At 66.2% G+C, this 56,009-nt stretch carries 57 protein-coding genes, 1 tRNA gene and 1 riboswitch (1 of these 59 only partly in view); of the genes, 21 read left to right on the top strand and 37 right to left on the bottom strand.

The features are described from left to right. Positions 1-30: 30 nt before the first annotated feature. Complete coding sequence (gene pal, locus ACZZZD_RS12970) at positions 31-594, bottom strand: peptidoglycan-associated lipoprotein Pal (protein WP_463435582.1); 564 nt, start codon at positions 592-594, stop codon at positions 31-33. A gap of 140 nt (positions 595-734) precedes the next feature. Then, entirely contained in the window at positions 735-2,099 is a 1,365-nt protein-coding gene (gene tolB / locus ACZZZD_RS12965) for a Tol-Pal system beta propeller repeat protein TolB (RefSeq protein WP_463435581.1), read from the bottom strand. A gap of 142 nt (positions 2,100-2,241) precedes the next feature. On the opposite strand from tolB, the gene ACZZZD_RS12960 reads away from it, so the two are divergent. Further along, on the top strand, positions 2,242-2,505 hold the full coding sequence (locus ACZZZD_RS12960; RefSeq protein ID WP_463435580.1) for a CopG family transcriptional regulator: 264 nt from the start codon (positions 2,242-2,244) through the stop codon (positions 2,503-2,505). Here ACZZZD_RS12960 and ACZZZD_RS12955 read toward each other — a convergent pair. The 18 genes from ACZZZD_RS12955 to ACZZZD_RS12870 all read right to left on the bottom strand — a co-directional run bounded on the left by ACZZZD_RS12955 (position 2,502) and on the right by ACZZZD_RS12870 (position 14,043). Then, a complete protein-coding gene (locus ACZZZD_RS12955) occupies positions 2,502-3,377 on the bottom strand; it encodes a hypothetical protein (RefSeq protein WP_463435579.1) in 876 nt (291 codons plus the stop codon). The two genes, ACZZZD_RS12960 and ACZZZD_RS12955, sit on opposite strands and share 4 nt — an antisense overlap. A gap of 5 nt (positions 3,378-3,382) precedes the next feature. Continuing rightward, on the bottom strand, positions 3,383-3,838 hold the full coding sequence (locus tag ACZZZD_RS12950; RefSeq protein ID WP_463435578.1) for an ExbD/TolR family protein: 456 nt from the start codon (positions 3,836-3,838) through the stop codon (positions 3,383-3,385). A 3-nt stretch (positions 3,839-3,841) separates the two neighbouring features. Then, entirely contained in the window at positions 3,842-4,594 is a 753-nt protein-coding gene (gene tolQ / locus ACZZZD_RS12945; RefSeq protein ID WP_346494221.1) for a protein TolQ, read from the bottom strand. Between the two features lie 139 nt (positions 4,595-4,733). Continuing rightward, positions 4,734-5,165, bottom strand: coding sequence for a hypothetical protein (locus tag ACZZZD_RS12940; protein ID WP_463435577.1), 432 nt, complete (start codon positions 5,163-5,165; stop codon positions 4,734-4,736). A 222-nt stretch (positions 5,166-5,387) separates the two neighbouring features. Next, entirely contained in the window at positions 5,388-5,849 is a 462-nt protein-coding gene (gene ybgC, locus ACZZZD_RS12935) for a tol-pal system-associated acyl-CoA thioesterase (protein ID WP_463435576.1), read from the bottom strand. A 9-nt stretch (positions 5,850-5,858) separates the two neighbouring features. Further along, a complete protein-coding gene (locus tag ACZZZD_RS12930; protein ID WP_463435575.1) occupies positions 5,859-6,200 on the bottom strand; it encodes a hypothetical protein in 342 nt (113 codons plus the stop codon). A gap of 38 nt (positions 6,201-6,238) precedes the next feature. Continuing rightward, positions 6,239-7,705, bottom strand: coding sequence for an alpha/beta fold hydrolase (locus tag ACZZZD_RS12925; RefSeq protein WP_463435574.1), 1,467 nt, complete (start codon positions 7,703-7,705; stop codon positions 6,239-6,241). A gap of 62 nt (positions 7,706-7,767) precedes the next feature. After that, entirely contained in the window at positions 7,768-8,043 is a 276-nt protein-coding gene (locus ACZZZD_RS12920) for a BrnA antitoxin family protein (protein WP_463435573.1), read from the bottom strand. Next, on the bottom strand, positions 8,036-8,308 hold the full coding sequence (locus ACZZZD_RS12915) for a BrnT family toxin (RefSeq protein WP_463435572.1): 273 nt from the start codon (positions 8,306-8,308) through the stop codon (positions 8,036-8,038). The genes ACZZZD_RS12920 and ACZZZD_RS12915 overlap by 8 nt, the downstream gene beginning before the upstream one ends. Next, complete coding sequence (gene ruvB, locus ACZZZD_RS12910; RefSeq protein ID WP_463435571.1) at positions 8,305-9,333, bottom strand: Holliday junction branch migration DNA helicase RuvB; 1,029 nt, start codon at positions 9,331-9,333, stop codon at positions 8,305-8,307. Before ruvB ends, ACZZZD_RS12915 begins: the two co-directional genes overlap by 4 nt. Before the next feature lie 142 nt (positions 9,334-9,475). After that, positions 9,476-10,093, bottom strand: a complete 618-nt coding sequence (gene ruvA / locus ACZZZD_RS12905) for a Holliday junction branch migration protein RuvA (RefSeq protein WP_463435570.1) — start codon at positions 10,091-10,093, stop codon at positions 9,476-9,478. Next, positions 10,090-10,608, bottom strand: coding sequence for a crossover junction endodeoxyribonuclease RuvC (ruvC, locus tag ACZZZD_RS12900; protein WP_463435569.1), 519 nt, complete (start codon positions 10,606-10,608; stop codon positions 10,090-10,092). The genes ruvA and ruvC overlap by 4 nt, the downstream gene beginning before the upstream one ends. Positions 10,609-10,654: 46 nt before the next feature. Beyond that, positions 10,655-11,353, bottom strand: coding sequence for an MgtC/SapB family protein (locus tag ACZZZD_RS12895; RefSeq protein ID WP_463435568.1), 699 nt, complete (start codon positions 11,351-11,353; stop codon positions 10,655-10,657). A 366-nt stretch (positions 11,354-11,719) separates the two neighbouring features. Further along, complete coding sequence (locus ACZZZD_RS12890; RefSeq protein ID WP_463435567.1) at positions 11,720-12,085, bottom strand: hypothetical protein; 366 nt, start codon at positions 12,083-12,085, stop codon at positions 11,720-11,722. A 30-nt stretch (positions 12,086-12,115) separates the two neighbouring features. Beyond that, a complete protein-coding gene (locus ACZZZD_RS12885) occupies positions 12,116-12,634 on the bottom strand; it encodes a hemerythrin domain-containing protein (RefSeq protein WP_463435566.1) in 519 nt (172 codons plus the stop codon). A gap of 77 nt (positions 12,635-12,711) precedes the next feature. Continuing rightward, positions 12,712-13,008 carry a type II toxin-antitoxin system RelE/ParE family toxin gene (locus ACZZZD_RS12880; RefSeq protein WP_463435565.1) on the bottom strand — a complete coding sequence of 99 codons (297 nt, stop codon included), beginning with the start codon at positions 13,006-13,008 and terminating at the stop codon, positions 12,712-12,714. Then, on the bottom strand, positions 12,983-13,234 hold the full coding sequence (locus ACZZZD_RS12875; RefSeq protein ID WP_463435564.1) for a hypothetical protein: 252 nt from the start codon (positions 13,232-13,234) through the stop codon (positions 12,983-12,985). The genes ACZZZD_RS12880 and ACZZZD_RS12875 overlap by 26 nt, the downstream gene beginning before the upstream one ends. 35 nt (positions 13,235-13,269) lie before the next feature. Beyond that, positions 13,270-14,043, bottom strand: a complete 774-nt coding sequence (locus ACZZZD_RS12870) for a YebC/PmpR family DNA-binding transcriptional regulator (RefSeq protein WP_463435563.1) — start codon at positions 14,041-14,043, stop codon at positions 13,270-13,272. A 204-nt stretch (positions 14,044-14,247) separates the two neighbouring features. Here ACZZZD_RS12870 and ACZZZD_RS12865 point away from each other — a divergent pair, with 204 nt between their 5' ends. Both ACZZZD_RS12865 and ACZZZD_RS12860 read left to right on the top strand, forming a co-directional pair. Then, on the top strand, positions 14,248-14,448 hold the full coding sequence (locus ACZZZD_RS12865) for a hypothetical protein (RefSeq protein ID WP_159846453.1): 201 nt from the start codon (positions 14,248-14,250) through the stop codon (positions 14,446-14,448). Positions 14,449-14,658: 210 nt separating this feature from the next. Further along, complete coding sequence (locus ACZZZD_RS12860) at positions 14,659-15,690, top strand: MerR family transcriptional regulator (RefSeq protein WP_463435562.1); 1,032 nt, start codon at positions 14,659-14,661, stop codon at positions 15,688-15,690. 670 nt (positions 15,691-16,360) lie between these two features. Here ACZZZD_RS12860 and ACZZZD_RS12855 read toward each other — a convergent pair. Further along, on the bottom strand, positions 16,361-16,795 hold the full coding sequence (locus tag ACZZZD_RS12855) for an acyl-CoA thioesterase (RefSeq protein WP_463435560.1): 435 nt from the start codon (positions 16,793-16,795) through the stop codon (positions 16,361-16,363). Positions 16,796-16,931: 136 nt separating this feature from the next. On the opposite strand from ACZZZD_RS12855, the gene ACZZZD_RS12850 reads away from it, so the two are divergent. Then, on the top strand, positions 16,932-18,062 hold the full coding sequence (locus tag ACZZZD_RS12850; protein ID WP_463435559.1) for a zinc-dependent alcohol dehydrogenase family protein: 1,131 nt from the start codon (positions 16,932-16,934) through the stop codon (positions 18,060-18,062). A gap of 15 nt (positions 18,063-18,077) precedes the next feature. Here ACZZZD_RS12850 and ACZZZD_RS12845 read toward each other — a convergent pair whose 3' ends face one another. The 5 genes from ACZZZD_RS12845 to cuyB form a co-directional block, all read right to left on the bottom strand. Continuing rightward, entirely contained in the window at positions 18,078-20,540 is a 2,463-nt protein-coding gene (locus tag ACZZZD_RS12845; protein WP_463435558.1) for a S9 family peptidase, read from the bottom strand. 96 nt (positions 20,541-20,636) lie between these two features. Next, a complete protein-coding gene (locus ACZZZD_RS12840; protein WP_463435556.1) occupies positions 20,637-21,896 on the bottom strand; it encodes a hypothetical protein in 1,260 nt (419 codons plus the stop codon). Between the two features lie 53 nt (positions 21,897-21,949). Continuing rightward, entirely contained in the window at positions 21,950-22,795 is an 846-nt protein-coding gene (locus tag ACZZZD_RS12835) for a ribokinase (protein ID WP_463435555.1), read from the bottom strand. After that, entirely contained in the window at positions 22,792-23,730 is a 939-nt protein-coding gene (locus tag ACZZZD_RS12830; protein ID WP_463435553.1) for a nucleoside hydrolase, read from the bottom strand. The genes ACZZZD_RS12835 and ACZZZD_RS12830 overlap by 4 nt, the downstream gene beginning before the upstream one ends. An 81-nt stretch (positions 23,731-23,811) precedes the next feature. Then, entirely contained in the window at positions 23,812-24,486 is a 675-nt protein-coding gene (cuyB, locus tag ACZZZD_RS12825) for a cysteate racemase (protein ID WP_463435551.1), read from the bottom strand. Between the two features lie 305 nt (positions 24,487-24,791). On the opposite strand from cuyB, the gene ACZZZD_RS12820 reads away from it, so the two are divergent. Beyond that, positions 24,792-25,805, top strand: a complete 1,014-nt coding sequence (locus tag ACZZZD_RS12820) for a hypothetical protein (RefSeq protein WP_463435549.1) — start codon at positions 24,792-24,794, stop codon at positions 25,803-25,805. A 246-nt stretch (positions 25,806-26,051) separates the two neighbouring features. Further along, positions 26,052-26,273 (top strand): hypothetical protein, encoded by a 222-nt coding sequence (locus ACZZZD_RS12815; RefSeq protein WP_463435547.1) that lies wholly within the window; start codon positions 26,052-26,054, stop codon positions 26,271-26,273. 46 nt (positions 26,274-26,319) lie between these two features. On the opposite strand, the gene cuyA is transcribed toward ACZZZD_RS12815, so the two are convergent. Beyond that, positions 26,320-27,318 (bottom strand): D-cysteate sulfo-lyase, encoded by a 999-nt coding sequence (gene cuyA, locus ACZZZD_RS12810; RefSeq protein WP_463435545.1) that lies wholly within the window; start codon positions 27,316-27,318, stop codon positions 26,320-26,322. 161 nt (positions 27,319-27,479) lie between these two features. Here cuyA and ACZZZD_RS12805 point away from each other — a divergent pair, with 161 nt between their 5' ends. The 6 genes from ACZZZD_RS12805 (at position 27,480) to ACZZZD_RS12780 (ending at position 33,368) form a co-directional block, all read left to right on the top strand. Further along, positions 27,480-28,310, top strand: coding sequence for a TIGR02587 family membrane protein (locus ACZZZD_RS12805; RefSeq protein ID WP_463435543.1), 831 nt, complete (start codon positions 27,480-27,482; stop codon positions 28,308-28,310). Between the two features lie 4 nt (positions 28,311-28,314). Next, complete coding sequence (locus tag ACZZZD_RS12800; protein WP_463435541.1) at positions 28,315-28,695, top strand: hypothetical protein; 381 nt, start codon at positions 28,315-28,317, stop codon at positions 28,693-28,695. Between the two features lie 414 nt (positions 28,696-29,109). Next, positions 29,110-30,939, top strand: coding sequence for a phosphomethylpyrimidine synthase ThiC (gene thiC, locus ACZZZD_RS12795; protein WP_463436133.1), 1,830 nt, complete (start codon positions 29,110-29,112; stop codon positions 30,937-30,939). 429 nt (positions 30,940-31,368) lie between these two features. Further along, positions 31,369-32,679 carry a reverse transcriptase domain-containing protein gene (locus tag ACZZZD_RS12790; protein ID WP_463435539.1) on the top strand — a complete coding sequence of 437 codons (1,311 nt, stop codon included), beginning with the start codon at positions 31,369-31,371 and terminating at the stop codon, positions 32,677-32,679. Positions 32,680-32,682: 3 nt separating this feature from the next. Next, positions 32,683-33,192, top strand: a complete 510-nt coding sequence (locus ACZZZD_RS12785; protein WP_463435537.1) for an AAA family ATPase — start codon at positions 32,683-32,685, stop codon at positions 33,190-33,192. Then, positions 33,189-33,368 carry a hypothetical protein gene (locus ACZZZD_RS12780; RefSeq protein WP_372692717.1) on the top strand — a complete coding sequence of 60 codons (180 nt, stop codon included), beginning with the start codon at positions 33,189-33,191 and terminating at the stop codon, positions 33,366-33,368. The genes ACZZZD_RS12785 and ACZZZD_RS12780 overlap by 4 nt, the downstream gene beginning before the upstream one ends. A gap of 1,391 nt (positions 33,369-34,759) precedes the next feature. Here the strand turns inward: ACZZZD_RS12780 and ACZZZD_RS12775 are convergent. Both ACZZZD_RS12775 and ACZZZD_RS12770 read right to left on the bottom strand, forming a co-directional pair. After that, positions 34,760-35,431, bottom strand: a complete 672-nt coding sequence (locus tag ACZZZD_RS12775; RefSeq protein WP_463435535.1) for a DsbA family oxidoreductase — start codon at positions 35,429-35,431, stop codon at positions 34,760-34,762. Between the two features lie 201 nt (positions 35,432-35,632). Further along, positions 35,633-36,547 carry a DUF1206 domain-containing protein gene (locus ACZZZD_RS12770; RefSeq protein ID WP_463435533.1) on the bottom strand — a complete coding sequence of 305 codons (915 nt, stop codon included), beginning with the start codon at positions 36,545-36,547 and terminating at the stop codon, positions 35,633-35,635. A gap of 125 nt (positions 36,548-36,672) precedes the next feature. Here ACZZZD_RS12770 and ACZZZD_RS12765 point away from each other — a divergent pair, with 125 nt between their 5' ends. Both ACZZZD_RS12765 and ACZZZD_RS12760 read left to right on the top strand, forming a co-directional pair. After that, positions 36,673-36,873 (top strand): hypothetical protein, encoded by a 201-nt coding sequence (locus ACZZZD_RS12765; protein WP_463435531.1) that lies wholly within the window; start codon positions 36,673-36,675, stop codon positions 36,871-36,873. A 118-nt stretch (positions 36,874-36,991) separates the two neighbouring features. Beyond that, positions 36,992-37,675 carry a Crp/Fnr family transcriptional regulator gene (locus ACZZZD_RS12760; protein WP_463435529.1) on the top strand — a complete coding sequence of 228 codons (684 nt, stop codon included), beginning with the start codon at positions 36,992-36,994 and terminating at the stop codon, positions 37,673-37,675. Here ACZZZD_RS12760 and ACZZZD_RS12755 read toward each other — a convergent pair. Genes ACZZZD_RS12755 through ACZZZD_RS12745 form a run of 3 tightly spaced genes read right to left on the bottom strand, consistent with a single transcriptional unit; the run spans position 37,672 to position 40,138 of the window. Further along, positions 37,672-39,114 carry a sensor histidine kinase gene (locus ACZZZD_RS12755; RefSeq protein ID WP_463435527.1) on the bottom strand — a complete coding sequence of 481 codons (1,443 nt, stop codon included), beginning with the start codon at positions 39,112-39,114 and terminating at the stop codon, positions 37,672-37,674. The two genes, ACZZZD_RS12760 and ACZZZD_RS12755, sit on opposite strands and share 4 nt — an antisense overlap. Then, the gene (locus ACZZZD_RS12750; protein WP_159846531.1) at positions 39,111-39,791 is read right to left on the bottom strand and encodes a response regulator transcription factor; all 681 of its coding nucleotides are present in this window, start codon (positions 39,789-39,791) and stop codon (positions 39,111-39,113) included. Before ACZZZD_RS12750 ends, ACZZZD_RS12755 begins: the two co-directional genes overlap by 4 nt. After that, the gene (locus tag ACZZZD_RS12745) at positions 39,791-40,138 is read right to left on the bottom strand and encodes a hypothetical protein (protein ID WP_463435525.1); all 348 of its coding nucleotides are present in this window, start codon (positions 40,136-40,138) and stop codon (positions 39,791-39,793) included. The genes ACZZZD_RS12750 and ACZZZD_RS12745 overlap by 1 nt, the downstream gene beginning before the upstream one ends. A gap of 217 nt (positions 40,139-40,355) precedes the next feature. On the opposite strand from ACZZZD_RS12745, the gene ACZZZD_RS12740 reads away from it, so the two are divergent. The 3 genes from ACZZZD_RS12740 (at position 40,356) to ACZZZD_RS12730 (ending at position 41,719) form a co-directional block, all read left to right on the top strand. Further along, complete coding sequence (locus tag ACZZZD_RS12740; protein WP_463435524.1) at positions 40,356-40,730, top strand: hypothetical protein; 375 nt, start codon at positions 40,356-40,358, stop codon at positions 40,728-40,730. A gap of 352 nt (positions 40,731-41,082) precedes the next feature. Then, positions 41,083-41,159 (top strand) — tRNA-Arg (locus ACZZZD_RS12735). Between the two features lie 239 nt (positions 41,160-41,398). Beyond that, entirely contained in the window at positions 41,399-41,719 is a 321-nt protein-coding gene (locus ACZZZD_RS12730) for a hypothetical protein (protein WP_463435522.1), read from the top strand. Between the two features lie 12 nt (positions 41,720-41,731). Here the strand turns inward: ACZZZD_RS12730 and ACZZZD_RS12725 are convergent, their stop codons facing one another. From ACZZZD_RS12725 to ACZZZD_RS12710, 4 genes are all read right to left on the bottom strand, one after another. Then, the gene (locus tag ACZZZD_RS12725) at positions 41,732-42,727 is read right to left on the bottom strand and encodes an amidohydrolase family protein (RefSeq protein ID WP_463435520.1); all 996 of its coding nucleotides are present in this window, start codon (positions 42,725-42,727) and stop codon (positions 41,732-41,734) included. A 31-nt stretch (positions 42,728-42,758) separates the two neighbouring features. Further along, positions 42,759-44,699, bottom strand: a complete 1,941-nt coding sequence (locus tag ACZZZD_RS12720) for a S9 family peptidase (RefSeq protein ID WP_463435519.1) — start codon at positions 44,697-44,699, stop codon at positions 42,759-42,761. 90 nt (positions 44,700-44,789) lie between these two features. Further along, positions 44,790-47,489 (bottom strand): TonB-dependent receptor domain-containing protein, encoded by a 2,700-nt coding sequence (locus ACZZZD_RS12715; protein ID WP_463435518.1) that lies wholly within the window; start codon positions 47,487-47,489, stop codon positions 44,790-44,792. A 174-nt stretch (positions 47,490-47,663) separates the two neighbouring features. Then, a riboswitch (glycine riboswitch) is annotated at positions 47,664-47,751 on the bottom strand. A gap of 207 nt (positions 47,752-47,958) precedes the next feature. Further along, positions 47,959-49,032: an ABC transporter substrate-binding protein gene (locus ACZZZD_RS12710; protein ID WP_463435517.1), complete on the bottom strand. Its 1,074-nt coding sequence runs from the start codon at positions 49,030-49,032 to the stop codon at positions 47,959-47,961. Between the two features lie 83 nt (positions 49,033-49,115). Here ACZZZD_RS12710 and ACZZZD_RS12705 point away from each other — a divergent pair, with 83 nt between their 5' ends. Both ACZZZD_RS12705 and ACZZZD_RS12700 read left to right on the top strand, forming a co-directional pair. Beyond that, the gene (locus ACZZZD_RS12705) at positions 49,116-49,778 is read left to right on the top strand and encodes a response regulator transcription factor (protein WP_463435515.1); all 663 of its coding nucleotides are present in this window, start codon (positions 49,116-49,118) and stop codon (positions 49,776-49,778) included. After that, positions 49,775-51,148, top strand: coding sequence for a sensor histidine kinase (locus ACZZZD_RS12700; RefSeq protein WP_463435514.1), 1,374 nt, complete (start codon positions 49,775-49,777; stop codon positions 51,146-51,148). The genes ACZZZD_RS12705 and ACZZZD_RS12700 overlap by 4 nt, the downstream gene beginning before the upstream one ends. Before the next feature lie 2,280 nt (positions 51,149-53,428). Here ACZZZD_RS12700 and ACZZZD_RS12695 read toward each other — a convergent pair. After that, entirely contained in the window at positions 53,429-54,310 is an 882-nt protein-coding gene (locus ACZZZD_RS12695) for a LysR substrate-binding domain-containing protein (RefSeq protein WP_463435513.1), read from the bottom strand. A 143-nt stretch (positions 54,311-54,453) separates the two neighbouring features. Between ACZZZD_RS12695 and ACZZZD_RS12690 the strand changes: the two genes are divergently transcribed. Both ACZZZD_RS12690 and phnX read left to right on the top strand, forming a co-directional pair. Further along, positions 54,454-55,596: a TIGR03364 family FAD-dependent oxidoreductase gene (locus ACZZZD_RS12690; RefSeq protein ID WP_463435511.1), complete on the top strand. Its 1,143-nt coding sequence runs from the start codon at positions 54,454-54,456 to the stop codon at positions 55,594-55,596. Then, positions 55,596-56,009 carry the 5' portion of a phosphonoacetaldehyde hydrolase gene (gene phnX / locus ACZZZD_RS12685; RefSeq protein ID WP_463435510.1) on the top strand. 429 nt of this gene lie beyond the right edge of the window, so only the first 414 of its 843 coding nucleotides appear in the window; it begins with the start codon at positions 55,596-55,598; the stop codon falls past the right edge of the window. Before ACZZZD_RS12690 ends, phnX begins: the two co-directional genes overlap by 1 nt.

Below are 56,009 nucleotides of genomic sequence, written 5' to 3'. Positions count from 1 at the left end.
CTCTCACGATCTCAGCCGTTCAGCCGGTGTTTAGCGCGGCGCGCCCGACACGATGGCGGTGTGGGCGTTGCGGTTGCGCGCGAACGAATCCTCGCTCGACCCTTCGGCGATGGGGCGCTCCTTGCCGAAGCTGATGGTGTCGATCCGGCCCGCCGGAATGCCGCGGTTGATCAGATATGTCCGGACCGATTCGGCGCGGCGTGCGCCCAGGGCCAGATTGTACTCGCGCGTGCCGCGTTCGTCGGCATTGCCTTCGATGCGGATCGTCACCGACGGATAACGCTGCAGCCACTGGGCCTGGGCGTCCAGGCGCGGCATGGCCTCGGGACGGACCTCATAGGAGTCCAGGTCGAAATAGATGCGGTCGCCGACATTGACGACGAAGTCCTGCTCCGTGCCCGGCGCGGCCGAACCCATGTTTCCGCCGGTCACCGGGCCGGTCGGGGCGGTCGGATAGGCCGGACCCGTCGGCGCCGTCGTGCCGTCGTTGGGACCGGGCACGCCGGTCTCGACGGGCGGCTTGCGGGTGCAGGCGGCCATGGCGGCGACAGCGCAGCCCACCATCGCCAGTTTCAGAATGCGGGAAGTCTTCATGGGTCGTCTCCTGACGGTGTTTCTTATGCGAGGCGGCGGTCCTCAAGCTTGGCGTTACTGTCTGCCTTGGGCGATTTTTCGGCGCCAGAGGCGATAACGCACAGTTGAGCTTTAAGGCTCCGACGTGATCGGGATGAGGCTTACGACGGGCAGCTGTCCGCGCCCTGGTTCATTCCCAGATTGGTCGGCGGGCGGTCCAGCAGCGGCGACCAGGCGGGGTCGGTGCCGCGCCCGTTATAGCCCGCCTGCGACACCACCCGGCCCGACAGGTCCACGGTCCACAGGCGCGTGTCGCCGCCGCGCGTCTGGCGCGCAAACATGACGTAACGGCCGTTGGGTGCCCAGTTCGGGCCGTCCTCGAAATAGCTGGACGACAGGATGCGCTCGCCCGAACCGTCCGCGTTCATCACCCCGGTCGAAAACTGGCCGCCGCCCTGTTTGGTGAAGGCGATCAGATTGCCGGTCGGGCTCCACGACGGCGCCGTATAGAGGCCGCCCCCGCGCGAGATCGGCCGCTGGCCCGATCCGTCCGACCGCATGACATACAGGCGCGCCGAACCCGAACGGTCCGAGGTGAAGACGATCTGGCTGCCGTCCGGGCTGAACGAGGGCGAGGTGTCGATGCCGGGGTCGTTGGTCAGGCGCGTGATCTGACGGCTGCGCAGGTCCATCACATAGACGTCGGTATTGCCGCCCCGGATGATCGAAAACGCGATCTTGTTGCCGTCGTTGGAGAAGCGCGGCGCCAGCACCTGACCGTCGAACTCGCCCAGGCTTTCGCGCCGGCCGGTCGTCAGATTGTAAAGATAGATGCGGCTGTAATCCTTGCCCAGCGCCACATAGGTGATCTCGTCCGGCTGCGACAAGGAAAAGCGCGGCGACATGATCACCTCGTCCCCTTGCGTCAGATAGGTCGGGTTGAACCCGTCCTGGTCGGCGATGGTCAGGCGGTTGATCCGGTTCAGCGCCGAGCCTTCCTCGGACACGAAGATCACGCGCGAATCGAAGAAGCCGGCCTCGCCCGTCATCCGCTGATAGATGACGTCGGAAATCTTGTGCGCGATCCGGCGCCACTGTTCCTGCGTCGCCGTGAACTGATAGCTGACCAGCTGGCACTGGCGATACGGATCATACAGGCGGAAGCCCACGTCCAGCCGCCCGTCGCCCCGCGTCGTCACCCCGCCGTACAGCACCGCCTGCGCCCCGATCTGGGTCCACTGCGGAAAGTTCGGCGCATTGGCTAGCGTCAGGCCGGTCTCGATGAAGCTGGACGGGTTCAACGGCTCGAAGAAGCCCGACCGTTTCAGATTGCCGCTGACCACGCTGGAAATGTCCGACCCGTGCGTCCCCGCAAACGGCACGACCGCGATCTGAAGCGGCCGCAACACGCCCTGATCGATCTCGACCTCGACGGGCTGGCCTTGCTGAGGGGTCTGAGCCGCCGTCGTCAGCGGGGCGGCCAAAGCCAAAGCGGCTGCGGAGGCCAGAAGAAGGTTCAGACGCATCAGATGCTCCCATAAGTCTCGAAGGATCGCCGCCCCTTATCGCCGGGCCGTTCGACTTTCGCCAGCTTCACGGGGAATGGGGCGACATTCGGGACGGGGCGATGCATCTTGGCGTTTGTTTCGGATGAGTTATTCTGACCTCATGCGCACCACCCTCACGCTGGACGATGACGTGCTGGACGCCATCAGGATCATCGCCGCCCGCACGGGCCAAACAATGGGTCAGGTCGTCTCCGATCTGGCGCGAAGCGCATTAGACACGGCTGAGCCAAAAGTCAGATTTCGCAATGGCGTGGCTCTGCTGCCGGATCGTGGCGGCCCTGCGATCACGACGGAACACGTCAATGCGCTTCGCGAGGAATTGGATTGGCCTGCGTCAGTGCCTAAACGCGCACCTCACGCCTAGCGATTGCGGCACGCCCGTTCAGTATTGAACGTCGGGCGATAGACGCCGCCGGGGAAGCCCTGGGGCACGTCGAACGGCGCGGTCTGGCGCAGGGCGCGCAGGGCGCCGTCGGCGGCGGCGCGATAGACGCTGCTGGATTGGGCGTTGATCAGACTGGGTCCGCGCGTGATCCGCCCGTCAGCCGACAAGGTCAGCTCGACCTGGATCCTTAGCTGGTCCGCGCCGGGAATGTCGCAGGGCAGGATCCAGTTCGGATAGACCTGATTGAAGATGGCCGTGATCTGCGGCCCCGTCGCCTGCGATGCGGTCCCGGTACCCTGTTGCCCCGTCGCCGGTCGTCCGCGATTGTTGGTCGGGCGCGTGGGCCCGGCCAGGGCGTCCAGGTCCAGGCTCGGCTCGGGGCGTTGCGGCGCCGGGCGGGTGGGCGCGGGCGTGGCCGGCCGCGGATTGGTCGGGGCCTTGGTCGGCGGCGCAGGCGTCGGCGGCTGGGGTCGGGGCGGCGTCGGGCGCGGCGGGGTCGGACGCGGCGTAGGGGTCGGTGTCGGCGCGGGCGTGGGGCGCGCGGGCGTCGGGCGTGGCGGCGTAGGGGTCGGACGTGGCGCAGGCTGGGGCGGCGTCGGATGGGGCGTGGGCGGAACCGGATCGGGCTGCTGCACCGGGGCGGTCGCGGCGTCGTCGGGCGAGGGTTCTGGCTGCGGATTGTCGGCCGGCGCGGCCTGGATCACATCCTCCGAGACGATGGTCACCGGCACCGAGGCGACCAGCGGCGTCTCCTCCTCATCCACCTTGTGCGAAAACGTCACGAAGGCGAGCGCGATCACCCCGGCGTGCAGGGCGAGGGATCCGAGGATCGCGGGGCTCGGACGACGCAAGGGGCTCAGGCCTCCGGCGCCGTGTCGGTGATCAGGTTCAGCTTGGTGAAGCCGGACGCGCTCAGCCGCGCCATCACCCGCGCCACCGCCTGATAGGGCGCACGCCCGTCGGCCCGCACGAACACCGGCCGCTCCGACGCCCTGTCCGCGCCCCCGGCCTCGGTCTGCAAGCGCGCCGACAACTCCTCGAAGGCGGTTTCGCTGTCGCCGACGAAGATGGCGCCCTGCTGGTCGATGCTGACCGACAGGGGTTCCGACTTGATCTCGACCGCGCTGGCCTCGGTCTTGGGCAGTTCGACCGGCACCCCGACCGTCAGCAACGGCGCCGAGATCATGAAGATGATCAGCAGCACCAGCATCACGTCCACCAGGGGCGTGACGTTGATCTCGGTCAGAGGCCCTTTACGCCCTCTGCGTCCGCGACGACCGCCGCCGCCGCTCGAACCGCCACCAAGCGCCATGGCTCAGCCGCCCCGCTTCAGGCTGAGGTCGCTGGACGCCACGGGCGGAGGCGGCGGGGCCGAAGGGCTGCCCAGACGGCGCGCCACGGCGGCCTGCAGGTCATCCGCGAACGCCTCCAGCCGGTTCGAGAACTTACCCGCGTCGATGGAGAACTTGTTGTAGGCGATATAGGCCGGGATGGCCGCCGCCAGGCCGATGGCCGTGGCGAACAAAGCTTCCGCAATGGCCGGCGCCACGGTCGTCAGATTGGTGTTGCCCGCCGCCGCGATGCGGCCGAACGCATTCATGATGCCCCACACCGTGCCGAAGAGGCCGATGAAGGGCGAGGCCGTCGCCACGACCGACAGCACGCCCAGACCGTTCTCGATCCGCTGGCTCTCGCGCGTGATCAGGCTGTTCATCGCCCGGTCGATCCGGGTCATCAGCAGGTCGCCCTGATGTTCGTTCAGCGCCCCGCGCTGACGCGCCTCGCGCCAGTCCGACAGGGCGATCACCAGCATGCGCGGCAGGGCGTGGTCCGGCGCCGGCCCGGCCTGGGCCGCCACGTCCTCCAGCGACCGGCCCGACTGGACCGCCTTTTCGAAATCGTCGGCCTGTTTGTTCAGCGCCGTGAACCGCACCGCCTTGTCGATGATGATGGTCCACGACCAGATCGAGGCCGCCGCCAGCCCGATCATCACCGTCTTCACCACCCAGTCGGCGGTCATGAACAGCTCGACGGGGTTCATCATCGAGGCGTCGACGGGCATTGTCATTCAGGCGCTCCGGGCGGAATCGAGTTCGTTCACGCCCTCTTCGACCCAGCGGACGTGACCATTGTGTGGCGTGCGGCCCGTTTAACGACGACCCGACCGCCCGTCATCTGACAGGCGCGTCATAAGGGTTAACAGAGGGTTATTCAGACCCCGATCTACGGCTCGGATCGACCGCCACCGACACCGGCGCGCCGACGCTGATGATCACGCCCTCATGGCCTTCCTTGGCGATGGAATAGGTGGCAGCGTCACGCAGCAGCTGTTCCTCGCATAACCGATCTCCGGGGCGGCCCAGTTCGGCGCAGCCGCGCTTGGCCGCATCGGTCCAGCCCAGAACCCGGCGCGTCGCCGCCTCGGCCCGTTTGATCGCCGCCTCGTCCTCGGCCGCCGCCTGGGCGATCAGCGCCTGGCGCGCGCCCTGCTGATATTGCAGCTCGGCCTGGCCCGCCATCTTGCGTTCCCAGACCTTGTAATAGGGACAGCCCACCAGCCCGCCACCGACCAGCAGCAGGAACAGCAGGACCGTGACGATCGCCGCGCTGGTGGACATTTTGTAGGTTTCTGCAGCCACGACGTTTCCCCCTCGTTTCGGAACGGATTTTAGCGGAATCGGCGACGCCCGACAGCCTATATCTTCCGCTCATCCCGGCGAAAGCCGGGACCCAGTCCTTTGGGCGAAAGTTGTCTGAGATCAAAAGTCGGTGGTCATCCGACGCACTGGAGATGCGAAAACACTGGGTCCCGGCTTTCGCCGGGATGAGCGGGAGGCGGGGCTTGACCGAACGGCCGGTGTCTAAGCCTTGCCCGCACTCGCCGCCAGCCACGGCGTCACCTTCTCGACCAGCCCCTTGGAGGGCCGACGCGGCCGGCCGTCCAGATGAATGCACACCGCCCTCACCTCGGCCCGGCACAGCACCTCGCCCGCCCGCTCCACGCTCTGACGGATGATCAGCCGCACCCCCTTCACGCTCTCGTAGATCGTGCGCACCACCAGGGCGTCGTCGATCCGCGCAGGCTTCAGGTATTTGATGTTCATCTCGGACACGACGAAGGCCAGCGGCTCGGCCTCTTCCAGCAGGTCAGCATGGCCCACCCCGATGGCGCGCAGGAAGTCGGACCGCCCCCGCTCGAAATAGCGCACATAGTTGGCGTGATAGACCAGGCCGGTGAAATCGGTGTCCTCGTAATAGACGCGCACCGGCAACAGGTGGTCGCGCCCCTCGAAACGGCCGGCGGTGGGTTGGTCGATGCTCATGGCCTCAGTCTAGCGCACCGGAGACGGCTTGGGCCGCTCCAAAAAGCCGGGGCAATAACGTTGACGCATCTCGCGAAACTCGGTCGGCAGGGGATCGTCGCTGAACAGGATGCGGTTGGGGATCGACACGAAGCCGACCGCCGGCCCGCCCGCGACCCGCCCCACATAGCCGCACACCGCCCGCCTCTGCCCCGCCTCGGCATAGCGCAGCTCGGCGCCAGCGCCCGCCTGGATGCGGATCTGGCGCGTGACCCGCGTCGAGGCCGGCTCGGGCGAGGGCGCGTTCGCCGGCCGCATCGCGACCCAGGCGGCGACAGCGCACAGGGCCAGCACGACCGCAGCCGCGATCATCGTCCACCGCTGTCGCGGGCTGCGATGCGGCATCATTCTCATGCGACAGGCGCATCCAGGGTGAAGTCCAGCGGCGTATCGGCGGCCGGCAGGCAGCTGCGATCCACCGGTTTCGAAGGGTCACGCAGGAAGTCGCGCGCCATCCGCCGCGTGCAGGGGCTGGCGTTGATCACGCCGTGCGTCGCATTGGTCACGATCACCACCTGGCTGTGGGAATAGCCCTTGGCGGCGGCCTCGGTCAGGGGCGGCGGACAGCCCGGATCGATCTCGGCGGCGACGAACAGGGTCGGGATGTCGGTCTGGACCGGCAGGTTCTCGATCGGCTTGGCCGGCCGCTCGCCCACCGCCGCACAGACGTCGAACAGCCGCGACAACGACGGAACCAGCACCTCCGCCACCGGATCGCCTGCGGCCCCAGCCGCCAGCCGCGCCTTGGATTCGAACGGCAGCTCCTCCTTGCACAGGTGCGCCATGTGCTGACCCTCGAAATAATAGGTCCGATCCTCGGCGATCTCGGCGACGGGGCTCAGGTCGCCGGCGATGATCTTCTCCAGATCGACCGGCAGCCCCCGCACCCCCGTGGCGCTATAGGTCGTGTCCATCAGAAAGGCCGACAGGTCGTCGACGTTGAACGTCCGCCCGTCCTTGCCCGTCACCGGCCCCGCCATCCATTTGCGCGCCTCGACCTCGAACCGCGCCTGAAGGTCGGGATGCTGCGCCGCGCACGCGACTTGCGCCGTGCATTTGGCCAGGATGATCTTCACCGCCGCCGACACCTGTTCCGGCGTGCCGACGGCCCAGTTGCCCTCGGGTGGCCAGGGGCTGTCCATCACGGCGGCGCGCACGATCTGGGGCTGATGGGTGATGACGGCGGCCTCGATGCGTGGCCCGTACGACCCGCCCCACAGGTCGATCTTCGACAGACCCAGCGCCTGGACCATGTCCTTCACGTCGTCGGCGATGGCGGCGGCGTTGTACTGGTTCAGATCGACGCCCTGCGTCTGATACCCTTTCAGACAGGCGATCAACCCGTCGCGATCCGCGTCGGACGGCGGCCCCGCGTCGGTCAGTTGCACGCCCGGACAATCCATCGACGGCTTGCTCGCCCCGCCCCCGCGCTGATCGAACAGGATCACGTCCTGATCCACGGCGAAGGCGTCGGGCCTGCGGGTCAGGGCCTGCAACATCCGCCCCACGCCGGGCGTCAGATCCCCTCCCGGCCCGCCGTGGAACATCACGATGGGCGGCAGAACCTGACCCGAGGCATCCTTGAACGGCGCGCTCGCCTTGACGATCACGACGGCGATGTCGATGCGCCGGTCGCTGACGCTTCCGTCGCGCGCCTCGTCCACCGTCAATGTCCCGCACCGCACCTCGCGCAGGCCCGTCGGCCAGTCGCTCGGACAGGGCTTGTCGGTGAACACCGGCGCCCCCGCGAGGACGGGCGCGGCGACCGCACCCACCCCGAACAGTACGGACAAGGCGACGAGGGCGCGAAGGATCATGGAGCCTCAGTCTTCGAAGTGGATGGGCGGTCGCCGCCAGATGCTGATCTCGTAACGCCCCGCTATGCGGCGCGTTTGGCCTGAGCGGCCGCGTCAAGCGTCGCCGCCATCCGTTCTCTCCAGTCGTCGCCTTCCTCGGCAAAGACTGCGATGGTTTCGGGAGAAAGGTCGAGCGCAACGGCTTGCGGGGTCAATTTGGCGAACATGTCCGGGAACACCTCGCTGAACGGGCGGCCGTTAGCGAAATCCGCTGCGGTCATTTCAGGATTCTCAGGATCGTCGATATCGACATCATCGTAATGATCCGGGTTCAGCCAGCCGTCTTTGGGATCAGCCATATTGGTTCACCTCGCGCCGATTCGCCTTTCTCAGGCTGATGACCCTCAACACGCCGTCTCGCGGCGTGACGATCAACACATGCAGCCTATCCAGCACCTTACCATAAATCTGGTACCGCGCCTCCTGATAGTCGTGACGCGTGTCAGGTATGACCCTGATGGTGTTCCAATCAATGCGCCGCGCAACCTCTAGCGAGAGTCCATGCTTGCGTTGGTTGGCTGCATCCTTTTCTGAATCGTATTCAAAAAAAAGGGCGTCCTTCATTCGAACAGGTCGCCCGGCACGGGACCGGCAGGTTGCGCAGGCGCCCTCAGCCCCAGATGGGCATAGGCCTTGGCGCAGGCCACCCGTCCACGCGGGGTGCGCATGATGAAGCCCTGTTGCAGCAGATAGGGTTCGATCACGTCCTCGACCGCATCGCGCGCCTCGGCGATCGCAGCGGCCAACGTGTCCATCCCCACCGGCCCGCCGCCATAGTTCTCGATCAGCGCCCTCAGGAACCGTCGGTCCAGACTGTCCAGCCCGGCCTCGTCCACCTCCAGCCGCGCCAGCGCCCGCGCCGCCACCAGTTTGGAGATCGTCTCGGCCCCTTCGGCCGACGCAAAGTCCCGCACCCGCCGCAGCAGCCGCCCGGCGATCCGGGGCGTGCCCCGCGCCCGCGACGCGATCTCGCGCGCGCCCGCCTCGTCGATGGCCGCGCCCATCTTGCGCGCCGTGCCCCGCACCACCGCCGTCAGTTCGTCGGCCGAATAGAACTCCAGCCGCAGCGGAATCCCGAACCGGTCCCTCAGCGGCGTCGCCAGCAGGCCCGCCCGCGTCGTCGCGCCCACCAGCGTAAACGGCGCCAGGTCGATCCGCACCGAGCGCGCCGACGGCCCCTCGCCGATGATCAGGTCCAGCACATGGTCCTCCATGGCCGGATACAGGATCTCCTCGACGTTCGGGCTCAGTCGGTGAATCTCGTCGATGAACAGGACGTCGCGCGGCTCCAGATTCGTCAGGATCGCCGCCAGATCGCCGGCCTTGGCCAGGATCGGACCGGAAGTGGCCCGGAACCCCACGCCCAGCTCGCGCGCCACGATCTGCGCCAGCGTCGTCTTGCCCAGACCGGGAGGCCCGAACAGCAGCACATGGTCCAGCGCCTCGGCCCGCCCCCGCGCCGCATCGATGAAGACCTTCAGATTGCCCTTGGCCTGCGACTGGCCGACGAACTCGGACAGGGTCTGCGGCCGCAAGGCGCGGTCGTAGGCTTCGCCTGTTTCGGCTTCCGGAGAGATGACGCGGGTCATGCTGCTCTCCAGTGGCGAGTGGCGAGTGACGAGTGGCGAGAACGCGCCCTTGCTTTCCGCATATCATCGGCTAGGCCGAAGCACTGACCCACGACGCTGCGTGGCTTCACTCGCCACTCGTCACTCGCCACTCGCCACTCTCTCACCGCCCTAACTCCTGCAGGGCCGCCCGGATCACGGCGGGCAGCTCGGCGGTCTCGCCCAAACGGATCAGCGCCTGATCCACGGCCCGGCGCGCATTGACCTCGGCCACGCCTAGGCCCAGCAGGGCCGATACGGCCTCGCCGGTGATGGACGGCGCAGGCGGCGCGATCTCGACATGCATGCCCGGCGCGGTCGGCGCGAAGCTGACGTCGCCCAGCGGCTTGCCCTTCAGCTCGGTCACGATCCGCAGCGCCAGTTTCGGCCCCACGCCGTTTGCCCGCGCCACCGCCGCCTTGTCCTCGCGCGCCACGGCCCCCGCCAGTTCGCCGGGCGGCAAGACGTCCAGCACCGCCAGCGCCGCCTTGGGCCCCACGCCCTGGATGGCCAGCAGGGTGGTGAACGCCCGCCGCTCGTCGCGCGTCAGAAATCCATACAGACGCGGCCCCGCATCCTCGCTCCACTGAGAATGCACATGCACCGTCGCCTCGTCGCCCGGCGCCGGCAACCGCCCCAAGGTCCGTGCCCCGCACGCCACGACATAGCCCACGCCCGCACAGTCGATCAGGCATTCCGCCTCCCCGACCTCGGCCAGGACACCTCTCAGACGCCCGATCACGCCGCCCCCCGATGCATCGCTTCCAGCAAGGACCGTTTCCTCAGTTGCGCATGGGTGACCGCAACGGCCAGGGCGTCCGCCGCATCCGCCTTCACGTCCCCTGCGGTCGGCAACAGCCGCTTGATCATGAAGGCGATCTGGCTCTTGTCGGCATGACCCGCCCCCACCACCGCCTTCTTGATCAGGTTCGGCGAATATTCCGCCACCGTCAGCCCCAGCTTGGCCGGCGCCAACATCACCGCCGCCCGCGCATGGCCCAGCTTCAGTGTCGAGGACGGATTCACATTGACGAACACCTCTTCCACCGCCGCCTCCTCGCAGCCGTGGTCGGCGCAGATGACGCCCAGCGCCTCGAACAGATGCAGCAGCCGCTCGCTGAATGGCGCGGTCTCGGGCGGGGCGACCACCCCGTGCGCCACCCACCTAAGCCGCGCGCCGTCGGACACGATCACCCCCCAGCCGGTGCGTCGCAGACCGGGGTCCAGGCCGATGATTCTGACAGGTTCGTTCGCCATCCGTTCCCCTCATGCCGCAAAGAGGGTTATCGGGCAATGAACGGTTTCAGTCGTCGCGCGGGTCGAGGCTGTAGCGCGTCACGCCGGGGATGGCGCACAGCTGTTCCGCCAGCCGCTTCAGCTGGCTTTCCTCCGCCGCCTTCAGCCGCCATGTCCGCCGCACGATCCGCCCTTGTTCGATCAGTTCGAAGGTGTCGTGCCTCACCTCTGGATCGATCGCCCGCAGGGCCGCCTCGATGGCGGGTTCAGGCGACGCCTCTCGCCTTTCCCAGCACACCTCGGCATCCACCACCGTCCGCGCAGGCAGCCGGCCGCTGATCAGTTTCAATCCGATCAGGATCAGGGCCGTGACCACCGTCGCCGCAGCCCCCAGCGCATAGAGCCCAGCCCCGAACAGCAGGCCGATCGCCGAGGTGATCCACAGCGACGCCGCGGTCGTCAGCCCGTGGATGGAAAACCCGGTCCGAAAGATCACGCCCGCGCACAGGAATCCGATCCCCGTCAGCACCCCATGCGCCATCCGCGTGGGGTCGGTGACGATGTTCTCATCCGGTAGCGCGCGGAACGCCCAGTCGGCCTGCGACATGGCCGCCAACATCAACAGGGCCGACGCCAGGCTGACCAATATGTGCGTTCTCAGGCCCGCCGCCCGACCGCGCCATTCCCGCTCGAAGCCGATTACCCCGCCCGCGATCACCGCGCCAAGGATCGGCAGCACCGCGCCTTCCAGACTACCCAGATTCATCTGGCCTCAACGGCGCGGCGACCGGGACGTTCCGTGACCGGACGATCAGAGAAACATACGACCCTACTTCGAGGGCGAGATACTCTGATTTTCGGCTAACTCGTCAACGTAGCCGAACTCTTTCAATTTGAATGAACCCATCGTCACGACAAAAAGGATAAATGAAAGCAGCAGCACCGCGACAACGATCAGCGTCCATTTGAAATAATTGCGTTTCAAACCTTTGCCTTCCATAACCACGCCTTTAAAAGTCAAGCTTGACTATCATCTTGCTTAAGCTTGCAACGCAACCGTCGTCGGACGGTCGGCCTTGCTTTTCGATGGAGGCGTGGGGTCCTTTTTGACCGGATTGACCCCAGCTCGCCCTCAGTGCTGCATCAGCAAAGGCCGCCGACGTCCGGTTTGAGGCGCAGGCGGCGGCGATACCGGCTCTGGCGGAGCCTGCTCCACGACGACCGTCTCGACATGGACAGGAACGGTCACAGGCGCCGACGGCGGCCGGGCGGCCGACGGCGCCTCGAACACAAGCCGTTCTGACGCGACCTCCTTCGGCCTTTCCACCAGCGCCGTCTGTACCCGAGAGACCAGCCAGGTCGCCACGGCGGCGACGCACAGCAGCACGAGGATCGCCCCGCCCCAGGCGCAGACCTTCACCCACGCCCATCTTGGCCCCTCCACCGGCGGACCGGCGGCGCCCGGCAGATCGGTCCTCGGATCGCGATCCTGCTGCATCTTCCGTCGCTCCCCGCTTAAGCCACAACCTCAGCCGTGCTTCTCGATATAGGTTTCGGGGTCCTTGTTCACCGGCTTGACCCCCGTGATGTGCTCGGCTTCGAAGGCGGCGAATTTGACCGCCAGATCGTGACGCATCGCGACATCCGCATTCATGCGAAAGTCGGTCAGCCCCTGCCGCTCCTCCTCGCCCATATGTTTGGAGTTGACCACGTTCGCATCGCCGACAGCGTCGAACCAGGCCTTGGTCCCGACCTCGTGCTGCTCTACCGCCTTGACCGCGTCGCGCAGCTTGTTGTGGTCCTCGATGGCGTCCTCGGTCTCGCCCTCGACCGTGCCGTTCTCGGCGTCGTTGGCGCCCTCGCCCTGTTTCAACAGCTCGGGATAGAAGAACCGCTCCTCGGCCTCGGCGTGCACGTCCAGAAACGCCGACAGCCTCAGCCACACGGCGCTCAGCGCATCCACGTCCTTGGGGTCGATCTGTTCGATGATCGCGAACAGCCGGCGCTGTTCGGCATGGTCGTCGAGGATCAGCTGGGTGATGTCCATGGGCGCTCCAGGCGTAACGGTGAAGCCTCGTTACGCCTTCGCCGCCGCCCGGTTCCGTGCGAACGACTCGCTGGTCGTCAGGCGAACGGGCGTCGGCTCATATGCCAAACCCGCACCACGACTACCGCACGGTCCTCAAGGCGATAGATCAGCCTGAAGGATGTGGAAGCGACCACCAGTTCGCGTCGCCCTCCCGTGCGGGCACGTCCCTTGTGAGGCAGATCCACCAAGCTCTCGGCTGCCGCGATGATGCGGTCTTCAACCGCGATGGCCGCTGCGATACTGTCTCGGGCGATATAGGCGACGCCGTCTTCGACGTCCTGCAACGCCTCCGGGGCCCAATCAGCTTCAAGCGAGGTCTTTCCATCGCTCACGCCGGGCTAGCAGTCGCGCCACCACCTCTTCATGCGGAATGCCCTTGCCGGCGGCCAACGAAGCTTCGCCCTCCGCAATGGCGGCCTCCAGCGCCGCCTCTTCGCGCGCGATCCGCTCGGCGGCCTCGACCAGCAGGTCACCCGACTGGCGACCCTCCGCCAGAGCGAGAGCATCCAGCCTGGCCTTGACGGCCTCATCCAGGGCGATGGTCACGTGCACGGTCATGCGCGGATCGTATCACAGCCCCCGCCCAGCGGAAATCAGCCCGCGTATTTCGCCGCGTCCTCGTCGGAGATGTCCTCATTGGAATAGACCGACGACACGTCATCCTCGGCGTCCAGCGCGTCCAGCAGTTTGAACAGCGTCCCGACTGCGTCGCCGGTCACCGGCACGTCTGACTGCGGCTTCCAGACGATGGCGGTGGATTTGGGGTCGCCCAGCACCTTGGACATGGCCTCGGCGACCTCGTTCAGATCCTCAAAGGCGGTCCAGATCGTGTGGCCCGGCGCGTCCTCATAGATGTCAGGCTTGACCAGATCGCTCTCGACGTCCTGAGCGCCGGCCTCGATGGCGGCTTCCATGACTTCGTCCTCGGTGCCGGCCTCGGCCTTGTAGATGATCTGGCCGACCTTATCCCACATGAAGGCGACCGAGTTCATCTCGCTCAGCGCGCCGCCGTTCTTCTTGAACGCCGCGCCGATGTTGGACGCCGCGCGGTTGCGGTTGTCGGTCAACGCTTCGACGATGATGCCCACGCCGCCCGGACCCCGGCCCTCGTAGCGGACCTCTTCCATCGTATCGACGTCGCCGCCGGCGGCCTTGTTGATAGCCCGCTGGATCACGTCCTTTGGCAGGCTTTCGGCCTTGGCGTTGTTGACCGCCAGACGCAGGCGCGGGTTCAGCGCCGGATCGGGCATGCCGTTCTTGGCCGCCACGGTGATGTCGCGCGACAGTTTGGAGAACAGCTTGGAGCGCTGCGCATCGGCGCGCCCCTTGCGGTGCATGATGTTCTTGAATTTCGAGTGGCCGGCCATGGGATCGTCTTCGTGCGTTCTGGAACCTGAGCGGGCGGTCATAAAGCCTGATCCGCAGAAGTGGAAGCGCCGCGCGCTTCAACGCGGCGGTGAATCAGGCTTCAAGGTTCAGCCGATGAGCGGCATCCTGTCACGATGGGTGACAGGGGTGGAACCTCGACCGTTTGCGCGTATTGATCCCCCGCAGACAGACGGAGCGCAGCCATGACCGCAGACGACACCATCTACGAGGCCGAAGGCTTCATGGACGAAGACCTGCACGAGGCCGACATCGTGGAATGGTACGAGGCTCGCCCTGTCACCGTCCCCGCCGCCGTCGCCGCCGGCTCCATCATCGCCGCCTTCACCCTGGGCGCCCTGACCGCCGTCGGTGCGCTGTTCCTCATCGGCCGCCTGGACGACTGAGTTCACGCCGCGAAAGCGGGGCCAGCCTTTGGGCGCCATCAGAATGCCAGTTGGGTCGCAATCACGCACGACCTGGCCGGACGCCATACGTTTCAGGCAGATTTCACGAATGTCCGCAAAGGGTGTCGCTAGGGGACATCCCTTTTTCTGTTGACCTGTCCCTTGGGGCCGCCTCCATAGGTTTGTGGACAAGCAACAGCGAGGTGAATCGTGCGCTCTTCCATAGGTTTTCTAAGCCCCTCCGAAGCCGCCAACGATCTTGGCGTTTCCGTCAAGACGCTCAGGATTTACGAAGATCGGGGTCTGGTGCTACCCACGCGGACGGCTGCCGGTTGGCGCACCTACGGACCTGAGGACATGGCGCTGGCTGCCGAAATCATCGGCCTCCGGTCGTTGGGTTTCAGCCTGGCTCAGGTCGAAGGCGTCTTGAGCGGAGTGTCGGATGGCCTGGAAGCCGCCCTAGCCGCGCATCAGGCAAAGGTTGAAGGCGAACTACACCAGATCGGCGCTCGGCTGGAGCGAATAAGAGCGCTGCGGCGCTCGCTCGCGTCGGGCCAGACCCTGGTCCGCAAAGACCTCACGGACCTGAGCCCTGACCGTCCGGTCGTACGCTTTGAGCTGCCTTGGCCCTGGGGTGGCGAGACGTTTGAACTCAGCGACGTGCGGGCGATCAACTACATCGTCGGACCGCTCGGAAGCGGGAAAACACAGCTGGCCCTGCTGATCGCCAACCACCTGACGGACACCGAGTTTCTGGGACTGGACCGGCTGGACCGGATCGCCGAAATCCGGGATCAGCTGGCGCACGATGCAGTGGCCCGGTCGAACATCGACGCCGCCTTGGCCTGGTTGGTCGACGATGGTGCTTTCGTGTCGGACGCGCTGTTTGCGCTTGTCGGGAGCCTCTATCTGAAGCGAACGCAGACGCTTGTCATTGACCTGATCGAGCAAGGCCTCGACGAGTCCACGCAGTATGCGCTCATCGCCCATCTTCGCGCGAGACCACGAGAAGGCCGCCCGCTCTTCATCCTGACCCGCTCGTCCGCTATTCTCGACTTGACTGCGCTGGGGCCTGACGAGACCTTCACCCTCTGTCCCGCGAACCATAGCCCGCCCTTCAGGGTGGGGCGGCTGCCGGGCGCACGCGGTTATGAAGCCGTGGAAACCTGTCTGGGGTCGCCACAGGTCAGAGCGCGAACCGAAGGCATGATCGCCCACATGCCGACCAGAGCGGCGAGCTGACCGGTTAATCAGATGCCCGCCACGGGTCGGTTTCGGTCGTGGGCTTTTGCACCGAAAGCAGACGTTGGCCTTCAGATCGGAAAGCGGTCGCCGCTGTCGCCCCTAGGGGCGGTAAACCGAAGTTGGCTCAAAGTGGTTGGCCGACCTCGGCTCAATAGCAGATCGCCGGTCCTAACCGCTGTACCGCAATCGTTCTGTCCACCATCACCTCAGATCGCCAAAGTCCCATGTGGCCCGCTCCAAAGGGACGGAGCGTTCTGTGACCGACCAAAGTGATCCGGATCGGCTGTACGGGGTAACAGCCCCGGCCCTCATCGTATCCCAGACCTTCGAGCAACTGGTGTAACCGAGGTTCAGGGCGCGAATACTCCAACCAGTCGGTTTCTTGATACGACGGGCGTTGAGCCGGAGCCTCGGTTGCGCCTTCTACAAAGCTGGACCCTTCGAATTCATACAGCCAAACGCCGGAAAACTGGCGAGAAGAACTGGGGACGCCGACCGTCGAACACGACGAAAGCGCCAGGCCCAACGTGATCAGGCTGATCCATCTGACGGTCATGGCTGAGACGACCATTCATTCCGACCTTGCGTAGAGAGCGGGGTGACTGTTCGCAACAGATCGAGAGCAGAAGCTGAAACCCGCCCCAACACCCTGCCTGATGACCGCCCCTCACCCCGCCCGCAGGTTCTCCACCACCGCCCTAAGTTTCGCCGGCAACGGCTTGGGTCGGCGGGTTTCGGCGTCGACATAGACGTGGACGAAATGGCCGATGGCGGCGGGGACATCGACGCTGCGCTTGAACACGGCGAAGCCGTAACTGACGCTGGAGGTGCCGACCTTGTCGACCTTGATCCCGACCTCGATCACGTCGGGGAATTTCAGCGACGAGGTGTAGCGGCAGCCCGAATCCACCACCAGGCCGATGGACTCATCCAGCGCATTGGCGATCAGCAGGTGGGCGTTCACCGCCGAGTCGACGAACTCGTAGAATTTGGCGTTGTTGATGTGCCCGTACTGGTCGTTGTCGGCCCAGCGCGTCGAGACCATGTGGAAGGCCTTGTAGGTGGCGCGTTGAGCCAGGGCGCCCTCGTCTCTTTTCGGCATCGTCGTCTCCCTCGGCGACGCGAACCGTCGCTCTCGATGACGACGCTCTAGCTTGGACGACGTTGCGTCAAGCGCCTATCGAAGGACCAGCGATCACGAACGCGCTGGCCGACAGCGCCCCAGAGGGCCTAACGATATGAGCCTCCAAACCCGCGCCGCCGTCCTGTCCCGCACGGGCGCCGTCCACCCTTACGCCGACAGCCGCCCCTTGTCGGTCGAGACCGTGACGCTGGACCCGCCCGGCCCCGGCGAGGTCCTGGTCGCGATCAAGGCCGCCGGCCTGTGCCACTCGGACCTCAGCGTCATCAACGGCGACCGCCCCCGCCCCCTGCCCATGGCCCTGGGCCACGAGGCGGCCGGCGTGGTCGAGGCCCTGGGAGACGGCGTCACGGACCTGGCCATCGGCGATCACGTCGTCATGGTCTTCATGCCGTCGTGCGGCCATTGCGACCCGTGCGCCGGCGGCCGTCCGGCCCTGTGCGAGCCCGGCGCCGCCGCCAACGGCCGGGGCGAGCTTCTGTCCGGCGCCCGCCGCCTCTTCCGCGAGGGCGAGCCGGTCAACCACCACCTCGGCTGCTCCGCCTTCGCCGAACGCGCCGTCGTCTCGCGTCGCTCACTGGTGAGGATCGACCCGGACCTGTCGTTCGAGGAGGCGGCCCTGTTCGGCTGCGCCGTCCTGACCGGCGTCGGCGCCGTGGTGAACACAGCCCAGGTAAAGGCGGGCCAGAGCGTCGTCGTCATCGGCCTGGGCGGCGTCGGCCTGGCCAGCGTCCTGGGCGCCCTGGCCAGCGGCGCCTCCCCCGTGATCGCCGTCGATCTGTCGCAGGACAAGCTGGCCCTGGCCCGCACCCTCGGCCCCGTCCAGACCGTCGACGGCGCCGCCCCCGATGCGGTCGATCAGGTCCGCGCCCTGACCAACGGCGGCGCCGACTTCGCCTTCGAAATGGCCGGCTCGGTCCGCGCCCTCGACAACGCCTGGAAGATGACCAAACGCGGCGGAACCACCGTCACCGCCGGCCTCCCGCCCGCCGACGCGGCCCTGGCCGTCAACGTCGTCTCCCTGGTCGGCGAGGAGCGCACGCTGAAGGGCTCCTACATCGGCGCCTGCGTCCCCAGCCGCGATATCCCCCGCCACGTCGCCCTGTATCGCCAGGGCCGCCTGCCGGTGGACCGCCTGATGAGCGGCGTCATCTCTCTCGACGACATCAACGCCGGCTTCGACCGCCTGCACGCCGGCGAGGTGGTCCGGCTGATCGTCAGGCCCTGACCACCAGCCCCAACCTCACTCCGCCGGTTTCGGCGGCGCGTTCTTCACATACTGGTCCAGCCAGCGGGTCATCTCCCACAGGGTGTGGCCCACTGATTCCCGCGCGCGATAGCCGTGCGCCTCCAGCGGCAGGGTGACGTAACGCGCTGTCGCCCCCAGCCCCTTCAGCGCTGCATAGAACCGCTCGGACTGCACCGGGAAGGTGCCCGAGTTGTCGTCCGCCTCGCCGTGGATCAGCAGGATCGGCTCGTTCAGCTTGTCGGCATAGGTGAAGGGCGACATCTCGGTATAGACCTCGGTCGCCTCCCAATAGTTGCGCTGCTCGGCCTGGAAGCCGAACGGCGTCAGCGTGCGGTTATAGGCCCCCGACCGCGCGATCCCGGTCCGGAACAGGTCACTGTGCGCCAGCAGGTTGGCGGTCATGAAGGCGCCGTAGCTGTGGCCCCCGACCGCGATCCGGTCGCGATCCGCCACCCCCATCGCCACCACCGCATCGACGGCGGCTTTCGCGTCGGCGACCAGTTGCTCGATATAGGTGTCGTTCGGCTCGGCCCCGTCCTTGCCGATGATCGGCATGGAGGGGTTGTCGAAGATCGCATAGCCTTGCGTCAGCAGGAACAGGTGGCTGGACCCGCCCGGCCGCACGAAGCGGTTCTGCACGTCCACCGTCTGGCCCGCCACCGCCGCATCGGTGAACTCGGCCGGATAGGCCCACATCAGCATCGGCAGCGGCCCGTCGCGATCCTTGTCGTAACCGGCCGGCAGATACAGGGTCCCCGACAGCTTGACCCCGTCGGCCCGATCATAGGTCACCAGCTGACGCGTCGCCTCGGCCAGCTGCGGCGCCGGATCGGGGAAGTTGGTCAGCGGCGTCGTCTGGCCCGTCGTCAGGTCGCGGATCTGCAGGTTGGGCGGATCCAGCCGCGTCTCGCGCTGCGTCACCACCCGCTTGCCGTCTGCATCCAGGAAGCCGACCACCGCCTCGTAATCCGTATTCGCCGAGGTCCACAGGCGCTGGCTCTCGCCTGTCGCCGGGTCCATGGCGGCCAGGAACGGGAACTCGCCCTGCGGCGTCGCCCCGGCGCCCGACATCAGGATGCGCCCCTGGGGATCGAACCGGATCACCGACCGCCCCGCCGCATTCGGCTGGGTCACCGGCTGGCCTGGATTGTCGTAGCGGGCCTGATAGTTCCGTTCCAGCAGCACCCGGCCCTCGCCAGGGTTTGACGGATCGACCACGAACCGCGTCTCGTGCCGAGTGTTGAACCAGCGGCTGTTGACGATGGCCAAGTCATCACGGCCCCACACGATCCCGCCGAACCGCTCCTTCAGGTCGATCAGCTTGACCGGCTCGCCCGTGAACGGCGCCGCCTGCATGAAGACCCGATCCCTGAACTCGGCCTCGCGCTTGATGTCCCCGCCGTCCAGCGCCTCGACCCAGGTCAGGGTCGCCGGCGCATCGGCCCGCCACCCCACCGAACGCGGTCCCGGCGCCACGGCGTCGAAGGCCGTCGGCACGTCGTCCCTCAAAGGCAGGTCGGCGATGGTCCGCACCACCCGCCCGGCCATATCCGTCACCACGATCTCGGTCGGGAACAGGTCGTCCGGCACCACATAGGAGTAGGGCCGCTTGGCGATCTCATGCAGGATGTACTGGCCATCCGGCGACACGGCGCTGTCCAGATAGACCGCCGGCTCCCCGATCGTCCGTGCACGGCCGTTCAGCGGAACCAGGGTCAGCTGCGACGTGAAATAATGGTCGAACAGGGCCTCGTCGCCGGGGTTCGACAGCAGGTCCTGATAGGTCCGCACCGGCGCCACCCGCCCGGCCGTCTCCTCGATGTTCGGCCCCGTCGGCGCCGCCGTCACGTCGGGCGCTGCGCCCCGCCCAGCCGGAACCGCCTCAACCAGCAGGCCCGAACTGTCGGGCAGCCACTCATACCCCGACCCGCCCGTCGTATTGACCACCGGCTCGGTCAGCTTGCGCGCCCGCGCCGACGCCACGTCCACGACCCACAGCTCCAGACCCGTCGGCCGATCCAGCACGAAAGCCAGCGACTTCGCATCGGGCGAGAACCGCGCCGCCGTGAACCGCGCGCCGCTCGGCAGGGCCACCGCGCGCGCCTGCCCGCCATCCACTGCCTGCAACGTCAACCCGGTCAGCCACGACACGCGGCTTTCCGCCAGGCCGTTGTTCCTCGGATTGATCCGCGCCCCCGCCAGCCGCAGCATCGGCTCGGCCAGCGCCTTGATGCTGGGCAGATTCGACCGATCCATCAGCACCAGGGTCCGCCGATCCGGGCTCAACATCGACGACGGCGTCGGCTTGGCGTCCAGGATGTCCGCGATCGGCGCCGGCGGCTGCTGATAGACCGAAACCGCCGGGGCCGCCGTCGTCTGAGCGAAAGCCCCGCCCGCCGCCGAAGCCATCAACACAGTCGCCAGCGCAAGACCGGCTCCACGCACACGCATCATCATTGTCCGAACCCCACAAAACTCAGGCGGGCAACTAAGGGCGCCGCGACGCAGGCGGCAAGACCTAACGACGTTACAGTGTCACATTGCCGCCAGGGCTCAGACCGTCACCATCCCGAACGCCGGCTCGATGCCCCGCGTCGTCTCCAGGCGCAGGAAATAGGGCCCCGGCCGAAGCAGCAGCGTCGCCTGCGTCTGTTCCGGCTCCAGCAGCAGGTGATCGGCTGGAATCACGGCGCCCTCGTCGAGGTGCATGGCCTGCAACAGGGCTGGTCCCTCGAACGCCGGAACCGCCACCTCGACCGGCTTGCGCGCGGGATCGGCCGCCAGCCACCCCGGCCGGCCGGCGACATTGGGCAGACGCGGATGAAAGACGCTCAAATCGACCTTGCCGTCGAAGAAACGACCGGTGAAGGCGCGCCTGTCCCGGGACACCGTGATCGGTCGTGTCGGCGTGAACCGCTTCAACACGGCGGCGACCTCCGCAGCATCCGCTTCGGGACGGGTCGCCGGCCAATTGCTCGACTGTTCGATAGTCAGGGGGTCGATCCCGGTCGCCGCCTTAAGTCGCCCCGCGAACCACAGTCCGCCCACCCCCTCGACCTCCGTGGCGTGACTGTACCCGCACAGGACGAAAATCCGTGCGTCGGGACGCGGCTTCAGCACATTCTCGATCAGATTGGTCGCCTGAGCCGCTTCCCGCGCGGCCGATCGGTCGTCCATGCTGGCGTCGTCGGGCAGCCTCTGGTCCGGCCGCTGCTCATAGTCGGCGAAGACATAGCCCAATGCGGCCGCCTCGCGCACCATCTCGGCATAGACCGGATCGGCGATGTAATAGCCCAGGCCGCGATGGAAGGGCGCGCCAGCGCGGTAATCGCGCATTCTGGCGCCCGGCTCCGGCGTCGCCATGGCGAAGGTTTCGGCGGCAAAGGTGTCAAACCCCAGCGGCCTCAGCGCGCGCATCACCCGCGCCGCAAAGCCGCGATGGCCCGAGACGTTGTGCGCCTCATTCAGGATCACGATCTGCTTGTCGACGGCCGCCCCGACGATGGCCTCCAGCGCATCCTCGGCTTGGGCGCCGGTCAGGTCGGGCAGCGGCGTATCGGCGCGCCGCACCCGTTCGTCCGTCCCGATCGCGGTCTCTTCGTCCCCGACGAAGGCGGCGAACCAGGGCAGATAAACCCGCGCCGTCTCGTCCCCGGCCTGCGCCTGTGCTTTCAGCTCAAGATAGAGTGGCAGATAACGGCCCTCGGCCTGATAACGGTCGCCCGCCGTCAGCGCCTCCTGCGCCCGCGCGTCCGACGCCGCCAAGGCGGCCGTCGCCAGAGCCGACAGGCCTAGGCCTCTTCGCGTCAACATATCCTGCTCCACGCAACCCAGAAGCGAGAACCGACGCTGTTAAGGCGACGCTGTCAACCGGCCAGCAGCGCCTCGACCTCATCGCGCTCCGGCGCCGACGGCTGAGCCCCCGCCCGCGTCGCCGCCAACGCCCCGGCCGCACAGGCGAACTTCAGCGCCTGCGCCGGGTCCATGCCTTCCAGCAACGCAACCACGATGGCCGCCACGAAGGCGTCGCCGGCGCCGGTCGCATCGACCGCCTCGACTACGGGCGGGGTCGCCCAGGCCATTTCAACGCCGCGCTGGTACATGGCCGCGCCCCTGGCGCCCTTGGTCACCACCACCCGGCCGCCGCCCCGGTGCAGACCGTCGCCATAGAAGGCGGCCTCGGTCTCGTTGACCACGATCAGGTCGCAGCGGCGCAGCAGGGCCTCCGACACCGGCGAGGCGGGCGCCAGGTTGGCGCAGACGAAGCCCGTCGCCCGGCCGACCGCCGCCTCCACCGTCTCGATCGGCAGCTCCAGTTGAACGATCAGCGCGCCCTCAATCCGCTGCGGCAGCTGCTCGGGCGTCACGAAATGATTGGCCCCTGCCGCCACCACGATCTGGTTCTCGCCGTGGGGATCGACGGCGATCAGGGCCACGCCCGTCGGCGCCGCCACATCGACCTCCACCCCCGACAGATCGACGCCCATGTTCGCCATCAGGGCCAGGGCCTCGCCCGACATGGCGTCGTCGCCGACCCGCCCGATCAGACACACCTCGGCCCCCAGCTTCTCCGCCGCCAGCGCCTGGTTGGCGCCCTTGCCGCCGGGATGCCGCGCCAGGGTCGCCCCCGTCACCGTCTCGCCCGGCGCCGGCAACTGGGGCGCGGTCGCCACCAGGTCCAGGTTGATCGAGCCGACGACGGTGATCCTCATGCTGCAGCCCTCAAGGTCTCCACGATCAGGTCGAACACCCCCTGCCCATTCGCGGACACCGCCCAGCGATGCCGCGCCGTCGCCGGATCGACCCGGAACTCCACCGCCGTGTGACCGCGCGTCAGCTCCGACGCCGTCTCGACGTCGATTCGGCACGCCCGCGTCTCGAACAGGTCGGGCCGCAGCAGCCAGGCGATGGTGCAGGGATCGTGCAGTGGTGCAGAATCCCAGCCCACCACCTCGCGCTCGACCCGCTGCGAGAACCTCAGCATCGACGCCGTCGTCCGCGCCGCCTCGCTTTCGATGGCCTCGATGGCGACGATCCGGTCTTCGGTCGCGCGCACCTGATGGGTCGCGTCCAGGCCCAGGGCGATCACCTCGCACCCCGATCCGAACACCACCGCCGCCGCATCCGGGTCGGCCCAGATGTTGAACTCGGCCGACGGCGTGATGTTGCCCCCCTCCGACCGCGCGCCGCCCATGATCACGACCGGCCCCAGCCAGTCGGCCAGCCGCCGCTCGCGCCGCATCGCCAGCGCCAGATTGGTCATCGGCCCCATGACGGCGACCGCCACCGAACCCTGAGGCCGGCTCATGACCAGGTCGACGATGGCCGCCGCCGCCGGCCCGTCCGACACGATGCCGGTTGGCGCGAACGGCTCCAGATCGCCTAGACCCTCAAGCCCATGAAACTCGCCCGCCCCCGCCGGCGGCCGTTTCAGCGGCCGTTCCGCCCCGATGAACACCGGCACATCCTCGCGCCCTGCGATCTGGCGCACGATCCGCGCATTGCGCTGGGTTTTCGCGCCCGGGACATTGCCCCCGACCGTCGTAACCGCCAGCAGATTCAACTCCGGCGCCGCAAAGGCCAGAAACAGCGCCACGGCGTCATCCACGCCGGGGTCGCAATCGATGATAAGGGACTGAATAGACACCCGCTTCGTTTGACGCCCCAAACGCCGGGTAGCAAGCCCCGTTCGGCTTTCGTCAACACCCCCGACGGATGAGATCGAAGGTCAGAGACACGCCCCGACGCACGCCCGCGCCAGCACCTCGGCCGAGTCCGTCAGCATCACCGGCGCATCCTCCGCCCGCAGCAGCAGCGGAACCTCCGTACACCCCGCAATCAGCGCCTCCGCACCCGCGTCCGCCAACCCCTGCGCCAGCCCCCGCATCCCCGCTCGCGCCGCCTCGGCCACATCCCCGCGCTTGACCCCATAGACCAGCGCCATGAAGGCCTCGCGATCCGCCCCCGTCAGCAGCACGGCCTCCACCCCGCGCGCCGCCAGCGCGTCCTCGTACAGCCGCTCCCCGCCCGGCGTCGCCAGCACCCCGATCCGCCGCGCGCCACCCGCGACCGCCGCATCCGCCGTCGCCGCGATCATGTCGATGAAGCTCAACCCCTCCACCTCGCACACCGAACGGATTGCACCCGCCTGGGCATGGGCGGTGTTGCACGGCATGGCCATCACCTGCGCCCCCGCCGCCGCCAACCGCGCCGCCATCTGACCCAGCACCGCCTCCGCCTCGCCCGGCCGCGTGTTCCGATCCGGCACCTGCGGGTTCAGGTCCATCAAAACCCTTATGTGATCCGCATCCCCCTGCGCCGGCGTCAACGCCTGCACCCGCTCCAGAAACGCCACCGTCGCCGCCGGCCCCATGCCCCCGATGACGCCCAGGATTTTGGTCATGTCGCTATTCCAGATGAAGCTTCGGCGTTTCTATGCAGCAAGAATACATCTCGCTTGGACAAAGCTTGCGCTTAGCCGACAGTCTCAAAATCCGCTAAGGGTGGAAAGCCGACCGTCGGCCGTGGGTAGAAAACGGCTCGTCATTGAGGCAAATGCGCAGTTGCTTGTAGGTGGTTGCATCGCAGACAGGGATGCCATGGGGACACGACGTGGGCCTCGCGAAGTTGAGACGCCGGCGGCGGACGATTGGGCACGACAAGGCCTCGGACGGTGCATAGGTAGTCGCCTCAATTTAGGATGCAGTGTTGACCATGCAGCGGATCAGGCAAGCCACCATCAAATTGGGTCGTGGCCGATGGGCTTTGAAGGACGTCTTCGGTCGGCACTTCCGGTATGGGAAAATCGCACTGATGCTCTGCTCTGGCGCTTGGGCGACGGCGCACGCCGAGCCTCAGGATCGACCCCTGACCTCCCTCGAGCGGGGTACGGAGGTTCGTCTTGGCTCCCAAACCGTGACGATGCCAATCGTCAGGGTTGGCGAGTTTCCTTTCATCGAAGGATCGATCGCTGGCGTCAACGGCAAGCTGATGCTGGACACCGGCGCTCAAGACGCGCTGGTAGTCAATAATCATCGTGTACCGACGCAGGGCGCTCAGACGGTTGGGACTGGGTTCTTCGGGAGCGGACAGACGTTCGACGTCCAGCTCGTGCCGGAGCTCCGCGACGTTCGAATTGCAAACCTGATCTATCCGGAGGTCACCAACGTCCGTGCCCAGGACGCCCGCCTCCTTGAAGGCATCACGCCCGACTTCATCGGCTGGCTTGGCTTCAATGCCTTCGGGGACCATCCACTTGAACTCGACTATAAAAACCTTCAAGCGACCTTCCACGGTGCGGACAGTTTCGATTACCTGGCGGGTGAGCGCATCGTCGCAGAGCTGTCGTTCGAGACCCGCCGGCTGCCCAATCATCCCATCATGACGGGACGGGTCGGCGACTTGCCCGTCGTTGTGTCCTGGGATACGGGCCAACAGGGCGGGTTAGTGACCACTGTGGCGCTCAAGGCCCGGCTGCTGGAAGACGGACGGTTGACGCCCTCTCAAGGGGATCCGGACACCTTCGATCTCCACGGGCTGCACCTCAACGGGCAAGCCATGCCCGTTTTGCCCGGAATAGACGTCGAAACTGAACCATCTCGTGCCGACGCAGCGCTCGGGATCACCGAGCCCGATACCCTGACGATAGGATACGCGCTTCTTCAACAGTTCAAGACCATCTGGGACTTCCGGCAGCGCCGCATTTATCTGCTTGAGTACTGAAGCGCATGTCGGTGCCGGCAACCCCAACTCAACGTGGCTCGTTTGGAATGAACTGTGCAGAGCGAATTATGTCCGCAATGGGTCGACTGGAGTCCAAGGTTTCGGCGTCGGAATCAGACGTTGGCGGTCAGGCCAGAAAGCGAACACTCTCGGCTTCAGTTAGGGTCGGTTAGCGGGTTTTCAACGCCATGCTCCGCACTAGGGTCTGGTGACCACTTCCATGCGCGATGCCGACGAGGATAAATCTTGTTTCAATTCGTCCTGATGGCATCTCTCGAGATCGTCGGCCACCTCACCCAGACTGCGGTTGATCGGCGTTTTTCTGCCATCAAAGGGCTGCCTTCCTGGTTGCGGGCGCCAGCCATCACTCTGGTCATTGCGATTTGGGTCACGGCAGTGTTTGGGGCAGGTTTGCTACTGGCGGCTGTGGTGATGACCTTCGTCAGAATTCTGAAGGCGGTGTTCTGACGTTGTAACCAAGTCGCCTCGCGCGCATCCACCCCGCTCGCCGCCCCTACAGCGCCCCCTCGATCTCGCTCTGATAGCCGAACAACCCCTGCGCCCCGCCGGTGTGCAGGAAGACCACCGTCTCGCCGCGGAACTGGCCGGCCCGCGCCAGGGCGATCAGCCCCTTCATCGCCTTGCCGGAATAGACGGGGTCCAGCACGATCCCGTCCAGACGCGCGGCCAGGGTCAGGGCGTCGATCACCCCCTGGTCGATCAGGCCGTAGCCCTCGCCCACATAGTCGCAGTCGGCGACCACCTGATCCCGCTTCACCCGCCCCGGCTGGCCCAGCAGGGCAGCCGTCTCCTCGGCCAGTTTGAAGACGTTCGCCTCCTGCTTTTCCTTCGGCGCCCGCACCCCGATGCCCAGCACCGGAATGTCCGCCCCCATGACCGCCAGCCCGGCGACCAGGCCTGCGTGCGTGCCCGCGCTGCCCGTCGCCGTCACGATCCGGTGGACCTCCAGGTCCATCTCGTCGGCCTGGACCACGATCTCGCGCGCGCAGTCGACATAGCCCAGCGCCCCAATGGGGTTCGAACCGCCGCCGGGGATCACATAGGGTTTGCCGCCCCGCGCCCGCACCTCGGCCGCCGTCGTCTCCAGCTCTGCGACCATGTCCGTCCCGCCCGGCACGGTGCGCAAGGTCGCCCCGAACAGCCGGTCCAGCAGCACATTGCCATTGCCGACATAGTCGCTGGCCTTCGACCCCGTCCGCTCTTCCAGAATGATCTCGCAGGCCAAGCCGTGCGCGGCCGCCGCCGCTGCGGTTTGCCGCACATGGTTCGACTGCACCGCCCCTTGCGTCACCAGCGTATCGGCGTCCTGCTCGAACGCCGCGCCCAGCAGAAACTCCAGCTTGCGCGTCTTGTTGCCGCCGCCCGCCAGGCCGGTGCAGTCGTCGCGCTTGATCCACAGATCCACGCCCAGCTCTTCCGACAACCGGGGCAACGGCTCCAGCGGCGTCGGCAGATGGGCCAGGCGGATGCGGGCGAAACGGGCGAGATGCATGGGGTCGGTTCCTGTTCGCCCGTTCAATACCCGCTTCCCTCTCCCGTCGGGAGAGGGCTTGAGCGCACGAGAGCGTCAGCGATCGTCCTGGCGCGAAAGGGTGAGGGCCACGGCGTATCCGACATGCGGAGCCAAAGCCGACCATCAAGCGTTGCCGTCCCATGACCGCCGCCGCACCGCTTCTGGATCTGGGACGAGAGCGCGACTACGTCCGCGACCTGGGCCGCGCCTTCGCGGGCGCCCTGGTCTTCAACATCCCGCTGCTGATGACGATGGAGATGTGGGAGCAGGGCGTGGTCATGGACCGCTGGCGCCTGCTGGCCTTCATCCTGTGCGGCCTGCCGCTGCTCTATGGCCTGTCCTATTATGCGGGCTTCTCAAAGCGGCGCGGCCTGGTGAACGACACCCTGGACACCGCCGTCGCCCTGGCCGTCGGCTTCGTCACCGCCTCGATCCTGCTGGTCCTGTTCGGCGTGGTCGAGTGGGACGCCCCGCCGCGCGAGGCCCTGGGCATGGTCGCGCTTCAGGCCATTCCCGGCGCCATGGGCGCGCTTCTGGCCCGCCGTCAGCTCAGCGGCGACGGCGGCGGCGACACGGACGAGGATCAGGCCTCCTATTTCGGCGAACTGTTCCTGATGGCGGTCGGCGCCCTGTTCTTTGCGCTGAACATCGCCCCGACGGAGGAGATGATCCTGATCGCCTACAAGGCGACGCCGATCCACACCCTGGCCCTGATCGCCGTGTCGATCGTCCTGCTGCACCTGATCGTCTTCAACGCGGGCTTCGCCGGTCAGGAAGAGGCCGACCACCCGCTCAAGGCCTTCTTCCACTTCACCGTGCCGGGCTACGCCATCGCATTGGGCGTCAGCCTGTTCGCCCTGTTCATCTTCGGCCGGATCGAAGGCCATTCCGTCGCGGGCGTGGTCCAGACCATGATCGTCCTGGGCTTCCCCGCCTCCATCGGCGCCGCCGCCGCCCGTCTGTTGGTCTAAGCCCATGCCTGCCAAAAAGAAGCCCATCCCGACCCCGACCCGCCCCGTCCTGCAATGGACCATGGCCGTCCTGGGCGCCGTCGTCACCCTGACCGTCATCGGCGTCGTCGTGTGGGAGGCGGTCCAGCCGACGGCCCCGCCCGCCCTCAGCGCCCGCATCGTCGCCGTCCAGTCCACCGCCGCCGGCCACGTCGCAACCATCCGTGTCCAGAACGATGGCGACCAGACCGCCGCCGCCGTCGATATCGAAGGCGTGCTGGGCGACCAGACCGCGACCGCCAGCCTCGACTACGTCCCCGGCCACGGCCACGCCCAGGCCTACCTCCGCTTCGACGCCGACCCCCGCGCGGCGTCCGTCTCGGTCAAGGGCTGGTCCGCGCCTTGAGGCTGGGTTATGGTCCCTTCGTTCTCCGGGGGGTCGCGCAGCGCGCCTTCAGCGAGCGGCATCCGCGAGCGGTTCGAAGGCGCGCCACTTAAGTGGGCGCTTTCCGGGCGGCGAACCGGCGACCACTTCGCCTGAAAGCGCCCAGCGGCTGAGATTGGCGTAGCCGCCTGACCCGTCGAACCTGATCCGGGTCATGCCGGCGAAGGGATGGGAAACGCTACGGGTCCGCGCGACAGGACCGTTCCGCCCGACGTCGGCAGACCTCAACCGTTTGAGGCCGCCATGAACATCCAAGTCACGCCCCCCGCGCTTCCCGAAGAGCCCAACCTGGCTCAAGCAGCGAGCGACCGCGTCGCGAGCGCTAGCCACGAAGGGAACGTCGAGCTCGCTCTCAAGGACGCGCGCGATGAGGTCATGCGCGAGACCGGGACCATCCCCACCGGCGAACGAGCGGGCAGCCGCAAGGTCTATGTCGCCGGCGAGCTATACCCCGACATCCGCGTCCCCTTCCGCGAGGTCGCCGTCCACCCCTCGGCCAACGAGCCGCCGGTGACGATCTATGACAGCTCCGGCCCCTACACCGACCCCACGGTGACCATCGACATCAAGCGCGGCCTGCCCCTGGTGAAGTCGTCGTGGCAGCTGGATCGCGGCGACATCGCCCCTGTCGCCAATCCCCGCGAGGTCAAGCCCGAGGACAACGGCCACGCCAGCGGCAAGAACCTCGCCCCCCGCTTCGACGTCTCGAACCACAAGGTGTTCAAGGGCGTCGAGGGCCGCCCGGTCACCCAGTACGAATACGCGAAAGCCGGGATCATCACGCCCGAGATGGAATACGTCGCCATCCGCGAGAACCTGCGCCGCGAGCAGTCCGCCCCCTGCATCAGGGACGGCGAGGACTTCGGCGCCAGCATCCCCGACTTCGTCACGCCCGAGTTCGTTCGTCAGGAGATCGCGCGCGGCCGCGCCATCATCCCGCACAACATCAACCACCCCGAGGTCGAGCCGATGATCATCGGCCGCAACTTCCTGGTGAAGATCAATGCGAACATCGGCAACAGCGCGGTCCTGTCCAGCGTGGACGACGAGGTCGACAAACTGGTCTGGGCCACCCGCTGGGGCGCGGACAACGTCATGGACCTGTCGACGGGCCGCAACATCCACAACATCCGCGACTGGATCATCCGCAACTCGTCCGTCCCCATCGGCACCGTGCCCATCTATCAGGCGCTGGAGAAGGTGAACGGCGTCGCCGAGGACCTGACGTGGGAGGTGTTCCGCGACACCCTGATCGAACAGGCCGAACAGGGCGTGGACTATTTCACCATCCACGCGGGCGTGCGCCTGCCCTTCGTGCCGATGACGGCCAAACGCGTCACCGGCATCGTCTCGCGCGGCGGCTCCATCATGGCCAAATGGTGCCTGTCCCACCACAAGGAGAGCTTCCTCTACGAGCATTTCGAGGACATCTGCGACATCATGCGCGCCTATGATGTCAGCTTCTCATTGGGCGACGGCCTGCGCCCCGGCTCCATCGCCGACGCCAATGACGAGGCCCAGTTCGCAGAACTACGCACCCTGGGCGAACTGACCAAGATCGCCTGGGCCAAGGGCTGCCAGGTCATGATCGAGGGCCCCGGCCACGTGCCGATGCACAATATCAAGGCCAATATGGATGAGCAGCTGAAACACTGCCACGAGGCGCCCTTCTACACGCTTGGCCCGCTGACCACCGACATCGCCCCCGGCTATGACCACATCACATCGGCCATTGGTGCGGCCATGATCGGCTGGTTCGGCACGGCCATGCTCTGCTACGTCACGCCCAAGGAGCATCTGGGCCTGCCCGACCGTCAGGACGTCAAGGACGGCGTCATCACCTACAAGATCGCCGCCCACGCCGCCGACCTGGCCAAGGGCCACCCCGCCGCCCGCCTGCACGACGACGCCCTGAGCCGCGCCCGGTTCGAGTTCCGCTGGGAGGACCAGTTCAACCTCGGCCTCGACCCCGAAACCGCCCGCAAATACCACGACGCCACCCTGCCCAAGGAAGCCCACAAGACCGCCCACTTCTGCTCCATGTGCGGCCCGAAATTCTGCAGCATGAAGATCAGCCAGGACATCCGCCGCGATGCCCAGGCGCAGAACGACGCGGGCGCTTCGCTGACGGAAGCCGAGGCCGGCATGGCGGAGATGAGCGCGAAGTTCAGGGCCGGCGGCGGGGTGGTGGAGGTGAAGGTGTGATTTCACGCACTGGTTGACAGGCTAGCTCGTTGGGTCAAAGCTAAGCTCATGTGCGAGGTGCACTAGCCAGCGTCGGGAACATCACTTTGCAGGCTTGCCACGAAGGCAAGTCGCCACTTCGTAAAAGAAGCCCTGACTTGCCGATGCTGGCGCCTCCACCAAGGCGAATATATGCAAGAACTCATCCTTGAGGCCTTGGTCCGAAAGGCTCGATCAGTCCTACGTCGGCATCAAGCAGGCGTCGCCACCGACCGAAAGTACGCTCGAAAGTTCAGCAAACGCACTGGCCTTGTCGCGGGTAGACCTAGGGTAGATTCGCCAAGCGCCTGGGACCTACATCCCCACTTCGATCCGGCATACTGCATTCGCCATGCCGAATATCTGAGCCGAGTAATATGGCGAAAGATTCAAGATGGCACCTATGAGCCAGTGCCCGCCGTCCAATACGAAATTGAAAAGCCGGGTGGCGGAACACGCGTCATCATGGCGTTTTCTATTCCGGATTCAGCGGTTGCAAATGTGGTCCACCGAGCCGCCACTCGGCGAAACATCAATATACTATCTAGCAACAGTTACGCCTACCGACCTGATAAGAGCGTTTTCGATGCGGTTATAAATCTTCGCCGATCTGTCACTGGCGCAAAAGTTTATGTAGTTCAATACGACTTCTCCAAATACTTCGACACCATCGATCAAGAATATCTAAAAAAGATCGTTGGCGATCGACGTAATTTTGTCTTGTCGATTGCAGAACGGAACGTCGTCAAGACGTTTTTGAACCATCGCTACGCGCGAGTTTCGGATTACCCAACCGGGGTATTTAAAACTCGTGACGCGGGTGTGCCGCAGGGAAGCTCCCTGTCGCTATTCCTATCGAACGCTGCTGGTCACGCTCTCGACCTGTCGCTGGAGCGTATGAACGGGTCTTTTGTCAGGTTTGCTGACGATGTTGTGGCGATCACTCAGACCTACTCGGATGCACTTCGCGTGGCCGAGGAGTTTCGGCGCCATTGTTTGGCGGCTGGGCTCAAGATTAATCGGGAAAAGTCGCCTGGCATTCGTCTCTTGGGTGGCACGAGCGAACTTGAGCAGCGCGTCATGGCAATTGATGATGACGACATAGCCGAGCTCAAGACTATCGAGCATATAGACTACCTAGGTCACCGAATAAAACATGATCGGATTGAACTACCCGAAAAATCAGTACGGCGTATCAAGCGACGGATATCGTCCATCATCCACAAGCATCTGTTCCTCTACAGTCGCGGGCCCAATGGAGCGATGGCAGCCGACAGGATCGGCCCCGGCTTTTATGATTGGGATTTCGTCACCTGTCTGAATGAACTTAGAAAATACATATACGGCGGCCTCGGCGAGACACAGATCAGGAGATTTCTGGACCACAATCAAAAGCCGTCGGGGATACGCGGTTTAATGGGGTTCATGCCGCTGATGACAAATCGTCGGCAGCTTGCCGATCTCGATGGGTGGCTTCTCAACATCTTGGTCCGTGCCCAGCGTGAAAGATGTCGAGTAGCCGCAAGCCGCGGCTACGTCCTGGCACCGTTGACTCGGGAACAAATTCTGACGGGCGCGTGGTATATTTTTCCAACCGTCGCACAGGATACCCAAGCGCCGAGCTTCGTCAGGGCATGGCGTGCGGCACGGAAGTTTTATCTCCGCTATGGCTTGGTCGGCATTGAACCCCCAGCATATTACTCGATGATCGAATATCAGTAATCGATGCCCACCCTCGTCCTCCTCGCCGGGCCGAACGGCGCCGGCAAGACCACCTTCATCAACGCCTTCCTGCGGGAGCGTACGGAGACGTTTCAGTTCGTCAACCCGGATGAAGTCGCCCGTGGCCTGACCGGCGAAGGTCCGGCGCGCGATTTGGCGGCCGGGCGTCTGGTGCTGGAGCGGCTAGACGCGCTGACGCGCGCCGGGGCGGACGTGATCCTTGAGACCACTCTGGCGACGCGCTCGCACGTCGTGCGCATTCGCCATTGGCGGACGCTCGGCTATCGGGTGGAACTGGTCTATCTGCGCCTGCCCAACGCCGACTATTCGGTTGCGCGCGTCGCGCGCCGGGTTGCGCGCGGGGGACACGGCATTCCCGAGGAGACCCTGCGCCGCCGCTTCCTGCTCAGCGCCGAGTATCTCGAAACGACCTACAAGCCTGCCGTCGATGCCTGGAAAATCTACGCCAATGGCGACGACGGTCTCGATCTGCTAGATTGGGGACCGCGATGAACAAGATGCTGATCGACCACGAAACCGCGCTGAAGGCCGCGCGCCGCGCCGCCGAGATGGCGAAGCACGGCACGCGCGAGGAGCAGTCCGGCAAGTTCCTGCCGCCGCCCGGCTGGAAGGGACATCTGGTCACCGCCGCCGACGCCCCGGCTGCGCCGAAGAAGAAGCGGGCCTAGGCGTGTGCTCACTCTCCCGTTGGGAGAGGGCTTGAGCGTCCGAGAGCGAAGCGATTGGAAACGCGAAAGGGTGAGGGCCGGACCTCGCCGCAGACGCACGACACTCACCCTTTTGGCCAAGGCGCATCGCTGACGCTCTGCGGGCCTCAAGCCCTCTCCCACCGGAAGAGGGAAAAGGCGGCCTTCCCATACAACATGTCCCCTCCCGTCCCGTTGACATTCCTCGGCTTTCGGGAAATCGACGGCCTCTACCCTATCACGGTTCGGGACGGCCTTAGACTGGGGGCGCGTCCTGGGATCGGGCGTGGGCGACAGCCGGGGGACGGGATGGACGACGATCAGGCCTATGACGACGGCGAGGGCGGCGGGTTCGATGGGCCGCGAGATCCGCTTTACGATGCGGCGACGCAGCAGGGGCTGGGTCAGATTCGCGTCCTGCGCGCGGCAGGTCTGGAACAGGCGTATCGCGACGCGCTTCACCTGGACTGTTCGGCCGAGGCCGAGGTGCGGTTCTGGCGCACGCACGGCCTGCCGATGCATCTGTTGCGGCTGCCGGCTCTCGCCGCCTCGGACACCGTCGCGCGCGACGCCGACCGGGTCCACAATCGCGGCTATCGCCGCCTGTCGGAAGAAGCCTGGCAGGCGGCGGGCGAGGCCTATCTGGAGGGCGACACGGCCGAGGAGGTCAGCGCCCGTTACGGCATGGGGGTCAGCACCTTCCGCGCCCGCGCCAGGGACGAAGGCTGGCGGCGCGAGGATCAGGACGATCCCGCGCCCTTGCCGATGGATGGGCCTATGGATGGGCCGATCGACCTGCCGTTCGAGACGGCGCAGGGCCTGCCCGACTTTGCAGAGATGGCGGCCCACGCCCTGGTGCGGATGGGTCGGGCGGTCCAGGCCGGGCGCGCGATGGAGGCGGCGCGGTGGGTGCGGCTGCACGCCCATCTGACCCGCCTGGCGCGCGAGGCGGAGCCGCCCCCTCCAAAGCCCGAGCCCAAACCGAAAGAACCCGACATGGCGGAACGCGCCACGGCCGTCGCGCGGGAGATCGGCGTCATCGCCCTGGAGGCCGCCGCCCTGACGCCCGGCGACTATGCCGGTCGCGACGCCCTGATGGCGCGGGTTGACGCGCTCGACGACCTGAAACCGTCCCCGATTTCAGACGAATTGCACCTTCAGACGGTGTTTTTTCGCAAGGGGCGTCTGAAACCGACCCGCCGTGACCGTCTCCTCCCCATCGCCTGCGATGGGGAGGGGGACCGCGCCCGCAGGGCGTGGTGGAGGGGCTCTCGACACCCCACAGACGTCGATCTTGCAGAAAGAACCCCTCCGTCACGGCGCGAAGATGCGCCCCGCTGCCTCCTCGCTTCGCGCCAGGGAGGAGACGACCGTCACACCTCCGACGCCATCTTCCTCAGCGCCTCTTCGAACACCGACGCCGGTTGGCCGCCGCTGATCAGATATTTGCCCTCCACCACCACGGCGGGGACCGAGGTGATGCCGCGCGAGCGCCACAACTCCTCTGACGCCCGCACGGCCTGGGCGTAACGGCCCGAGGCCAGCACCTCGCCCGCCTCGGGCCGGTCCAGCCCGGCGACCTCGGCGGCGGCGGTCAGGACCCCGGCGTCGGTCAGGTTGCGGTTGTCGGTGAAGTGGGCGGTGAACAGCGCCTGTTTCAGGGCCTTCTGCTTGTCGGGCGCCGTCTCGTGCGCCCAGTGCAGCAGGCGGTGCGCGTCGAAGGTGTTCCAGATCCGGCTGTCGTCGGTCATCCGCATGTCGAAGCCGACCTCCCCCGCCCGCTCGCGGATCATGGCCCGGTTGGCGGCGGACTGCTCTGGCGACGCGCCGTATTTGCGGCCGATGTGTTCGACGATGTTCTCGCCCTCGGGCGCGATCTGGGGGTTCAGCTCGAACGGCTGAAAGGCGATGTCGGCGGCGATCCCCTCGCTCTTGAGGGCGTCCAGCGCCGTCTCCAGCCCGCCCAGGCCCACGACGCACCACGGGCAGACCACGTCGGAAACGAAGTCGATCTTCAGGGTCTTTGTCGGAACGGCTTGGGTCATGGCGAAGGGCCTTCTGGAACAGCGAGTGTTGCGAAGGATATGGGAAGCATGACCACGAACGCCAGACCGTCTCCTCCCCACGATGTGGGTAGGGGGACCCCGAAGGGGTGGAGGGGCTCTCGACGCCTCGCAGACCCCCTCCGTCACGACGCAAAGCGGCGCCGCGCCACCTCCCCACGATGTGGGGAGGAGACAGAAGCCTCACCCGATCTTCAGATCCCTCGGCGGCCGGATCCGGCGCCAGCGCGCCTCCACGAAGGCGAAGGCGCCGAAGGCCATCAGCCCCGCCGCCGTCAGCCCCAGGATCCACGACCCGCCCGGCTGGGCCTCCAGCGCGTCCAGCGCCGCCGCCGCCGTCGTCACCTCGCCCGAGCGCGCATGCAGCCCCGCCAGAACCACGAAAACCCCCAGCGGCAGATAGGCGAACCCCCGCGCCCCATACCCCGCCCGCGCCAGGGCCGTCGCCGTCCCGCAGAAGGCCTTGGGACAGGCCAGGGCGTCGTCGAAGTCGTCGCGGAAGGCCCGCACGATATTGCCGACGCCGACGCCCAGCACCACCAGCCCCGCCCCGATCAGCAGCACCTCGCCGAACGGCAGGCCCAGCAGGATGGCCGCCTTCTCCTGGTTCTCTGCGACGCTCTCGGCCTGGGCGGACGAGGCGCTGGTCGCCTCGCCGAACTCGTCCAGATACTCGAACACCCCCGACGCCAGCACCCCGTAGAACAGGCCGCTGACCGCCTGCCCGCCGCGCGTCAACCAGCCCTTCAGGTCCGTCCCCTCATGGTCCGCGTCGAACACCGCCTGCAGCACGCGCCAGCCGACGAAGGCCCACAGGCCAAGCCCCAGCAGCACCAGCCACACCTTGCCGAACGGCTGGGCCGCCAGCCAGCCCGCCGCCCCGCTGGTCCCCACCGCCTCTCCGATCCGGTCGGTCGCCGCCAGCAGGGTCAGGGCGCCGGCCGACAGATAGACGAAGCCCCGCGCACCATATCCGACCCGCGCCGCCCACTCGACCAGCGTCGCCAGCGGCGGCAGGCGCCGCATGATCGGTGCACGCCGGCGCAGGGTGCTGCCCAGGTCGACGGCGGCGTGGCGAAGGGTCTTGGCGGCGGTCATCGCATCTCCGGCGTGGGGAAGTTGCTCAACGCCCCTGCAACGGCAAAGGCTCCCGCGCTCCTGTGTCGACATCCGACAGACGCCGGCCCGTATATGCCGCTACCGTCAAGCCTCAGGAGCCAGGCTTGCACATCTACGAGTTCCACTTCTTCGACGCGGCCGACCGTCGTCCGCTGCTCGACTTCTTCGATGGCGCCGACGACGCGACAGCCGTCGCCGCCGCCCGACGGCGTCTGGCCGACCACGCCTCGTGCATCGGGGTCGAGGTCCACCAGGGGGAACGCCTCGTCGCCCGGTTGGAGCGGAGCAAGACCGACGCCGTCTGAGCGGCTCCGTACACAACGCGGTAAAATCAGGGCTTTTCCCCAGAAACCAGCGACAGATACTGCTACGCTGTGTCGGGTTCCGACAGACGAGACGCACGGATCGCCTTATGCGCGAACTATGCGCATCCTCCCGCCGGGCAACCGGTTGATCCACGGCCTGAATCTCGAGGACCGCAACGCCCTTGCGGCGATCGCCACCCCCGTCGAATTCGCTCTTGGCCATGTGTTCAACGAGCCGGACGACGCCGTCGAACACCTGCACTTCATCGACAGCGGCTTCTGCTCCTCGGTGGCGGTGCTGGAGGATGGGCGCACGGTGGAGACGGTCATGATCGGGCGCGAGGGCGTGCTGGGCGTCGTCGCCTCGGTCGTGCCGCACCACGCCCATACCCGCAGCGTGGCCCAGGTCGCCGGCACGGCGCGGCGGGTGGACGCCGCACGTTTCCGGGCGCTGTCGGCCCAGAGGCCGGGCGTGCGCGACGCCGTGGGCGACTATATGGCCCGGCTTCAGGGCGAACTGGAGCAGTCCACCGCCTGCAACGCCCTGCATCACGCGGGCCAGCGGTTCGCCAAATGGCTGCTGCGCTGTCACGACCGGGTCGAGGGCGACACGCTGAACCTGACGCAGGAGTATCTGGCCTCGATGCTGGGGTCGCAGCGCACCACGGTGAACGAGGCGGCGCAGGGGCTTCAGAAGGCCGGCGCCATCGCCTATTCGCGCGGCCGGATCACGGTGCTGGATCGCGCGGCGCTCGAACGGGCCGCCTGTGAATGCCACCGCCGGGGCGGCGACCCGCGCTAGTCCGCCTGAGCGGCCGGCAGTTCCAGCACCGCCTTGAGCCCGCCCATGTCGCTGTCCGCCAGCGTCAGCCGGCCGCCATAGGCGCGGGTCAGGTCGTCCACGATCGACAGGCCCAGGCCCGAGCCCGGCGCGCTTTCGTCCAGCCGGGCGCCGCGCTGCATGACTGTGTCGCGTTGATCGGCCGGCAGGCCCGCGCCGTCGTCCTCGACCACCAGGATCATCTGCCCCAGGCCGCTGCCCCCCGCCGAGACGCGGACCCGGCGCCTGGAGAATTTGGCGGCGTTCTCGATCAGATTGCCCAGGATCTCCTGCAGGTCCTGACGCTCGCCCAGGAACGACAGGCTGTCGGGCGCGCGCCAGTCGATCTCGACGTTCTTGTCGCGGAACACCTGTTCGATCATGACCGCCAGCTCGTCCAGCACCTCGGCGACCGGCGTGGTCTCGCCAAGGCCGTGGGCGGCGCGGGCGGCGGCGCGGGCGCGGCGCAGATGGTGATCGACCTGGCCCTGCATGACCTTGGTCTGGCGCCGCACCAGTTCGGGCAGGTCGCCCGGGGCCGTCCCGGCCTCGGCCAGCATGACCGAGATCGGCGTCTTCAGCGCATGGGCCAGGTTGCCGACGTGGGTGCGCTGGCGCTCCACCACCTCCTGGTTATGGTCCAGCAGCCGGTTGACCTGTTCGGCCAAGGGCTGGATCTCCAGCGGATAGGACCGCCCGATCCGGGCCGACTTGCCCTTGCGCACGTCGGCGATCTCGTCGCGCAGGTCGAACAGAGGGCGCAGACCGATCCGCACCTGGATGAAGACCGCCGACACCAGGCCCAGGCCCAGGATCAGCATCGCCGTCCAGGTGACGCGGGCGAACTGGCGCGTGTCGGCGTCCACCTCGGAGCGGTCGATGGCGGCGATGAAGATGACCGGATGTTCGTGCCGGGGAATGGACTTCATGCTGGCGGCGACCCGCAGCGGCTCGCGCGTCTCGTCGTCGTCCTTGGGGCCGGTGGTGTTGAAGGTGATCACGTCCCCGAACGCCGCATCCAGCCGGTCAGGCAGGTCGGGCGGCAGGGTCAGGTCATAGCTCCACAGCGAGGTGGACCGGGCCAGGCTGACCAGCCGTCCATCGGGCCGAACCTCCATGATCTGCCAGTATTTGCCCGACAGCAGGCGCAGGGTGCGGGCGTCCTGAATCTGGGGCACGACCTCGCCGGGCGGCGTGCGGCTGGCGGCCACCACGATCTCCTCCGTGGTCTCGTTCAGCATGGTGCCCAGGCGGCGCAGGGCCGATTCCTGGAAGGCCTGGGTCAGGACCAGAGCGGCGATCACCAGGGCCACCAGGATCCAGGCCGAGGCCAGCCAGATCAGCCGCCGGGTCAGCGAGCGACCGGGCCGCCCGAACCAGCGTCCCCAATCCTGTTTTACCGAAACCGCCTGCCCGGTCACGCCGCTTCGGATTCGCCCGCCAGAGGCGTCAGCCGGTATCCCAGGCCGCGCACGGTCTCGATCCGGTCGGAGCCGACCTTCTTGCGCACCCGCCCGATGAAGACCTCGATGGTGTTGGAATCCCGGTCGAAGTCCTGATCGTAGAGGTGTTCGACCAGTTCGGTGCGGCTGATGACCCGACCCTGATGCATCATCATGTAATGCAGCAGCCGGTATTCCAGCGAGGTCAGCCGCAGGGGTTCGCCGTTGACGCTGGCCCGCGCCGCGCGCGGATCAAGCCGCAAGCCCCCGCAGGCCAGGGTCGCCGAGGCGATGCCGGCCGAGCGACGCAGCAGCGCCCGCAGACGCGCCAGCAGTTCTTCGGTGTGAAACGGCTTGGTCAGATAGTCGTCGGCGCCGGCGTCGAAGCCCGCGACCTTGTCCGACCACGAGCCGCGCGCCGTCAGGATCAGGACCGGCGTGGCCTTTCCCTCGCGGCGCCAGCGCTCAAGCACTGACACCCCGTCGATCTTGGGCAGGCCCAGGTCCAGGACGATGACGTCATAGGGTTCGTTCTCGCCCAGATAATGAGCTTCCTCGCCGTCCGGGGCGTGATCCACGGCATAGCCCGCGTCGCCCAGCGCCGCCTTCAGCTGACGCGACAGGTCGGCGTCGTCCTCGACAAGAAGCACGCGCATCAGTTCGGCCTGCGACGTTGATTGTTGTTGTCGTCCGATCCGCCCTGACGGGCCTGGCCGGTGCGTCCGTCGACCACGACCTCGCGCACGCGACCGTCGCGTTCGACCAGGACAGAGTAGTTGCCGTCGCGGCGCGGCTGGGTGTCGATGGGGCGTCCGCCGCCGGCCGCGCCCCCGCGACGACGCGCCTCGTCCGGGCTGACGCGCGGAGGAGGGCGATCCTGCGATCGTTGATCCTGGTCGCGCGACTGGCGATCACGAGACTGCGCGACCGCCTCCGTCGACAAGACGGGAGCGAGGGCCAGGGCCGCGACGGCGAGGATGAGACTGGCGTGTTTACGGAACATGGAGACCGATCTAGGCCCAATCATCTGAACGGGCGCTGAATACGTCGTATAGTTTAAAGCGACCTTCGCGCCAAACCGACGAACGCCGATCCTGTCATCCTTGTCATGCCGATGAACCGAACCTGATCGTCGCTGTTCAGAACCGGCTCAGTCGCCAGATGGTCAACTCTCCTCATCGCTGGTCACCCCGACCGGCATAACATTTGAGGAGATCGCCATGCGCAAGCTCATCGTCCCCGCCATCGTCCTGGCCGCCGCCTCGGTCGCCGCCCCGTCCTTCGCCCAATCCTATCACCGCCCTGCCCCGCCGCATCATGGCGCCCAGCACGCCGGCTATGGTTCGTGGCAGTCGATCAACGCTCGCCAGGCCAACCTGGACCGCCGCATCGACCAGGGGGTCCGTAACGGCCAGCTCAGCCGCCGCGAAGCCACCCGCCTGCGCGGCGAGTTCAACAGCCTGCTGCGCCTGGAAGCCAACTACCGCCGCGGCGGTCTGACCGCCTGGGAACGGACCGATCTGGACCGTCGTTTCGACCGCCTGTCGGCCCAGATCAGAAACGAACGCAACGACCGAGACAACCGTCGCGGCTGAGGCTTCGGCCATCAATATGACGCCTGAGAGCGCGGCCTACAGGCCGCGCTCTTCTGCATTTCAAGTATCAGCGCCGCTCTGGTTGCTCGCAGGCGCCAATGACGACAGGCATGCCGCAGTAAGTGCGCGGACGCCCGCGTTAACGGCCAAGCCTGGCCCTGCGGAACAGGAACGAAACGAATCAGGACCGAATCGCCGACACCGCCCCATTCGTCCTTTGTTCACCGCGACATCTGGTAGGTTAAGCCCGCTTAACCACAAGCCTCACGTGAGGCGTTCCCCACCTCTCCACCGAATTTTTCATCCGCTCCCGCTTTCCCGGAACGCGCCGACCCGCTAGGGCATCGTCCGTGGCCCCGTAGCTCAGCTGCATAGAGCAAGGCTTTCCTAAAGCCGAGGTCGGGGGTTGGAGTCCCTCCGGGGTCGCCATCATTTTATCGAGACCACTTAGAACCTGCTCAATACACACTAAGGTCGCTCAGGGCGCGAGTCGCTCAAGAGGGCGCGGTGCAGTCTCGCTAAGCAGCTAGTGTCAGCAGTGCGCCAGAAGCGGATATTGGATCGCAGCCTGCAAGTAGACGTTCATCTTCATCAATCTGAGCTGAGCGAAGGCCTCTCAGCGTTCAAACCTATTTTGTGTTCGACGGGACGTCAGGGGGCGCTGCATCGTGCCCGCCATGAATGGTTTTACCCTCAAAGATTACGTCGCTCAGGAAGCGATCGCCCTCGAAGCGAACCTGACGCTGGGCGGAAACTTCAAAATCTTCGCTGAAACAGGGATCGCGATGTTCACCTCAACGATCACGTCGGCGGGCCGCTCGCACCTTCTCTTTATGGCCAACTACAGTTTCATCCAAGCTATGCTGTCGGCTCTCAGAAGCGCCAGTAGCGGACATTTTGACCGACGCGGAAATCAGACCTTCAAACGAAGGCGTGAGGGCCCGACCTGTGGCAAATGCATGACCGCTTCCGGCGGAAAATACTCCTAGCTTGCGTGCAGATCACCTCATCCCGACGTGTCGTCGCCTCAGACTCTCCGATTCCTGTGACGACAGCGGCAACAGTCCCATTGCATCGTTCAGATAGCCGTCCAGCGAGCCTGAGAACGGCCAGTCGGAACCTGGCACGAATTGCTCGATGCCGATGCCTCTCATGACCTCGACCAGCCGCGCACGGTTTTCCGGCGACGTATCGGCGTCGAAGACCTGGGCAAGGTCAAAGAAGAGGTCGGGCACCATGTCAGGCTGTTCGGCCAAGAACTTTCGAAACGCCTCCATCGCGTCCCAGGTGTTCGCATCCAACCCGCCCCAACCGCCGGAATGGGCGATGACAACGGGGGTGTTGCGGGCGTGGGGCAGGACCTGTTCGACGAAGATGCGGACGTCGCGCGCGCCATAGTCCTCTGCGCGGGTGCGCATATGGATCGTGATGGTCAGCCGGGCGTCCGATGCGGCCTCGAAAACGGCCGCCAGGCGACGGACGTGATCTGGATTGCGCAGATCGACACCCGAGTTGGTCAGATGCAGCTTCAATCCCTTGGCGAAGGGCTCGTCCTTCCACGCCTCGATTTCGGCCAGAGCATCGGGCGTCAGCGGATTGACAGAGACGAAGGCGACCAGTCGCCCCGGGTGCGCCGCCGCCGTGGCGACTGTGAAGGCGTTGGCGTCGTGAACCCGCGTTGCGGCGTCGGCCAGCGCAGGAACCATCATCGGGCTTTCGGCTAAATAGGCCGTGGACATCATCCAGGCCGTCTGGACGCCCGCCTCGTCCATGTCCGCCAGCAGATCGTCAGCCGTCCGCGTCTCGACGAAGGCCGGATCACAGGGGCCGATACGCCCTGGACTGCTGCAATAGGCCGGCAGGATCTCCAGAATGGCGGGCGAGTGGACGTGGACGTGATGGTCGGTGTGAACCGGTGCGCGGATCTGCGCCATCGCGGGCGCCGCAAGGAGCGCGGCCGAAACCGCGCTCGCCACGACGATGCTTCTGAAGGTCATGGATGGATTTCTGAACGGCGCCGGTCAGGGCTCAGCGCGCGGCGTCGCCGAGCAGCGTCTGTTTCCAGAACAGCAGACTGGTCCAGAAATAGTAGTCCTCGTTTTCCTTCTTGTGGAAACCGTGCCCCTCGTTCTGCGCCAGCAGATGCCAGGCCGTGCCGCCGTTGCTGCGGACCGCGCTGATGATCTGGTCGGCCTCGGAGGCGGGCACGCGGGGATCGTTGCCGCCGGTCGCCACGAGCAGCGGGATGGTGATCTTGTTTACGCTGGTCAGGGGTGAGATGGCCTGCAGTTGCGCGCGCTGGGCCGGATCACGCTCGTCGCCGTATTCGACGCGTCGCAGGTCGCGCCGATACGACTGGGTGTTTTCCAGGAAGGTGACGAAGTTGGAGATGGCGACGTAGCAGTTCGCCCCCTTCAGCCTGTCGCTGTAATGTACGGCTGTCGCGTAGCACATATAGCCGCCGTAGGAGACGCCGGTGACGGCGAAACGCGCGGCGTCCAGCTCAGGGTTGACCTCCAGCGCATCGAGGAAGGCGCCGATATCCTTGACCGAATTCTCGCGCTGGAATGGGCCGTTGTCCAGGTTGACGAAGCGCGTCCCATAGCCCGACGACCCGCGCACGTTCGGGAAGAAGATCGCCACGCCCAGTTCGTTCAGCAGATAGTTTTGCGAGCCCAGGAAGTCGGGTCGGGTCTGGCCTTCCGGGCCGCCGTGAATATCGACGATCAGCGGGCGCTTGCCGGGGAATTTGGCCGGATCGGGTTGATAGAGGAAGCCGGAGACGGTCTCGCCGTCGAAGCTCTTCACCTCGACCAGCTTGGGCTCGATGTTGATCGCGGCGTTCAGGCCGCCGGTCTCGCTGTGGGTCCACTGGGTGACCGCCAGGGTCGTCGGATCGATTGAGAAGGCGTCGCCGGACACGCGGGCGGACGACAGGCTCAGCCCGATCGCCCCCCATGGCGCGATGTCAATGGACGGGCCGATGCTGTAGGGGATGACGCCGTCAGGCAGGCCGGAGACAACGCGGACCGCCCCCGTGGCGACATCCATGACCTTGAGCCGAGAGACGCCCGCCTCGTTCACGGCGTAGGCGATGAAGCTGTCGTCCGGCGCCAGGGCGTAGTCGCTGACATCCCACCGAGTCTCGGTGCTGACGGGCGCGAAACCGCCCTGCCCGATCCGTCCCAGGCGCAAGAAGTCGGAATCCTTGTTGGACGTCGCCCAGACCGTGCCGTCGGCCGCATATTTGGGATCGACATAGGAGACCTGGGCCGCCGGATCGGTCAGCGGGGTCATGCGGCCGGACGCCAAGTCCAGCTCATAGACCACGGCGTTGTTTATCGACATCCGGTTCAGGACCAGGGCCTTGGTCCCGTCCCTGGAGAAGTCGGCGATGTTCCAGCCGCCGCCGGACACCTGCGCCACCAGACGGTCGGTCGAGGGATTTTCAGGATCGACGACATACAGATCCATGTCCGCGCCGTTGCGGCGCGACGAGGCATAGCCGACGCGTTTGCCGTCCGGGCTCCAGGCGCCGAACCAGTTGCGGCTCTTGCCGTCGGTGATGCGGGTCAAGCGGCCGCCGGTCAGGGTGTAGAGCTGGTAGAACTCGTCCCCGCCATTGTCCTTCTGGACCAACAGGGTCTGGCCGGACGGCGACAGGGCGCCGGCCAGGATCGGCTCCGCCTCGAAACTGATCTGGGTGCGTGCGCCGTCGGGACCGGCGACGACGTGAAGCTGGTCCGTAGCGCCGAACCGGGTCTTGACCAGCATGGATCGGTCGGCGGCGTTCCACCCCAGGAAGGCGGCGCGGCGCGCCTGAAGATAGGGTTGGGTCGCGGCGACCAGATCGTCCGGCACCGCCGGCAGGCCATCGGCCACAATCGCAGCCGGTTTGGGCGCTTCGGCGAAGGCGGCGGGCGCTGCGGAAATGGCGAGCGCGAGGGCCAGCGGGAGACGAGAGATCATCATTCAGACCGTGAACTGGGGGAAAGAAGAAGGGGTCGCCGGCTCCCGATCGGGAGAACGAAGCCGGCGACCGGGAGCGCGCTACCCGAACTAGAAGCGGTAACGCGCGCCTACCGTGACGTACCGACCGACGACGTCGTAGTACGGAGAGAAGAGCGACCCATCCGGAGGCCACTTGTCGAACAGGTTGGTCGCATTGGCGTAGAGCTCGACGCCGTCGGCGCCGTAGTGGGCCAGATCGGCCGTCAGCCCAAGATCGACGTAAGTGAAGGCGTCGATGTCGTTGTTCACGATCTTGACGGTGCTGTTGTAGACGCCTTCCGAGATGTAGCGAGCGCGCAGGTTTGCGCCGAACACCTCGCCCTGCCAGCCCAAGCTGGCGTTGACCCGCAGTTCCGGCACGCCCAGGCCGAAGGCGTAACCCTGCGACTTGACGTATTCGATCTCGGAGATGCCGTCGTCCGTCGTCAGGCTGTTCACCCAGGTCCCGACCAGGCGCATCTTCACCCGTCCGGTCGCGCCCGGAACCCACAGGTCCGCCGGCGACGAATAGGACACTTCGGCGTCGATGCCATCGGTCTGATACTCGGCCAGGTTCACATAGGTGGACCGGGTGCGGATCAGATTGCCCGAGGCGTCACGGTCGACATTGGCGCACAGTGCGGTGTTCCCGTTGAAGCAGCGGCTGACCAGATCCTGCGGTGCGATCGTGGTGATCACGTCGTCGATCTTGATGTTGTAGTAGTCGACCGACATGTTCAGGCCGGGGATCGACGGGGGCGAATAGGTCAGTCCCAGCGTCAGGGTGTCCGCCGTTTCCGGCGCCAGGTTCGGGTTACCCCCGCCGTTGTTCAGCGTGTAGACGGTCTGGCCCTTCAGCGGGTCGTTGATGTTGTTATAGCCGGTCGTGGTGGTGGTGTAGAGCTCGGTCAGGTTGGCCGAACGGATGTCGCGCGACTGGGTGATGCGCCCCCGGAAACCCGGGAAGAACTCGTTGGTCGCGCCGACCTTCCACGACCAGATCGAGCCCGTGGTGTCGTAGTCAGAGATGCGGGCAGCGGCGTTGAATTCAAGATTGTTCAGGACCGGCAGGTCGCGAACGATCGGCACCAGGATTTCACCGAAGGCTTCCTTGACGGTGAACTCGCCCGACATGGCCGAGAAGCTGAAGGTCTGGAAGGCCTTGGCCGCGTCCAGTTCACCCACGCGCTGGTCGGTCTGCTCCTTGCGGGCCTCCAGACCGACGGCGATCGACACATCCCCCGCAGGTAGGCTGAAGGGCTCGCCGCGCAGGCTGACGCCGGCGACATCCAGCTTGGTGGTCGTGCGCTGCTGGGGCGTGCCGGTGACGTAGTCGATGGCTTCCTGAGACGGCGCGCCCAAGCCGAACAGGTTGATCGGCACGCAGCCGGAGTTGGCGTTGGTCAGGGTCACGCGGCAGACGGGCTGATTGGTGACGGGGCTGATGACCGAGTCGACCGCCTGGGCGTAGTTGGTGGTCAGCAGGAAGCCGGGCGTGTCGATATTATTCTCGTATTCGCCGTGGCTGTAATAGGCGCCCCAGCGCCAGTTGTCGCCGAACTCGCCATCCAGAGCGATGGTCGCCTGGGTCGTGACCCGCTCGAAGTCGATGGTCGAATAGGACAGGTCGGAGTTGAAGCGGCCCATGGTGAACGAGGTCTGGCCCGCCGCCGCCATCTGCTGCTTGATCGCCGTCGACAGGAAGGCGTTGTCGTTCTTGATCGTCAGATTGCCGCGGTTGTGGTCGCCGAACCAGATGTAGTTGTTCCACATCCGCGAGTGACGGACGTCGGCGGTCAGGCGCAGTTTATCGGAAAGCTCGTAGGTGGCGCTGGCCAGACCGGCGTAACGACGCTGGGGCGTGACCAGGGGGCTGAGGTCATCGTTCGACGGTCCTTCGCCACCGACGGTATTCGTGCCAACCACCGTGCCGTAGTTGAAGGGGCGCAACGTGCCGTCGGGATTGAACACCTGTCCGGCATTCACGCCGGACATGATCAGACCGCCGTAGGCCGCGTTCGAGAAGCCGACGTTGGGAACGGTGACGAACCCGCCCGCGCCGTCGGACACCTGGGCCCAGCGACCGATCGCCGGACGCGAGGTCTTGGGAACGACGCCGTCGTTGTCCAGATATTCGCCGCCGATGACGAAATGACCGCGACCGTTGGCGAACGGCGTGCCCCATGCCGCCTCGAAACGCTGCTGTTCTGCATCATCGAAGGACGAGATGCCGTATTCGGCGCCCAGCTTGCCGCCTGTGAAGAAGCGGTCGATGCCGATGTTCACCACGCCGGCGACGGCGCCCGAGCCCCAGGCTGCGGATGCGCCGCCGGTGACGACGTCGACGCTCTTCACCAGAACGGACGGAATGCTGTTGAGGTCGTTCTCGCTCGACACCCGACGCCCGTCGATCAGGACCAGCGTTCGGTTGATGCCCAGACCGCGCAGGTCGACCGGCGCATTGCCCGCGCCGGTGTTGGTGCCGGTCGTCTGGGGCGAGCTGCTGGCCTTGAACTGAGGCATGTCGTTCAGCGCGGCGGCGATGTTCTGGCGCGCGCCGACCGAAAGATCCTCGGCCGTCAGATGGATGGTGGGCGTGGGCGCCTGGAAGCCGGCCCGGTCGATCCGGGACGCGGTGACGACGATGTCGTCCACCGAGGCGGCGGCCTCTTGAGCAGTTTGGGCGTCCTGTGCGTGAGCGATCCCGGCGCACGAAAGAAGGGCGATGGCGCTGCAGCAGGTGGTCAGATGGCGGTTGAGACGAGACAAGGCGATGGTCCTCATAAAGATGACGCCCCTCCCCAGGGGTGTCTGACGCGAGCGACGCTCTGCGGCGCCGTTTCGCCCCCGCTGTCATCAGGCCTGAGAGCTTCGGGGCCTTGCGACCCGTTTCTCCTTCGGCGAGGGCGGATCCCCCGGACCCGTCCTTCTCTCCAGCGTTCCTTCAGCAAGACGGTCCGTTTGCCTGAGCGTTTCCGGGGCGGTTGCGCCTTCGGCGTCGGCCGGAGCCGATCTCTCCCGCCTTGCTGAAGCTGAGTAAGATCGACCCCAGGCTCGGTGTCAAATAGGTGAAAGCCGCAATTTTATTGCCGTTCGAAGCGCTCCGTTCGCATTTCGTTGCTCTTCGGGATCAAGTGCAGTCACTTATGGCCGCGCTCGAAGGGCGGCTCGTGCGGCCGTGACGGCAGCGTGACAGAAAGGCGGGTTTCGGACTTTGTGGACTTATCCACAGGAACGCTCAGGGCGCGGCAGGATCCGAGGGTGCCCTGACGCCAGGACGCGTCGCGGCGCGCCAGCGCTTCAGCAGGGTCGCACGGCGCGCCTGATCCAGATTGGCGAGCAGGGCCGGACCCACACGGATAGGCCGAACGCCGGGCGACGCGGGACGCAGAGGCGCATCGACATCGTCGCGCACCGGCCGAACACCAAGCGCGCCGATCACCCGCTGTCCTTCGCGCGACAGCAGGAAGTCCAGGAACAGCCGCGCCGCATTCGGATGAGCGGCGTTGCGTGGAATGAAGGCCACACGGGAAACGGACAGATGATAGTCGTCAGGCGTGATCAGTCCGATCTGAGGAACACGCTCGGCCCAGGACTCGCCGTAGGATCGGTTCATATTGTAGGCGAACACCATCCGCCCATCGGCGATCTGGCCCATCATCCTCTGCCCCGAGGTGTCCAGTCGCGGACGCTGCGCGCCCAGCGCCTCCATCAACGGCCAGGCGTCGGGATAAATCTGCACGTCCGCCGACAACTGCATCAGGGCCACGCCGCTGCGTTCGGCGTCATACAGGGTGACGCGGCCGTCGAAGATTTCCGGGCGGACCCTCAGCAACCGAAGAAGATCCGCGTGACTGCGCGGCACGGCATCACCCGCAAGATGGCCCTTGTTATAGGCGAACACGATCGGCTCGGCGGTCAGCCCATATCCCTGATCGCGCCACACCGACCCGTCGGGCATCGCCGCCCGGTGCGGGGACTTGTACGCCTGGGCATAGCCGTCGTTGATCAGCTTGACCTGCACGTCCATCGCCGTGCTCCAGACCAGATCCGGCCCGTCCCGCCCCGTATCCGCGAGCACACGAACCTGTTCGGCGATCCGCGTGGAGTTTATGTCTTCGAGACGCACGCTGATCCCGGGCCATCGACGACGAAAGGCCTCCAGCACCGGTCCCATCAGGCTGGTATTGGTCAGGATGTGCAGCGCCCCTTCGCGACGCGCCAGCCAGCGCACACGCTGCGCCGTGCCCGCCCCCTCCGGCTCCGACGAACAGCCGGCACCCAATCCGGCCACGCCTCCAGCCAGACCCATCAGCAGATGTCGTCGATCCGTCTTCACCGCTCCGGCTTTCTGGTTATGGTGTCGCTCATGATCCGTCGCCCCGTCTTGTCGCCATGAGAATACTCGTCGTCGAAGATGACAAGGCGCTGCGGCATTCGCTCGAGGTCAGTCTTCATGAGGCGGGATTCGAGGCAAGCTGTATCGACAGCGGCGAGCAGGCCTTGCAGCTCGAGAGCGCCGAGGTCTTCGACGCGGCGATCCTGGACATCGGCCTGCCCGACATCGACGGTTTCGAAGTGCTCAGAACCCTGAGGCGTCGAGGATCGTCGACGCCGGTTCTGATGCTGACGGCGCGCGACGCCCTCGGCGACCGCGTCGCGGGCCTGGACCTCGGGGCCGACGATTATCTGGTCAAGCCGTTCGCTCCGTCGGAACTGGTCGCCCGCCTTCGCGCCATCGTGCGCCGACGTCAGGGACAGGCCGCCGGCGCGGTGGTGGTCGGAACCCTCTTCTGCGACTGGCGCACCGGGCGCGCCCTGGTCAACGACCGCGACCTCGCTCTGCGCCCCCGCGAGTGGGCGGCCTTGCGCGTCTTGGCCTCGCGGCCGGGACAGGTCGTGGACCGCGATTTGTTAGCCGCCGAGGTCTTTCCGCAGGACGAGGCGCCGTCCCTCAATGCGTTGGAAATCCATGTCGGCCGGCTGCGACGCAAGCTTCAGCCGGATGGCCCTGCGGTGACCAATATTCGCGGCCGCGGGTATCGTCTCGATCCATGAGCCGCGCCCGGCCTGCCCGTTCCCACAGCCTGGTCATCCGCCTGTTGATCGCACAGGTGGTTCCGCTTGCGATCTTCGCCGTCGTCGTCCTGGCGGTCGGCGCCTGGACGGCCCAGCGGGTGGTGGCGAACAATGCGGACCGGCTGTTGGCCGGCGCGCTGCAAACGATCCGCGAAACCGTGTCGGTCACGGATGACCGCATCACCGTGAACGTGGAACCCTGGGCCCTGGCCCTGCTGGACGGCCCCGAGCGTGACGCCGTCTTCTACAGCGTGCGCGAAGGCGACCGGCTCGTCACCGGCTATGCCGAACTGCCCAACCTACAACAGGCGCAGGCCGACCGGCCGGTCTTCGCAGACCTGTCCGTCAGAGGCGTTGCGGTGCGGATGGCGCAGCAGACCCTGATCATTCCCGGCCGCGATGCCCCCGTTCGCGTCTCGGTCGCCCAGAGCCTGGACTCCCGCCGCGCCAGCCTGCGCGAGCTTTACCGCAGTATGTTGCTCCTCCCCGGCCTTCTTGTCGTGCTGGCCGCCCTGCTGATCTGGCCTGCCCTGCAGTGGGGCCTGAATTCGCTCAAACGTCTGATCGACGACCTGACGCGACGCCCCAGCCCCTCAGCCGATTTCGCCCCGACCAATGTCGATCTCGCGCCGCGCGAGTTCTGGCCGGTCCTGAACGCCTTCAACCATCTGCTTGCGCGACTGGAGACCTCGACCTCCGGCATCCAGCGGTTCGCCGCCGACGCCTCGCACCAATTGCGTACGCCGCTTTCGGTGGTGTCCGCCAATCTTGAGCTTCTGGCAGGCTCTTCGCGACCCTGGACGCCTCAGGAACGACGGCTGATCGCCGATTCTCGTGACGCGGTTAGCGGCATGACGCGCCTCGTCGGGCAACTGCTGTCCACGGCCCGCGCCGACGGCGCGCGGATATCGTCCTCCGGCGACCTCGGCCGCGCCGCCCGCCGCGCCTGTCAGGCCGCCCGTGAACGCCGCGTCTTTCCCAACGGCGCCCTGCGTCTCCGTCTTCCTGCCGAACCGGTGATCGTCCAGGGCGCCGAAGACCTCATCGCCGAACAGATCCTCAACCTGATCGACAACGCCTTCCACCACGGCGCACCGCCCGTGATCGTCCATGTGCAAATGACAGGTGCGGTATACGTGTGGGATCACGGCCGAGGCGCCGACGAAGCCACGCTTCCCCACCTCACGGACCGCTTCTTCCGCGCCAACTCATCCCAGGCGTCCGGCTCCGGCCTCGGCCTCGCGATCGTTCACACCTTGGCGAACGCCCAGGGCGCGCAGTTCGAACTGTACAACCGAGGCGTGGAGCGAACCGGCCTAGTCGGTAAGATTGCTTTTCAACTTGGCTAAACAAAGTGCAGCTAAAAGCAGACCACTTAAACTTCCGATCTGAGTCAGAATCAGCCGCTTGCAGCCGCGTGGCTTGTGCGCGGAAGCGCGCTGATGCGCCCGGATTAGGTCGTGGACGCGTGCGCTCCGCTCCGCTCCGCGACGTCGCTTCAGCAGGCATCGTGCGCATGTGGATCTGAACAGCGACTGCATCGGGAGGGTCGGACAGGCTGCGGATCGACTCTACGAAGCTTTCGCAGTTCCTCCGAATGAATGGGCAGGGCTGTGGGGCGTGGAGCCGAAGCAGGGCGGGCGACGTCGATTGGGCGGCGTCTGGCTTACCTCCGCGCAGATCGACAGCAATAGGCGACGTGTCCCTAATAGCCACGAGCCCGGTGCGCCAGACAAAGCGATTTGGATGGTTCGCGATCTCGACTTCTGCCCCGACAGCTGGGAGCTGTTGGTGGGCCGCTGCCCTCGCCCGACGTGCCAGCCGCTATTCTGGACCTCAGCAACCGTCCTTGAGGCGGTAACTGTGGCGCCAGGCTGTCAGAGACCAAGCGGCGTATCGTTCCGAAGGCTCTCAGGCCTACGTTAAGGTGGCTGGTGGATTTGTTTGGCGCCGACCATCAGGTCACAACGGCCATAGCGGCGTTGCCTCCGGGACTGGAGATTCCTACGACCACCGACGCCTATGACTTGGTGCTCGCCATTGCGCGCCCGCTCAGAGTGATGGTGGACCCAACTCTTCATGGCCGAGTGACCCTGGAAGCTTCTGATCTTGCGCGGGCCTGTCGATTTCTTTTGGATTTCCCTGTTCTCACTGGGACCTGCAACAACACGGTCCACCCATCGTCAGCGCCTTCCGGCAGCGCCTGGAGACGTTGATGAGATTTCCGCATCGGCCCGCGGTCAGGTCCGATCTCATCCGGATTATGCAGTATGGGCGCCCTGATCGCGGCCGAACCGAGCCGCGTATCGAGCATGAATGGCTGAGCGTCACAGAGGCGGCCACCACTATGCGCGTTGAGCGGAGCCTTGTGCGATTGTTGATCAATGAAGGCTTGCTGCCTGAGGACAGTGCCCTCGGGGGCCAGCACCGAATTCAAAGTTCGCTCCAGCGGCGGCACGTCGAACGTCTCCGTGTCGAGCTAGCCGCCCAAATGCCTCTGCGCGAATTCACTTCAGGAACGGGGCTCAAGCGCGCGGAGACGGAGCAACTCTTGGGCTTGGGTATGCTGACCGAGTCGCCCAGCGCTGCGTCGCGGCTGGTTCGCAGCGGTATCCACGTTACTCGCGATAGTGCCGAGGTCTTCATTCAGCAGGTGACCGCCAGGGTGTCGGAGGATTCGCCGAAAGACGCAGTGCCTCTCCGAGAGGTTATGCGAGGGGTCGGCGGGCGAGAGAAGCCATGGGGGCGTATGTTGAAGGCGGTGCTTGAGGGCGCGCTGCCTGGCGGAGTCACAGGCGACCGCGAAGGGCGTATCACGGACCTAAAGGTACATCCCATAACAGCGCGCCATCTGTTGATGGGAGGCCCGGCTGCCGGCCAACCTTATGCATTCGAGTTCGGCGATCTCGCAGAGTGGGTGCGTCCGGAGATCACGCCGACGGAGGTCGAGGACTACCTGAACTGTACGGCGCAGGATGTCTGTTGGTTGGTGAGCCGAAAACTGCTCACACGCCTCCCATCAGAGGGGCGTCCTGTTCGCTATGACAAGGCGCAAGTCGAACAGTTAGGGCGTCGGCTCATGACCACCAGAGAGGTTTCAGCCCGGCTTGGACGAAAGCCTGCCGAGCTCTGGCCAGAACTCCATTCCATCAGTCTCGGCGGATCTCTCGGCCAAGGTTTCTACGAGCGGGTGTGATCGAAGCCTGGATGGCAGGATAGGCCATGTCCAAAGAAGCGAAGCGTCGCGTTCGACAACGCCAAATATTGCATTGGGCGCAGGGCGGTCGTTGTGCGGGGTGCGGGCAGCCCATGGGCCTGAAGCGCGGGCTTCCACGGGACCGACCTGAGTATCCGACTTACGACCACATCGTGCCCCAAAAGCCATGGCGGCGGCCACGGGCTGGTGAACGGTTTGCTGAAGCACTTCGCCTGCAATATGCGAAGGAGATCAGACCCGCCGACGGGGTTTGATCGAATCTGGCACGCCATGGTGCTGGAACGTCTCTATTCCCCGGCCGCAACAGTGCGGTGGCGGTTGGAAATGGACCGGCCGGAGACGTTTGTGATCGGACGCCGGGAAGAGGGCTAGAGGGACGCTCTGCGCCTAAGCGGCATTCAAGGAAGACGCCTCAGCCCTTCTGCAATGCTTCCGCGAGGTCCAGCGCCCTTCGGATGGCTGGGTGGCGGCGTCGTTCGGTGCGGCAGGCGATATAGCCCGAGACGGTGATCAGCGCGGGCTCCACGTCCAGCTCCATCACCTTGATCCGGGCGTCGGGCGGGCATTCGCGGGCGAACATGAAGCTGACGCCCAGATCGCGGGCGACCGTCTCGCGGATCATTTCTCGCGTGTGAACCTCCATGACGCGGAACGGCTGGGCTTCATGCGCCTCCAGCAAACGCTCCATGGCCATGCGGGTGCGCGATCCGGGTTCGCGCGTCAGCAGGACGCGGCGCGACAGGGTGTCCAGATCGAAGACTTCGCCGCGCGCCTCGGGCGCATCGACGGCGGCGATGGCGACCAGCCGGTCCTCGTAGTAGGGGCGATAGGTATAGTCGTTATGACCGATCGGTTCGCAGACGATGGCGATGTCGACCGAGGCGTTCATCAACAAGGCGTTGGTGTCCTTGGCGTTCCCGATCGTAACCTTGAAGTCGAGGTTCGGCGCCTCTTTCGCATAGGCCGCGACCAGATCGGCGGCATAGGGCGGGGAGTCGGTGCCGATCCTCAGCAGTCCGCCTTCCTCGGGCGGCGTGTCTCCCAGCAGGGCCTCGATGTCGGCCGAGGTCTGGAACAGGTCACGGGTCTTTTCAAGCAGGGCCTCGCCGGCCGAAGTCAGGGTCAGGGGCGGTCGACTTCCGGTGAAGAGCTGGACCTGATAGCGGGCCTCCAGGTCCTTGATCTGCTTGGACAGGGTCGGCTGGGTCATAGCCAGGCGATTGGCCGCGCGCGTGACGCTGCGGTCGCTGGCGACAGCGTGAAATGAACGCAGCTGCTGGAAATTGACGGCCATCGGACGGTCCCCCTGCGGTCCGCTTAGCGAGGAAATGCGACGGTTTGGCCAAGGCGGCCGTCTATGGCGACCATTCCCACAATCACATGGCGATGCGCGGGCGGGCGTGAGAGGGCGGGGCTTCTCAGTTGAAAGGCCCGCCGATGATCCCTCGCTATGATGTCGCCGTCGTCGGCATGGGGATCATTGGTCTGGCGCACGCCTATGCGGCGGCGCGTGCCGGATTGAAGGCGGTCGTCATCGACCGCGAGCCTGCGGCGCGCGGCGCCAGTATCCGCAACTTCGGCTTCGTCACCGTAACGGGCCAGGCGCGCGGCGACATGTGGGGCCTGGCCCGTCGGGCGCGCGATGTCTGGGCCGAGGTCGCGCCCGCCGCCGGGATCGCGGTCGATCAGACCGGCCTGACGGTCCTGGCTCACCGTCCCGAGGCGGAGGATGTGCTCGAGGCCTTCATGGCGACCGAGATGGCCGAAGGCTGCGAACTGGTTTCGGCCGAGGCCCTGGCCGCGCGAATGGACTGCACGGGTCTGGCGCCGTTCCGGGCGGCCCTGGCCAGCACGCATGAACTGCGGGTCGAACCCCGTCTGGCCTTGCCGGCCCTGGCCGCCTGGCTGAAGGCCCATTGGGGCGTCGAGTTCATGGGCTCGACCACGGTGCTGGGCTGCGAGAGCGGACGGCTCTCGACCAGTCGGGGCGAGGTGTCCGCCGAGACCATTTTCATCTGCACGGGCGACGATCTGAACGGGCTTTTCCCGGAGATCCTCGCGCGTCACGAGGTTCAGCGCTGCAAGCTGCAGATGCTGCGCCTGGCGAAGCCCGGCCGTCGCCTGGCGACACCGATCATGGCCGATCTCAGCCTCGCCCGTTACGAAGGCTATGCGGCCCTGCCCGAGGCCGACGCCCTGCTGCGACGCCTGCGCGAGGAGCGCGCAGACCTGCTGGATCTCGGCGTGCATCTGATCGCGGTCCAGTCCGCCGACGGCAGTCTGGTGATCGGCGACAGTCATGAATACGACGTCTCGCCCGACCCCTTCCAGAGACGCGAGGTCGACGACCTGATCCTGCAGACGCTGCGCGAGTCCATGCCTGGCTACGACACGCCTGCGATGGAACGCTGGATCGGCGTCTACGCCTGGTCGCCCCAGCATCCGTGGTTCACCGAAGAGGTGGCGCCGGGCGTCCACATGACGGTCGTGACCTGCGGCGCGGGCATGTCCACCGGTTTCGCCATTGGCGAACGCGTCGTTTCGGCGGCGACCAATCTTGCAGTGAAGGGAGCAGCGTGATGAGCGCGATCAAGGCGGTCGTTTTCGACTGGGCGGGCACCATGGTGGACTTCGGCTCCTGCGCCCCTGTGCGGGCGTTGAAGACGGTCTTCGCCGGCGCGGGCGTGCCGGTCGATGACGGTTCTGTGCGGCGCTACATGGGCATGGCCAAGCGCGCCCATGTGATCGCCATGCTGACCGAAGTCGAGATCGGCGAAGCCTGGAAAACGGCCAAGGGCGCGGCATGGACCGAGGCCGATGTCGATGTGCTGATGGAGGCGTTGGAACCTGCCATGCAACGCGAAGCCGAAGCGACGGCCGAACTGATCCCCGGCGCGCTCGACGCTCTCGCTGCACTCAAGGCAAGGGATATCAGCGTCGGCTCCACGACCGGCTACACCCGTACCATGATGTCCGGCATCCTGCCGCGTGCG

It is taken from the genome of Brevundimonas sp. AC546 (assembly GCF_979258305.1).
The sequence above is the reverse complement of the archived record's forward strand: the minus strand, read 5'-3'. Positions and strand labels throughout refer to the sequence as shown.

Coding starts and splice junctions, on each gene's coding strand:
- ACZZZD_RS12835 (WP_463435555.1), bottom strand. CDS start 22,795: ATGAGGATCACCGTCGTCGGCTCGATCAACCTGGACCTGGTGGCGACC.
- thiC (WP_463436133.1), top strand. CDS start 29,110: ATGCGCGAGACCGGGACCATCCCCACCGGCGAACGAGCGGGCAGCCGC.
- tolB (WP_463435581.1), bottom strand. CDS start 2,099: ATGCGTCTGAACCTTCTTCTGGCCTCCGCAGCCGCTTTGGCTTTGGCC.
- cuyB (WP_463435551.1), bottom strand. CDS start 24,486: ATGACCAAAATCCTGGGCGTCATCGGGGGCATGGGGCCGGCGGCGACG.
- ACZZZD_RS12695 (WP_463435513.1), bottom strand. CDS start 54,310: ATGGCCGTCAATTTCCAGCAGCTGCGTTCATTTCACGCTGTCGCCAGC.
- ACZZZD_RS12740 (WP_463435524.1), top strand. CDS start 40,356: ATGCGCAAGCTCATCGTCCCCGCCATCGTCCTGGCCGCCGCCTCGGTC.
- ACZZZD_RS12855 (WP_463435560.1), bottom strand. CDS start 16,795: ATGCCGAAAAGAGACGAGGGCGCCCTGGCTCAACGCGCCACCTACAAG.
- ACZZZD_RS12750 (WP_159846531.1), bottom strand. CDS start 39,791: ATGCGCGTGCTTCTTGTCGAGGACGACGCCGACCTGTCGCGTCAGCTG.
- ACZZZD_RS12870 (WP_463435563.1), bottom strand. CDS start 14,043: ATGGCCGGCCACTCGAAATTCAAGAACATCATGCACCGCAAGGGGCGC.
- ybgC (WP_463435576.1), bottom strand. CDS start 5,849: ATGAGCATCGACCAACCCACCGCCGGCCGTTTCGAGGGGCGCGACCAC.
- ACZZZD_RS12845 (WP_463435558.1), bottom strand. CDS start 20,540: ATGATGATGCGTGTGCGTGGAGCCGGTCTTGCGCTGGCGACTGTGTTG.
- ACZZZD_RS12920 (WP_463435573.1), bottom strand. CDS start 8,043: ATGGCTGATCCCAAAGACGGCTGGCTGAACCCGGATCATTACGATGAT.
- ACZZZD_RS12895 (WP_463435568.1), bottom strand. CDS start 11,353: ATGAATCTGGGTAGTCTGGAAGGCGCGGTGCTGCCGATCCTTGGCGCG.
- ACZZZD_RS12760 (WP_463435529.1), top strand. CDS start 36,992: ATGCGCATCCTCCCGCCGGGCAACCGGTTGATCCACGGCCTGAATCTC.
- pal (WP_463435582.1), bottom strand. CDS start 594: ATGAAGACTTCCCGCATTCTGAAACTGGCGATGGTGGGCTGCGCTGTC.
- ACZZZD_RS12925 (WP_463435574.1), bottom strand. CDS start 7,705: ATGATCCTTCGCGCCCTCGTCGCCTTGTCCGTACTGTTCGGGGTGGGT.
- ACZZZD_RS12690 (WP_463435511.1), top strand. CDS start 54,454: ATGATCCCTCGCTATGATGTCGCCGTCGTCGGCATGGGGATCATTGGT.
- ACZZZD_RS12950 (WP_463435578.1), bottom strand. CDS start 3,838: ATGGCGCTTGGTGGCGGTTCGAGCGGCGGCGGCGGTCGTCGCGGACGC.
- ACZZZD_RS12770 (WP_463435533.1), bottom strand. CDS start 36,547: ATGACCGCCGCCAAGACCCTTCGCCACGCCGCCGTCGACCTGGGCAGC.
- ACZZZD_RS12840 (WP_463435556.1), bottom strand. CDS start 21,896: ATGTTGACGCGAAGAGGCCTAGGCCTGTCGGCTCTGGCGACGGCCGCC.
- ACZZZD_RS12720 (WP_463435519.1), bottom strand. CDS start 44,699: ATGATCTCTCGTCTCCCGCTGGCCCTCGCGCTCGCCATTTCCGCAGCG.
- ACZZZD_RS12705 (WP_463435515.1), top strand. CDS start 49,116: ATGAGAATACTCGTCGTCGAAGATGACAAGGCGCTGCGGCATTCGCTC.
- ACZZZD_RS12805 (WP_463435543.1), top strand. CDS start 27,480: ATGACCGCCGCCGCACCGCTTCTGGATCTGGGACGAGAGCGCGACTAC.
- ACZZZD_RS12780 (WP_372692717.1), top strand. CDS start 33,189: ATGAACAAGATGCTGATCGACCACGAAACCGCGCTGAAGGCCGCGCGC.
- ACZZZD_RS12745 (WP_463435525.1), bottom strand. CDS start 40,138: ATGTTCCGTAAACACGCCAGTCTCATCCTCGCCGTCGCGGCCCTGGCC.
- ACZZZD_RS12725 (WP_463435520.1), bottom strand. CDS start 42,727: ATGACCTTCAGAAGCATCGTCGTGGCGAGCGCGGTTTCGGCCGCGCTC.
- ACZZZD_RS12890 (WP_463435567.1), bottom strand. CDS start 12,085: ATGCAGCAGGATCGCGATCCGAGGACCGATCTGCCGGGCGCCGCCGGT.
- ACZZZD_RS12875 (WP_463435564.1), bottom strand. CDS start 13,234: ATGACCGTGCACGTGACCATCGCCCTGGATGAGGCCGTCAAGGCCAGG.
- ACZZZD_RS12960 (WP_463435580.1), top strand. CDS start 2,242: ATGCGCACCACCCTCACGCTGGACGATGACGTGCTGGACGCCATCAGG.
- ACZZZD_RS12710 (WP_463435517.1), bottom strand. CDS start 49,032: ATGGGTCTGGCTGGAGGCGTGGCCGGATTGGGTGCCGGCTGTTCGTCG.
- ACZZZD_RS12885 (WP_463435566.1), bottom strand. CDS start 12,634: ATGGACATCACCCAGCTGATCCTCGACGACCATGCCGAACAGCGCCGG.
- ACZZZD_RS12800 (WP_463435541.1), top strand. CDS start 28,315: ATGCCTGCCAAAAAGAAGCCCATCCCGACCCCGACCCGCCCCGTCCTG.
- ACZZZD_RS12775 (WP_463435535.1), bottom strand. CDS start 35,431: ATGACCCAAGCCGTTCCGACAAAGACCCTGAAGATCGACTTCGTTTCC.
- cuyA (WP_463435545.1), bottom strand. CDS start 27,318: ATGCATCTCGCCCGTTTCGCCCGCATCCGCCTGGCCCATCTGCCGACG.
- ACZZZD_RS12700 (WP_463435514.1), top strand. CDS start 49,775: ATGAGCCGCGCCCGGCCTGCCCGTTCCCACAGCCTGGTCATCCGCCTG.
- ruvB (WP_463435571.1), bottom strand. CDS start 9,333: ATGACCCGCGTCATCTCTCCGGAAGCCGAAACAGGCGAAGCCTACGAC.
- ACZZZD_RS12930 (WP_463435575.1), bottom strand. CDS start 6,200: ATGATCGCGGCTGCGGTCGTGCTGGCCCTGTGCGCTGTCGCCGCCTGG.
- ACZZZD_RS12865 (WP_159846453.1), top strand. CDS start 14,248: ATGACCGCAGACGACACCATCTACGAGGCCGAAGGCTTCATGGACGAA.
- ACZZZD_RS12915 (WP_463435572.1), bottom strand. CDS start 8,308: ATGAAGGACGCCCTTTTTTTTGAATACGATTCAGAAAAGGATGCAGCC.
- ruvC (WP_463435569.1), bottom strand. CDS start 10,608: ATGGCGAACGAACCTGTCAGAATCATCGGCCTGGACCCCGGTCTGCGA.
- ACZZZD_RS12850 (WP_463435559.1), top strand. CDS start 16,932: ATGAGCCTCCAAACCCGCGCCGCCGTCCTGTCCCGCACGGGCGCCGTC.
- ACZZZD_RS12785 (WP_463435537.1), top strand. CDS start 32,683: ATGCCCACCCTCGTCCTCCTCGCCGGGCCGAACGGCGCCGGCAAGACC.
- tolQ (WP_346494221.1), bottom strand. CDS start 4,594: ATGACAATGCCCGTCGACGCCTCGATGATGAACCCCGTCGAGCTGTTC.